The organism is Saccharopolyspora sp. NPDC003752 (assembly GCF_053605825.1).
The window spans coordinates 1-56,198 of the sequence record NZ_JBSGJZ010000022.1 but is presented as its reverse complement, the minus strand read 5'-3'; the positions used below and the strand labels follow the sequence as shown (position 1 = coordinate 56,198).

49 protein-coding genes, 1 tRNA gene and 1 pseudogene (1 of these 51 running past the window's edge) are annotated in these 56,198 nt (G+C 71.1%); 31 read left to right on the top strand and 20 right to left on the bottom strand.

Annotated elements, in window-relative coordinates; all coding sequences use genetic code 11:
• Both ACWEV3_RS26180 and ACWEV3_RS26175 read left to right on the top strand, forming a co-directional pair.
• Window positions 1-1,042, top strand: the final stretch of a protein-coding gene (locus ACWEV3_RS26180; protein ID WP_452616428.1) for an acetate--CoA ligase family protein. 1,046 nt of this gene lie to the left of the window's left edge; only the last 1,042 of its 2,088 coding nucleotides appear in the window; its start codon lies beyond the left edge, outside the window; its stop codon occupies window positions 1,040-1,042.
• A 126-nt stretch (window positions 1,043-1,168) separates the two neighbouring features.
• On the top strand, window positions 1,169-3,688 hold the full coding sequence (locus tag ACWEV3_RS26175) for a M14 family zinc carboxypeptidase (protein ID WP_452616427.1): 2,520 nt from the start codon (window positions 1,169-1,171) through the stop codon (window positions 3,686-3,688).
• 52 nt (window positions 3,689-3,740) lie between these two features.
• Here ACWEV3_RS26175 and ACWEV3_RS26170 read toward each other — a convergent pair whose 3' ends face one another.
• Window positions 3,741-4,430, bottom strand: coding sequence for a class I SAM-dependent methyltransferase (locus ACWEV3_RS26170; protein ID WP_452616426.1), 690 nt, complete (start codon window positions 4,428-4,430; stop codon window positions 3,741-3,743).
• 280 nt (window positions 4,431-4,710) lie between these two features.
• On the opposite strand from ACWEV3_RS26170, the gene ACWEV3_RS26165 reads away from it, so the two are divergent.
• Window positions 4,711-6,282, top strand: a complete 1,572-nt coding sequence (locus tag ACWEV3_RS26165; protein ID WP_452616425.1) for an alkaline phosphatase D family protein — start codon at window positions 4,711-4,713, stop codon at window positions 6,280-6,282.
• A gap of 124 nt (window positions 6,283-6,406) precedes the next feature.
• On the opposite strand, the gene ACWEV3_RS26160 is transcribed toward ACWEV3_RS26165, so the two are convergent.
• Entirely contained in the window at window positions 6,407-6,895 is a 489-nt protein-coding gene (locus ACWEV3_RS26160; protein WP_452616424.1) for a SixA phosphatase family protein, read from the bottom strand.
• A 174-nt stretch (window positions 6,896-7,069) separates the two neighbouring features.
• On the opposite strand from ACWEV3_RS26160, the gene ACWEV3_RS26155 reads away from it, so the two are divergent.
• Window positions 7,070-8,746, top strand: coding sequence for an acyl-CoA dehydrogenase family protein (locus tag ACWEV3_RS26155; RefSeq protein WP_452616423.1), 1,677 nt, complete (start codon window positions 7,070-7,072; stop codon window positions 8,744-8,746).
• On the opposite strand, the gene ACWEV3_RS26150 is transcribed toward ACWEV3_RS26155, so the two are convergent.
• From ACWEV3_RS26150 to ACWEV3_RS26135, 4 genes are all read right to left on the bottom strand, one after another.
• Window positions 8,737-10,647 carry a P-loop NTPase fold protein gene (locus ACWEV3_RS26150; RefSeq protein WP_452616422.1) on the bottom strand — a complete coding sequence of 637 codons (1,911 nt, stop codon included), beginning with the start codon at window positions 10,645-10,647 and terminating at the stop codon, window positions 8,737-8,739. The genes ACWEV3_RS26155 and ACWEV3_RS26150 overlap by 10 nt on opposite strands.
• 69 nt (window positions 10,648-10,716) lie before the next feature.
• Window positions 10,717-11,253: a GNAT family N-acetyltransferase gene (locus ACWEV3_RS26145; RefSeq protein ID WP_452616421.1), complete on the bottom strand. Its 537-nt coding sequence runs from the start codon at window positions 11,251-11,253 to the stop codon at window positions 10,717-10,719.
• Window positions 11,250-11,717, bottom strand: coding sequence for a GNAT family N-acetyltransferase (locus ACWEV3_RS26140; RefSeq protein ID WP_452616420.1), 468 nt, complete (start codon window positions 11,715-11,717; stop codon window positions 11,250-11,252). Before ACWEV3_RS26140 ends, ACWEV3_RS26145 begins: the two co-directional genes overlap by 4 nt.
• Complete coding sequence (locus ACWEV3_RS26135) at window positions 11,714-12,202, bottom strand: GNAT family N-acetyltransferase (protein WP_452616504.1); 489 nt, start codon at window positions 12,200-12,202, stop codon at window positions 11,714-11,716. The genes ACWEV3_RS26140 and ACWEV3_RS26135 overlap by 4 nt, the downstream gene beginning before the upstream one ends.
• 124 nt (window positions 12,203-12,326) lie before the next feature.
• Here ACWEV3_RS26135 and ACWEV3_RS26130 point away from each other — a divergent pair, with 124 nt between their 5' ends.
• Window positions 12,327-13,091, top strand: a complete 765-nt coding sequence (locus tag ACWEV3_RS26130; RefSeq protein ID WP_452616419.1) for an SDR family NAD(P)-dependent oxidoreductase — start codon at window positions 12,327-12,329, stop codon at window positions 13,089-13,091.
• Between the two features lie 52 nt (window positions 13,092-13,143).
• Here ACWEV3_RS26130 and ACWEV3_RS26125 read toward each other — a convergent pair whose 3' ends face one another.
• Window positions 13,144-14,544 (bottom strand): Nramp family divalent metal transporter, encoded by a 1,401-nt coding sequence (locus ACWEV3_RS26125; RefSeq protein WP_452616418.1) that lies wholly within the window; start codon window positions 14,542-14,544, stop codon window positions 13,144-13,146.
• Window positions 14,545-14,713: 169 nt separating this feature from the next.
• On the opposite strand from ACWEV3_RS26125, the gene ACWEV3_RS26120 reads away from it, so the two are divergent.
• A complete protein-coding gene (locus ACWEV3_RS26120; RefSeq protein WP_452616417.1) occupies window positions 14,714-15,157 on the top strand; it encodes a DUF4383 domain-containing protein in 444 nt (147 codons plus the stop codon).
• An 83-nt stretch (window positions 15,158-15,240) separates the two neighbouring features.
• Here ACWEV3_RS26120 and ACWEV3_RS26115 read toward each other — a convergent pair whose 3' ends face one another.
• Together ACWEV3_RS26115 and ACWEV3_RS26110 are read right to left on the bottom strand one after the other, a co-directional pair.
• A complete protein-coding gene (locus tag ACWEV3_RS26115; RefSeq protein ID WP_452616416.1) occupies window positions 15,241-15,459 on the bottom strand; it encodes a hypothetical protein in 219 nt (72 codons plus the stop codon).
• 463 nt (window positions 15,460-15,922) lie between these two features.
• Complete coding sequence (locus tag ACWEV3_RS26110) at window positions 15,923-16,498, bottom strand: GNAT family N-acetyltransferase (RefSeq protein WP_452616415.1); 576 nt, start codon at window positions 16,496-16,498, stop codon at window positions 15,923-15,925.
• Window positions 16,499-16,752: 254 nt separating this feature from the next.
• On the opposite strand from ACWEV3_RS26110, the gene ACWEV3_RS26105 reads away from it, so the two are divergent.
• The gene (locus tag ACWEV3_RS26105) at window positions 16,753-19,116 is read left to right on the top strand and encodes a xanthine dehydrogenase family protein molybdopterin-binding subunit (protein WP_452616414.1); all 2,364 of its coding nucleotides are present in this window, start codon (window positions 16,753-16,755) and stop codon (window positions 19,114-19,116) included.
• A 111-nt stretch (window positions 19,117-19,227) separates the two neighbouring features.
• On the opposite strand, the gene ACWEV3_RS26100 is transcribed toward ACWEV3_RS26105, so the two are convergent.
• Together ACWEV3_RS26100 and ACWEV3_RS26095 are read right to left on the bottom strand one after the other, a co-directional pair.
• Window positions 19,228-19,704, bottom strand: a complete 477-nt coding sequence (locus ACWEV3_RS26100) for a hypothetical protein (protein WP_452616413.1) — start codon at window positions 19,702-19,704, stop codon at window positions 19,228-19,230.
• A gap of 36 nt (window positions 19,705-19,740) precedes the next feature.
• The gene (locus ACWEV3_RS26095; protein ID WP_452616412.1) at window positions 19,741-20,268 is read right to left on the bottom strand and encodes a CGNR zinc finger domain-containing protein; all 528 of its coding nucleotides are present in this window, start codon (window positions 20,266-20,268) and stop codon (window positions 19,741-19,743) included.
• Between the two features lie 78 nt (window positions 20,269-20,346).
• Here ACWEV3_RS26095 and ACWEV3_RS26090 point away from each other — a divergent pair, with 78 nt between their 5' ends.
• Both ACWEV3_RS26090 and ACWEV3_RS26085 read left to right on the top strand, forming a co-directional pair.
• On the top strand, window positions 20,347-21,165 hold the full coding sequence (locus ACWEV3_RS26090) for an alpha/beta fold hydrolase (protein ID WP_452616411.1): 819 nt from the start codon (window positions 20,347-20,349) through the stop codon (window positions 21,163-21,165).
• 97 nt (window positions 21,166-21,262) lie between these two features.
• Window positions 21,263-22,390 (top strand): hypothetical protein, encoded by a 1,128-nt coding sequence (locus ACWEV3_RS26085; protein WP_452616410.1) that lies wholly within the window; start codon window positions 21,263-21,265, stop codon window positions 22,388-22,390.
• Here ACWEV3_RS26085 and ACWEV3_RS26080 read toward each other — a convergent pair.
• The gene (locus ACWEV3_RS26080; protein ID WP_452616409.1) at window positions 22,373-25,360 is read right to left on the bottom strand and encodes a GH116 family glycosyl hydrolase; all 2,988 of its coding nucleotides are present in this window, start codon (window positions 25,358-25,360) and stop codon (window positions 22,373-22,375) included. The genes ACWEV3_RS26085 and ACWEV3_RS26080 overlap by 18 nt on opposite strands.
• A 241-nt stretch (window positions 25,361-25,601) precedes the next feature.
• Between ACWEV3_RS26080 and ACWEV3_RS26075 the strand changes: the two genes are divergently transcribed.
• Window positions 25,602-26,939 carry an MFS transporter gene (locus ACWEV3_RS26075; RefSeq protein WP_452616408.1) on the top strand — a complete coding sequence of 446 codons (1,338 nt, stop codon included), beginning with the start codon at window positions 25,602-25,604 and terminating at the stop codon, window positions 26,937-26,939.
• Here the strand turns inward: ACWEV3_RS26075 and ACWEV3_RS26070 are convergent.
• Complete coding sequence (locus tag ACWEV3_RS26070; protein WP_452616407.1) at window positions 26,925-28,076, bottom strand: MalY/PatB family protein; 1,152 nt, start codon at window positions 28,074-28,076, stop codon at window positions 26,925-26,927. The two genes, ACWEV3_RS26075 and ACWEV3_RS26070, sit on opposite strands and share 15 nt — an antisense overlap.
• A gap of 82 nt (window positions 28,077-28,158) precedes the next feature.
• Here ACWEV3_RS26070 and ACWEV3_RS26065 point away from each other — a divergent pair, with 82 nt between their 5' ends.
• Window positions 28,159-29,181: a phosphotransferase enzyme family protein gene (locus tag ACWEV3_RS26065; RefSeq protein WP_452616406.1), complete on the top strand. Its 1,023-nt coding sequence runs from the start codon at window positions 28,159-28,161 to the stop codon at window positions 29,179-29,181.
• Here ACWEV3_RS26065 and ACWEV3_RS26060 read toward each other — a convergent pair.
• Together ACWEV3_RS26060 and ACWEV3_RS26055 are read right to left on the bottom strand one after the other, a co-directional pair.
• On the bottom strand, window positions 29,178-30,008 hold the full coding sequence (locus tag ACWEV3_RS26060) for an MOSC domain-containing protein (protein WP_452616405.1): 831 nt from the start codon (window positions 30,006-30,008) through the stop codon (window positions 29,178-29,180). The two genes, ACWEV3_RS26065 and ACWEV3_RS26060, sit on opposite strands and share 4 nt — an antisense overlap.
• A 139-nt stretch (window positions 30,009-30,147) precedes the next feature.
• Window positions 30,148-30,630: an NUDIX domain-containing protein gene (locus ACWEV3_RS26055; protein ID WP_452616404.1), complete on the bottom strand. Its 483-nt coding sequence runs from the start codon at window positions 30,628-30,630 to the stop codon at window positions 30,148-30,150.
• Between the two features lie 114 nt (window positions 30,631-30,744).
• On the opposite strand from ACWEV3_RS26055, the gene ACWEV3_RS26050 reads away from it, so the two are divergent.
• Entirely contained in the window at window positions 30,745-31,791 is a 1,047-nt protein-coding gene (locus ACWEV3_RS26050) for a DNA polymerase IV (protein ID WP_452616403.1), read from the top strand.
• 100 nt (window positions 31,792-31,891) lie between these two features.
• On the opposite strand, the gene ACWEV3_RS26045 is transcribed toward ACWEV3_RS26050, so the two are convergent.
• A complete protein-coding gene (locus ACWEV3_RS26045; protein ID WP_452616503.1) occupies window positions 31,892-32,377 on the bottom strand; it encodes an Lrp/AsnC family transcriptional regulator in 486 nt (161 codons plus the stop codon).
• 133 nt (window positions 32,378-32,510) lie between these two features.
• Here ACWEV3_RS26045 and ACWEV3_RS26040 point away from each other — a divergent pair, with 133 nt between their 5' ends.
• Window positions 32,511-34,823: a transketolase-like TK C-terminal-containing protein gene (locus ACWEV3_RS26040; protein WP_452616402.1), complete on the top strand. Its 2,313-nt coding sequence runs from the start codon at window positions 32,511-32,513 to the stop codon at window positions 34,821-34,823.
• A gap of 394 nt (window positions 34,824-35,217) precedes the next feature.
• Here the strand turns inward: ACWEV3_RS26040 and ACWEV3_RS26035 are convergent, their stop codons facing one another.
• On the bottom strand, window positions 35,218-35,844 hold the full coding sequence (locus ACWEV3_RS26035; protein WP_452616401.1) for a TetR/AcrR family transcriptional regulator: 627 nt from the start codon (window positions 35,842-35,844) through the stop codon (window positions 35,218-35,220).
• An 89-nt stretch (window positions 35,845-35,933) separates the two neighbouring features.
• On the opposite strand from ACWEV3_RS26035, the gene ACWEV3_RS26030 reads away from it, so the two are divergent.
• Window positions 35,934-36,758, top strand: coding sequence for an oxygenase MpaB family protein (locus ACWEV3_RS26030; protein ID WP_452616400.1), 825 nt, complete (start codon window positions 35,934-35,936; stop codon window positions 36,756-36,758).
• On the opposite strand, the gene ACWEV3_RS26025 is transcribed toward ACWEV3_RS26030, so the two are convergent.
• Window positions 36,733-36,981 (bottom strand): hypothetical protein, encoded by a 249-nt coding sequence (locus ACWEV3_RS26025; protein WP_452616399.1) that lies wholly within the window; start codon window positions 36,979-36,981, stop codon window positions 36,733-36,735. The genes ACWEV3_RS26030 and ACWEV3_RS26025 overlap by 26 nt on opposite strands.
• A gap of 301 nt (window positions 36,982-37,282) precedes the next feature.
• Between ACWEV3_RS26025 and ACWEV3_RS26020 the strand changes: the two genes are divergently transcribed.
• The 3 genes from ACWEV3_RS26020 to ACWEV3_RS26010 all read left to right on the top strand — a co-directional run bounded on the left by ACWEV3_RS26020 (window position 37,283) and on the right by ACWEV3_RS26010 (window position 41,394).
• Window positions 37,283-39,001, top strand: coding sequence for a TIGR03767 family metallophosphoesterase (locus tag ACWEV3_RS26020; RefSeq protein WP_452616398.1), 1,719 nt, complete (start codon window positions 37,283-37,285; stop codon window positions 38,999-39,001).
• A 65-nt stretch (window positions 39,002-39,066) separates the two neighbouring features.
• Complete coding sequence (locus ACWEV3_RS26015; RefSeq protein ID WP_452616397.1) at window positions 39,067-39,942, top strand: universal stress protein; 876 nt, start codon at window positions 39,067-39,069, stop codon at window positions 39,940-39,942.
• A 324-nt stretch (window positions 39,943-40,266) separates the two neighbouring features.
• Window positions 40,267-41,394, top strand: a complete 1,128-nt coding sequence (locus tag ACWEV3_RS26010) for an NDMA-dependent alcohol dehydrogenase (protein WP_452616396.1) — start codon at window positions 40,267-40,269, stop codon at window positions 41,392-41,394.
• A gap of 18 nt (window positions 41,395-41,412) precedes the next feature.
• Here the strand turns inward: ACWEV3_RS26010 and mftR are convergent, their stop codons facing one another.
• Window positions 41,413-41,991, bottom strand: coding sequence for a mycofactocin system transcriptional regulator (gene mftR / locus ACWEV3_RS26005; RefSeq protein ID WP_452616395.1), 579 nt, complete (start codon window positions 41,989-41,991; stop codon window positions 41,413-41,415).
• 154 nt (window positions 41,992-42,145) lie between these two features.
• Here mftR and mftA point away from each other — a divergent pair, with 154 nt between their 5' ends.
• The 14 genes from mftA (at window position 42,146) to ACWEV3_RS25935 (ending at window position 54,816) form a co-directional block, all read left to right on the top strand.
• Window positions 42,146-42,253 carry a mycofactocin precursor MftA gene (mftA, locus tag ACWEV3_RS26000; protein ID WP_358304006.1) on the top strand — a complete coding sequence of 36 codons (108 nt, stop codon included), beginning with the start codon at window positions 42,146-42,148 and terminating at the stop codon, window positions 42,251-42,253.
• A complete protein-coding gene (gene mftB / locus ACWEV3_RS25995; protein WP_452616394.1) occupies window positions 42,253-42,525 on the top strand; it encodes a mycofactocin biosynthesis chaperone MftB in 273 nt (90 codons plus the stop codon). The genes mftA and mftB overlap by 1 nt, the downstream gene beginning before the upstream one ends.
• A 297-nt stretch (window positions 42,526-42,822) precedes the next feature.
• Window positions 42,823-44,013: a mycofactocin radical SAM maturase gene (gene mftC / locus ACWEV3_RS25990; RefSeq protein ID WP_452616393.1), complete on the top strand. Its 1,191-nt coding sequence runs from the start codon at window positions 42,823-42,825 to the stop codon at window positions 44,011-44,013.
• Window positions 44,010-45,938, top strand: coding sequence for a mycofactocin system FadH/OYE family oxidoreductase 1 (locus ACWEV3_RS25985; RefSeq protein WP_452616392.1), 1,929 nt, complete (start codon window positions 44,010-44,012; stop codon window positions 45,936-45,938). Before mftC ends, ACWEV3_RS25985 begins: the two co-directional genes overlap by 4 nt.
• Window positions 45,935-47,878, top strand: a complete 1,944-nt coding sequence (locus tag ACWEV3_RS25980) for a mycofactocin system FadH/OYE family oxidoreductase 2 (protein WP_452616391.1) — start codon at window positions 45,935-45,937, stop codon at window positions 47,876-47,878. The genes ACWEV3_RS25985 and ACWEV3_RS25980 overlap by 4 nt, the downstream gene beginning before the upstream one ends.
• Window positions 47,875-48,810: a mycofactocin-associated electron transfer flavoprotein alpha subunit gene (locus tag ACWEV3_RS25975; RefSeq protein ID WP_452616390.1), complete on the top strand. Its 936-nt coding sequence runs from the start codon at window positions 47,875-47,877 to the stop codon at window positions 48,808-48,810. Before ACWEV3_RS25980 ends, ACWEV3_RS25975 begins: the two co-directional genes overlap by 4 nt.
• A complete protein-coding gene (locus ACWEV3_RS25970) occupies window positions 48,803-50,107 on the top strand; it encodes an FAD-dependent oxidoreductase (RefSeq protein WP_452616389.1) in 1,305 nt (434 codons plus the stop codon). Before ACWEV3_RS25975 ends, ACWEV3_RS25970 begins: the two co-directional genes overlap by 8 nt.
• A gap of 9 nt (window positions 50,108-50,116) precedes the next feature.
• A complete protein-coding gene (locus ACWEV3_RS25965; protein ID WP_452616388.1) occupies window positions 50,117-50,410 on the top strand; it encodes a ferredoxin family protein in 294 nt (97 codons plus the stop codon).
• Window position 50,411: 1 nt separating this feature from the next.
• Window positions 50,412-51,266: a mycofactocin-associated electron transfer flavoprotein beta subunit gene (locus tag ACWEV3_RS25960; protein ID WP_452616387.1), complete on the top strand. Its 855-nt coding sequence runs from the start codon at window positions 50,412-50,414 to the stop codon at window positions 51,264-51,266.
• Between the two features lie 136 nt (window positions 51,267-51,402).
• On the top strand, window positions 51,403-52,185 hold the full coding sequence (locus ACWEV3_RS25955; protein WP_452616386.1) for a mycofactocin-coupled SDR family oxidoreductase: 783 nt from the start codon (window positions 51,403-51,405) through the stop codon (window positions 52,183-52,185).
• Window positions 52,182-53,534 carry a mycofactocin biosynthesis glycosyltransferase MftF gene (gene mftF / locus ACWEV3_RS25950; protein ID WP_452616385.1) on the top strand — a complete coding sequence of 451 codons (1,353 nt, stop codon included), beginning with the start codon at window positions 52,182-52,184 and terminating at the stop codon, window positions 53,532-53,534. Before ACWEV3_RS25955 ends, mftF begins: the two co-directional genes overlap by 4 nt.
• The gene (mftE, locus tag ACWEV3_RS25945) at window positions 53,531-54,268 is read left to right on the top strand and encodes a mycofactocin biosynthesis peptidyl-dipeptidase MftE (RefSeq protein WP_452616384.1); all 738 of its coding nucleotides are present in this window, start codon (window positions 53,531-53,533) and stop codon (window positions 54,266-54,268) included. Before mftF ends, mftE begins: the two co-directional genes overlap by 4 nt.
• A gap of 33 nt (window positions 54,269-54,301) precedes the next feature.
• Window positions 54,302-54,375 (top strand) — tRNA-Pro (locus ACWEV3_RS25940).
• Window positions 54,376-54,639: 264 nt separating this feature from the next.
• Entirely contained in the window at window positions 54,640-54,816 is a 177-nt protein-coding gene (locus tag ACWEV3_RS25935; RefSeq protein WP_452616383.1) for a hypothetical protein, read from the top strand.
• Between the two features lie 1,101 nt (window positions 54,817-55,917).
• Here the strand turns inward: ACWEV3_RS25935 and ACWEV3_RS25930 are convergent.
• Window positions 55,918-56,046: pseudogene (locus ACWEV3_RS25930) on the bottom strand (IS701 family transposase); the annotation flags it as partial.
• Window positions 56,047-56,198 lie beyond the last annotated feature (152 nt).

Genomic DNA, 56,198 nt, shown 5'->3' with positions numbered 1-56,198 from the left:
CGTGCAGAACCCGCTGGACGTGACCGGGTACGTGGTGGTCGACCGGACGCTGCTGGGCCGGGCGCTGGAGGTGGTGGCCGAGGACCCGGGCATCGACGCGGTCCTGCTGCTCGCAGACCTGCCGCGGGTGCCGCCGCCGAACCCGGAGCTGAGCATCGCGGCGTTCCGGGAGAACGCGCGCCGGATCCGCGAGTCGCCGCGCCCGGTGGCCGTGATCGGCAACGTGTGCGCCGACGTCAGCGAGTTCGGCCGGATGATCCAGGAGAAGTCGGGCTTCCCCTACGTGGCGGGCGGAATCGAGCACGGCATGACAGCGCTGGGCGCCGCGGCGCGCTGGTCCGGGGCTGCGGTGTCCCATGTGGACGATCCGGAGCCGCTGGGCGTGCGGGGTTCCGGGATCTGGACCGAGCACCAGGCGGCGGCCCTGTTGTCCGCCAACGGGATCCCGGTGGTTCCCTCGGAGCCGGCGGCGGATGCGGATGCCGCGGTCGCGGCCGCCGAGCGGTTCGGCTACCCGGTGGTGCTCAAGGCGGTCGCCGACGGTCTGGGGCACAAGAGCGACATCGGCGGCGTCCGGCTCGGTCTGTCCGGCCCCGAGGACGTGCGCCGGGCGCACGAGGAAGTGTGCGCGACGCTGCGGGAATCCGGTGCGAGCGGGATCGGCGCGCTCGTGCAGCCGCAGCGCAGCGGCGGCGTGGAGCTGCTGGTCGGCGTCGTCCGCGACCCGTCGTGGGGGCTGACGATGGCCATCGGCCTCGGCGGGGTGTGGGTCGAGGTGCTGCGCGATTCGGCGCTGCGCCTGCTCCCGGTCGACCACGCCCAGGTCCGGCAGGCCCTCGGCGCACTGCGCGGAGCCGCGCTGCTGCAAGGCGCCCGCGGCTCGACTCCGGCCGACCTGGACGCCGTGGCCGACGTCGTGGTGCGCATCGGACGCCTCGCCCAAGCGCTCGGCGACGGCCTGGAATCCCTGGAGGTCAACCCCCTCCTCGTCGACGGCGACCGCGTCGAAGCCCTGGACGCGTTGGTGACCTGGACTCGGTGATGGCCGAGCGGGACTTTCCCTCGGGGTGACCGAGGGAAAGTCCCGCTCGTCGGCGTTTGCGCCCGCCCGGCGGTTGCTCCCCGGGTGACGCGCTGATCGACTCCCCGGTACTTCGGCATGCAGCGGATGGGCGGTCAGATGGAGAAGTTCACCAGGCGAGGCGGATTCCGATCGAAGTGGCTGACCGGGGTGGCGGCGTTGGTCACGGCCTTGCCGCTGCTCGCGGTCCCGACGGTGCGCGCCGCGGCGGAGGGGGCCTGCGACCCGTTCACCGCGCCCGCCGTCGACGAATCCATTCCGAAGTCCCGCGACGTGCTCGGCATCGACCTGGGCGAGCGCGATGTCAGCACGGCGGAATCCGACGACTACCTGCGCGCGGTCTCCGACGCGAGCCCGAGGGTCGTGGATGGCGTCCTGGCCACCTCGGTCGAGGGCCGCCCGCTGCGCTACGCGGTCGTCGGACAGGAGAAGTGGGTGCGCCCGGGAGCGCTGGAGAACATCGGCCGGCAGCTGAACCGGCTCCGCGACCCGAGCACGCCGGAACCGCTGGCGAAGCAGATCATCCGGAACACCCCGGCCGTCCTTTGGGTCGCGGGGAACGTCCACGGCGGCGAGAAGAGTGGAACCGACGCAGCGCTGCGCGTGCTGTACGAACTGGCCGCCCGCACCGACTGCACCGCGCAGACGATCCTCGACGATGCGATCGTCGTGGTCCTGCCGACGCAGAACCCGGACGGCCGCGAAGCGAGCACCCGCCGCAATGCCAACGGTTTCGACATGAACCGGGACTGGTTCGCCCGCACCCAGCCCGAGACCGACGGCAAGCTGGAGAAGCTGCGCGAGCTGCCACCGCAGATGTACATCGACGCGCACGAGATGGGCACCCAGGACTACTTCTTCCCGCCCAACGCCGACCCCGTCTACCACGACATCGGCGAGACACCGCTGAACTGGGTCTACAACGACTACGGCCCGGCGATGCAGCAGGCCTTCTGCCGGTTCGGCATTCCCTACTTCAACGGCCGGTCCTACGACCTCATGTACCTCGGCTACGGCGACACCGTGCCGCTGACCGGCTTCAACGCGGCCGGGATGACGTTCGAGAAGAACTCCGGCGACCCGGCGCCCGAGCGCGTCGGGGAGCAGTACACGGCGATCTGGGCGACGCTGATGGCCGCCGGCGCGCGGAACGACGGCATGCTCGCCGAGTGGCGCGCCGAACACCTGGAGGCATACCGGCAGGGCGCCGCCGGTGAGCTGGAACCGAACCGGCTCTACTGGAACGACGGCGAGATCTCCAACCCGGTGCCCGACATCAGGGTCAAGCACTACTTCCTGCGCACCGACGACCCGGCGAAGTCCGCCGAGGTGCAGCGCCTCGCGCGCCGGCTGCAGCGGATGGACGTCGACGTGTACCGCCTCGCCACGCCGCTGACGGTGCCCGACTACACCGAGTACGGCCGCGCCCCGCAGCAGACGACGCTGCCCGCGGGCACGTTGTGGATTCCCCTCGCACAGGGGCAGAAGCACTGGGTGCAGGCGATGCTCAACGAGAACAGCTACGTGCCGTTTCCGTACTTCTACGACGTCACGGCCTGGAGCGGCCCGCTGCTGGAGAACGTCAGCGGCGGCCGTTCGGGCGCTGACGTGAAGCCGCGGGCGATTCCCCTGCCGCAGCAGGCCGAACCGGTCGCGCCGCCGGTCGCCGGCGCGCCGCGGACGGCGGTCTGGCAGGTGTCGGAGAACAGCGCCGCGGTCGAATCGTCGGGCTGGCTGCGCTGGTGGCTGGGCGACCAGGGACTCGGGTTCGGCGACCTGACCGCCGAGCAGATCGCCTCCGGTGCGCTGGCCGACTACGACGTGCTGGTCGTGCCGAACGGGCCGGAGGCGGAAGCCGCCGATTCGCTGGGCGAGCAGGGGCGGGCGGCGCTCACCGAGTGGGTGCGCGGTGGCGGCACGCTGATCACGCTGCGGGACAGCTCCCGGCTGGCGGCTCGCCTCGGGCTCACCTCGGCGACGTTCGCCGAACCGACCTCGGACATCCCCGGCGCGCTGATCCGGGTGGAGCTGGACCCGGCCAGTCCGCTCGCGGCCGGTGTCGGCCCGACGGCGTGGGCGATGTACGAGTACGACACGGTGTGGTCGGCGCCGGCGCAGTCGTCGGCGGCGAGCTTCCCGGCGGCCGGCGATCCGGACTGGTACGTCTCCGGTTTCGCCGAGGGCGCCGAGCAGCTGCACGGCAAGAGCGCGGTGGTGGACGAGAACGTCGGCAGCGGGCGCGTGGTGCTGTTCGGCTTCGACCCGAACTACCGGGCGTTCACCAACGGCACGGCGAAACTGCTGTTCAACGCCATAACCGGGCCGAAGACGGCGAACGCCCCGCGGGCTGCCGCCGCGCCGGTGGCGGTGCCGGCCGCGCCGGGCTCGGACCGGATGGTGATCAGCGTGCGCCCGGGCGCGGCGGACGCAGTGCAACGGCTGATCGCCGAGCACGGCGGAACGGCCGATGTCGTGCACGGCCCCAACGTCGTGCGCTTCCGCGTCGACCTCGGCGGCATGGACGCGGACGAGCACCCGTGGGCGCGCCGGCTCGCCGACGAGGCCGCCGCCCTCGGGCGCGCCGTGGTGGCGATCAGCCTGCCATGACAGCGGCTCCCCGGGTTTCGGCGCACTGGAAACCCGGGGCAGCGTCGGGCGTTCAGGCGGCTTCGGCGACGAACCGCAGCCGCTTTCCGTCCGCTCGCCACACTCCGTCGGAGCCTCTCAAGGCGGGCCGGGTGATCTGGGTTGTTTCGGCGAGCAGCTCGTCGACCTGTGCCGGCGGGAACGTGGCGAGCACCGGCGCGCCGACCGTGCGCCACCAGTCGCCCGCACCGTCCGGGCAGTCGACCATGGGCGCGGACCTGTCGGTGACCTCCATCGACCGGACCCGGAAGCCCGCCGACTCCAGCAAGGCGGCTTGCTGAGCGGGGCTCGGGAAGTGCCAGGGCAGCGAAACCTCTTCCGGGAGGCCGTGTTCGGCGGCCGCCTTTGCCAGCCCGTCGATCAAGGTGGCCCAGCTGCCGGCGGCACCCATATCCACCACGAGCCGCCCGCCGGGCCGCAGTACGCTTCGCACGGACGCGAGCGCATCTTCGGGTCGGGGCAACCAATGGAACGCGGAGTAGGAGAAGACGGCGTCGTACGGGTCGTCGGTCGCGAGCTCGAAGACGTTGGAAACCTCGAACTCGGCATCCGGGTGCGAGCTCCTGGCCGCGTCGATCTTCCCCGGATCGCCGCAGACGCCCTTGGCGGTCGCGCCTCGACCGGCGATCGCGGCGGTGAGCGCACCGGTGCGGCATGCGACGTCCAGTACCCGCTCGTCCGCACGCGGGTTCAGCAGATCCACCAGAGAGTTCCCGCACGTCGAAAAATCGGACAACCAATCGTAGAAAGGCGGATCCCAACGCATTCTCGCACTTTAACAAAGTTGACCATATAGCGGGAAATTTTTCTCAGAATCTGAAACGTCGTCTCGGGTGAGTGGTTCGCTGCGGCGCGTGAGTGCCGGTCATATCCGGCCGCAGCTCGCCCGGCGTTCACCTCCGCGACGCCTCCTCGCGGCCTACCGGACGTTCCCGCTGCGCAAGATCGCTGCGTTGTCCAGTTCGCGACAGATGGAGCTACGCATGTCAGGAAAGCTGAATCGCCGCACGGTGCTGGGTCTCGGCGGCGCGAGCGCGGCCGCGGTGCTGCTCGGCACGGGAGCGTGGAGCAGCGCGGCGGCCGACACCCGGCTGCGGGGCGGGTACCCGTTCTCGCTGGGCGTCGCCTCCGGCGATCCGATGCCCGACGGCGTGGTGCTCTGGACGAGGCTGGCGCCGCAGCCGCTGGCCGCCGACGGCGCCGGCGGCATGCCGGACAAACCGGTGAAGGTGCTCTACGAAGTGGCCGCCGACGAGCGGTTCCGCGACGTCGTGCGGCGCGGCGAGACCACCGCGACACCGGAGCTCGGCCACTCGGTGCACGCCGAGGTCGCCGGCCTGCAGCCGGGCCGCGAGTACTTCTACCGCTTCCGCGCCGGTGGCGAGCTCAGCCCGGTCGGCCGGACGAGGACCGCGCCCGCGAACAGCGCCGCGCTGGCCTCGCTGTCGTTCGCCTTCGCCTCCTGCCAGCACTGGAAGGAGGGTTTCTTCACCGCCTACCAGCACATGGCCGCCGAAGACCTCGACTTCGTCGTGCACCTCGGCGACTACATCTACGAGTACGACCAGACGGCCAACAAGCGCGGCGTCGCGCTCGGCGACGAGTTCAAGTCGGAGACCGAGCGGCTGGAGCGCTACCGGCTGCAGTACGCGCTGTTCAAGTCCGATCCGCACCTGCAGGCCGCGCACGCGGCGTTCCCGTGGATCGTCACGATGGACGACCACGAGGTGGACAACAACTGGGCCGACGAGATCTCCCAGGACAACACCGACCCCGCGCTGTTCCTGCAGCGCCGGGCCGCGGCCTTCCAGGCGATGTACGAGAACCTGCCGCTGCGCCGCACCGCGATGCCCAGCGGCCCGGACGTGCGCCTGCACCGCAGGCTGAAGTTCGGCGACCTGGCCGACCTGACCATGATCGACACCCGCCAGTACCGCGACGACCAGCCCTGCGGCGACGGCTCGAAGTACGACTGCACCGAGCGGCTGGACCCGCGCCGCACGATCCTCGGGGAGCAGCAGCGGGAATGGCTGCTGGACGGGTTCTCCCGGAACCGGTCGCGGTGGCAGATCCTCGGCAACCAGGCGCCGATGGGCGAGACCGACCTCGACGCCGGCCCGGCGAAGAAGCTGTTCATGGACCCGTGGGACGGCTACGTGGCGGAGCGCAACGCGGTGCTGGCGGGTGCGGCCCAGCGCGGCGTGCGCAACCTGGTGGTGATCACCGGCGACCGGCACCAGAACTACGCCTGGGACCTCAAGCGCGACTTCGAGGACCCGGGCTCGCCCACGGTGGCCAGCGAGTTCGTCGGCACGTCGATCAGCAGCGGCGGCGACGGCGCGGACATCACCGACGAGGGCCGCACGATGCTCGCGGCGAACCCGCACATGAAGTTCTTCAACGCCCAGCGCGGCTACGTCCGCTGCACGCTGACGCCGGAGCTGTGGCGCAGCGACTACCGGGTGGTCCCGTTCATCTCGCGACCCGACGCGCCGATCTCGACCCGGGCCAGCTACGTCGTCGAGGACACCCGCCCCGGCGTCCAGCCCGCCTGACGCCGCGCCGCAAGCCGGCCGCCTGGAGTTTCGCGGTTCGGCGTTTCCGCTGATCACTCCGGCCGTGAGTGCTTTGGGGTGCCATAGCGCCCCAAAGCGCTCACGGCACCGTTCCCGAGCCGGGTCAGCCGCGGGGCTTGGCGTAGGTCGCGGCGCTCGCCCAGGACTCCGCGACCTCCGACCACTCCGCGGCGCTGGACAGCAGTGCGATCGCCGCGGTCTTGAGCTCCGCCGGTTCGCCGGTGAGCAGCCCCGCCAGGTCTTCCAGGCCCGGGTTGTGGCCGATCACCACCGCGGTCATGACCGCGGGCGGGATCTCGCGGATGACGGCCAGCAGCTCGCGGGCCGAGGCCGCGTAGATCCGGTCGTCGTGCTTGAGCACCGGCTCCGCCGGGATCTCCTGGGCCGCCAGGTCCCACGTCCGCCGGGCGCGCACGGCGGGGGAGCAGAGCACGATCTCGACCGCCGCGGCGTGCTCGCGCAGCCACCGGCCGACGGCCGGCGCGTCGCGGAGGCCCCGCTCGGTCAGCGGCCGGTCGAAGTCGTCGACGTCGTCCGGCCAAGCCGACTTCGCGTGCCGGATCAGCACCAGTTTCCGTTCCGCCTCGGTCATGTCGCGCCGCCCACCTGCTCGCCGGGATTCCTGCTCCCACGGTAGAGGCCGAGCCGACCCGCTGCCGCACCCGGCGCGCTTCCGCATCGCGGAACGCATTGAGTCGCCGGGAGTCTCAGCGCGGCGCCGATTCCGTATTGGACAGCCCCGCGACCCGGTGGAAACGTGCTGGGCATGAACTTCGCCGACCTCGATCCCGCCCTGCGCCCGCTGCTGGCCCGCTACGTCGACCAGGTGGACCGCGTCGAGCCGCTCCTGCGCGACGTCGGCGAGGTGGCCGCCGGCGAGCTGGACCGGCTGGCCGCGGTCGCCGAGGTCAACCCGCCGCGGCTGCGCCAGTACGACGCCGCGGGCGACCGCGTCGACGAGGTCGTCTACCACCCGGCGTACGCCGAGATGTCGCGGCTGGCGTTCGAGCGGTTCGGCTTCGCCGCGATGTCGCACCGCCCGGGCGTGCACGGCTGGCCGACCAAGATCCCGCACGTGGTCAAGTACGCCCTGTCGTACGTGTTCGTGCAGTCCGAGTTCGGGCTGTTCTGCCCGGTGTCGATGACCGACTCGGCGGCCCGGGTGCTGCGCAGGTTCGGCGACCCTGAGGTCTTCGAGCGCGAGATCGACGGGCTGAGCTCGCCCCGGTTCGACTCGCTGCTGACCGGCGCGATGTTCATGACGGAGAAGCAGGGTGGCAGCGACGTCGGCCAGACCGCGACGGAGGCCACCCCGAACGGGTCGCACTGGACGCTGCGCGGCCAGAAGTGGTTCGCCTCCAACGTGAACGCGGACGTGATCCTGACGCTGGCCCGGGTTCCCGGCGGGCCGGCGGGCACCAAGGGACTCGGGCTGTTCATGGTGCCGAGGCTGCGCCCGGACGGCAGCCGGAACACCTACCGGATCGACCGGCTCAAGGACAAGCTCGGCACCCGCTCGATGGCCAGCGGCGAGGTGACGCTGGAGGACTGCTACGCGCTGCCGGTCGGCGACCTCTCGCGCGGCTTCGTGCAGATGGCGGAGATGGTCAACGTGTCGCGGCTGTCCAACGCGATGCGCGCGGTGGCGCTGATGCGGCGCGCTCTGCACGAGTCGATCGTCCACACGCGACAGCGGGTGGCGTTCGGCAAGCCGCTGTTCGACCAGCCGCTGATGCGGCGAACGCTGCTGCCGATGATGCTGCACACCGAGGCGGGCCTCGGATTCGTGCTGGAGGCGGCGGCGACGCTGGACCGGGCGGACGCGGGGGACGCCGACGCGAGCCGGCTGATCCGGGTGCTGACGCCGCTGGGCAAGCACCACCTGTGCAAGCTGGCGCGCGAGGTGACCGGTGAGGCGATGGAGATCCGGGGCGGCAACGGCTACATCGAGGACTGGGTCAACCCGCGCCTGCTGCGGGACGCGCACCTGGGCTCGATCTGGGAAGGCTCCAGCAACGTGATCGCGCTGGACGTCCTGCGCTGCATCCGCAAGGACAACGCCCACGAACTCCTGGCGGACACGGCCCAGCAGCGCCTGGAACGCATCGAGGATGCGGACGTCAGAGCAGCGGCCGAGCAACTCATCACCGAGGTGGAGGGCCTGCGAACCCTGGGCAAGTCCCTGCTGTCGGAGTCCGACGAGTACGCCCAGGCGATGTGCGGCGACTTCACGACCCTGGCGGCGTGCACGACGATGGCGTCGCTGCTGTTCGAGCAGGCGGACCACGAAGCCAGGAGCGGTCGGGGATACCGGAAGCTGTTGGTGGCGAAGACATATCTCCACCACGCGGTGCGCGGGACGGACCCGGTGCCGGAAGCCCTCCGCTGGCTCCCGGAACTCGCCGACGGAGGCGACGTCCCGGCCGAAGCGGCTCAGTCCTGAGCGGAGTCGCGGTCGGCCACGACACGCTCGATCCAGGACATGAGCTCGCGAGGATCGGCGGTGACGCCCAGCGCTCCGAGCTCCTCGGCGCGCTTGACGCGGGACGGGGTGACCCTGCTGGTGTAGAAGATGACGGGGCCGTCGTAGATCCCGTCGGATCGCAGCGCGGCGAGGTCGTCCAGTCCCGCGTTCGGGTCGCCGTCGCGGGTGATGTCCGAGATGAACAGGTCGGGCTCGAACCGGCGGAAGTTGTCCTTCAAGGATTCCGGGTCGTTCGTCCGGAGGACCCGGATGCCTCGGCGGTCTGCGTCGGCGATCAGGTCGAGCTTCGCGTCGCCCAGCAGGTCGGGTTTGAAGGAGTCATCGACCCACAGCACCCGGAGACCGGGGGAGGCCTCGTCCTCTTCCAGCTGGGAGTGGCCCGGCCGTGCATCGACCAGGTCGATGTCGTGGCGTAGCAGATTCCGCAATCCTCTCCGGTCGTGCCGATCACGCAGATCATCCATCAACGACCACAGATTGGAGATGGAATCGACGGTTTCCGGCAGGCGCTGCACGAAGTTCTTCATGAATTCGTCGGTGAGCAGCTCGCGCGGAGAGAAGCTGCGGCTACCGCCGTGCTGCAGGTATCTCCGGAGCTCCTCGAAGCTCGCCTCCTCGGACAGCTCGCGGATCAGCGACACGAAGTCCGGATTCATCGCCAGGTCGGGGAAGAAGACGGGCAGTTCCTGCTCGACCCTGTCCAATGAGGACAGGAGCACGTCGTGGTCCGCGGCGGCGGGCGGCGGTGCCACCTGGTGGTTGGTGAAGAACTCGTCGTCACCGGGGTGGTTGCCCGCCTTGCAGTGCTCGCGAACCGAGGTGTAGGCCAGGAATTCCGAAACGATGTCCCGATCATCGGTGCTCGTCAGGTTCCGGTAGAACTCGGGGTAGAAGTGCTGCAGCAGGATGACGCGGACCAGCGCGGACGCGCCGAAGCGCTGCCAGTCCCGGTTCAGGTGGTATTCGAGGACGAAGCTGTTGATCAGCCGTTTGATCCGGCGCGGGTTGCGCCTGGTGCGCTGGGCGATCAGCGCGGTCACGCCGTCGCCGAACAGCTCCTTCGTGCCGGACCGGCCGGCGAAGCCGTCGATCAGCCGCCGCACGCTTTCCTGGTCGGGTGCGGGCGTGCGGTAGTAGACCTGCACGATCTTCTCCAGGTGCCCCAGCGCATGCCCGGCCGAGCCGCCGGATTCCTGCATGTTGCGGGCCAGGACCGCCTGGTCGCAGCCGATGACGAACACCAGCCCCGGCACGTCCAGGTACAGCTTGATCGCCTCGCACACCGCGAGCACCACGTCGCCGGAGCAGCGGTCGAGGTCGTCGATGAACACCACGAGCTGACGACCGTCCGAGGTTCCGCCGTCCGCCCAGTCCTTGGCCATGTCGTGCACGACGTCGCGGATTTCGTTGCGCGACTTGGCATCGACCGACAGCTGCCGCCACAGTTCATCGACCAGCCGGTGCACCCCGAAGAACCTGAGCACGACCTTGAGCAGCAGCCGGACGAACCGCACGGCCCGGCGCCGCTTCGCCAGCCGGTGGTACGCCCGCCGCACGATGTTGCGGTCGAAGGTCAGCAGCACCGACTTGATCAGCACTTCCAGCGCGTCGGCGCCGGAGGTCCAGGCGTTGAACCAGGCCGTCGGGGTGCCCCGGTCCTCCAACCGCGCCCGCATCAACCGCATCAGGCTGCTCTTGCCCATGCCCCACCCGGCGTCGATGGCGACCGTGAACGGGGTGGAGACGTGGGAGTCGGAGATCAGGTCGACCAGCGCGCGGGCCGTGGCCGCGGCGTCGAGCAGGTCGTCCTCCCCGGCTTCCACCGGTTGGTCGTTGAGCACCACGAACCGCGTGGTCACCGCCACCTCCGATTCCGCAGGACGTCGAGGAGTATGGCAGCTCCTCGGCGCGCGGATGGGGAAAACGATCTAGCTCGCCGGTTGGTCGAGGGTCAGGTGCCAGGCTCGTTCGCCGTCGTGCCACTGGTCCGTTGGTCGCAGGCCCGCCGCCGTCGCCACCGCCGCCGATGCGTGGTGGTCCGGGTGGATGTGGGCGAGGACCGCGCGCACCGGTTTCCGGCGGAGCCAGCCCACCAGGCCGCGCGCCGCTTCCGTCGCGATGCCCCGCTGCTGCCAGTCCGTGCCCACGATCCAGGCGATCTCGGCGATCGGTCCCGGGTAGGCCGGGCTCAGCGTCGCCTGCACCGTGCCGACGAGGATTTCCTCGCCGGACAGCCGGATCACCCAGTTGCACCAGGACACCTCGGGATCCGGCGGGCCGGCGAGCATCCGCTCGTAGCGGGTCCGCAGTTCCTCCAGCGTGAGCGGGGCACCGCCGATGAAGGCGTACAGCTCCGGGTCCGCCAGCACGCTCGCCATCTCCGCGGCGTGGTCGATGCGCAGCGGCATCAGGTCGAGCCGCTCGGTCCGGACCACCTGCGGCCTGATGCCGCCCGCCGAGCTCATCGCAGGCTCTTGCGGAAGTGGATCAGCTCGTAGTGCCCCGCCGGGCTCCGGTGGGTCTCCACGTATCCCATGCGCCGGTAGAGCCGCAGGTTCGAGGTGCTGTGCTCGCCGGTGAACAGTTCGATCGCCTCGACCTGAGCCGGGAGGTTCTGCTCGACGTGCAGCAGCATGCCGGTGCCGAGGCCGTGGCCCTGCCGGTCGGGCGCGACCATCAGCCGACCCAGCTCCGCCGTCGCCCCGCTGAGCTCCACGCGAACGGATGCGACCAGCCGCCCCGCCTCGCGGCAGCCCCACGCCAGGCACGACGGCCGGGCGAGGTCGGCGCGCACGTCGTCGAGGGACTGCATCAGCGGCGGCATCCGGACGTCGTCGTGGGCCTGCGCCTCGGTCACGTACGCCGCGCGTTGCAGCGTCAGCACTTCGCCGGCGTCCGCGACCGTCAGGCGCTCGACTTGCCCGCTCACAGCTTCTTCTCGAACCAGTGCTCGGCGTACGGGCCCTGGTTGTAGGCCGGGATCTCGTGGAAGCCGTTCTTGGCGTAGAGGTTGCGGGCCTCCACGAGATCGTTGCGGGTGTCCAGGCGGATCGAGCGGAACCCCAGCTCCTTCGCGTGCTGCTCGACGGCGGCCAGCAGCCCGGTGCCGACGCCGAGGCCGCGGGCCTGCGGCCGGACGTACATCCGCTTGAGCTCCGCGATGCCGGGTTCCATCGGGCGGATCCCGACGCAGCCGAACGGTTCCGCGCCGCGGGCCATCAGGAACACGCCCTCCGGCGGGTGCAGGCCGTCGTTGGGATCGTCTGCGATCGTCTCGTCGATCTCGGCCGTGGTGGCAGGGCGACCGTAGTACCGCCTGACCATCTCGTCGGTGTACTCGCGCAGCAGCGCAACGACCACGGGTTCTTCCACGCCGACCGGCTCGACGGTCCAGTGCTGGTTCACGTCATGCATTCTCACCGGCCTGTCCACCGGATATAGGCCGGGCCTTCGGTTCCGTTCGCGAACCGGACTTTGACCGGCGTCGAGGGGCGTGCTTTGAATGGGCCGAGCACACCGGTGTGGAAAGGATCTGCGCATGCGCCTGGAAGGTATTTCGGCGGCGGTGACCGGCGGGGCGTCCGGTCTCGGCCTCGCCACCACCCAGAAGCTGGTCAAGGCTGGGGCCAAGGTCACCATCATCGACCTGCCGACGTCGCAGGGCGCGGAGGTCGCCAAGGAACTCGGCGACGCCGTGCGCTTCGCGGCCGCCGACATCACCGACGAGCAGCAGTTCGCCGCAGCCCTCGACGTCGCGGACGAGGTCGGGCCGCTGCGCGCGCTGGTGCACTGCGCCGGGCGCGGGGCCCGCATCCGGCTGGTGGAGAAGGACGGCCAGCCCGGCGCGCTGGAGCCCTTCGAGGACGTCATCCAGCTGAACCTGGTCGGCTCCTACAACGCGCTGCGGCTCGGCGCGGCGCGGATGGCGAAGCACGACGCAGTCGACGACGAGCGCGGCGCGATCGTGCTGACCGCGTCGGTGGCGGCGTTCGACGGGCAGATCGGGCAGATCGCCTACACCGCGTCGAAGGCGGCGATCGTCGGCATGACGCTGTGCTCGGCGCGCGACCTGGCGAGCAAGGCGATCCGGGTGTGCACCATCGCGCCGGGCATCATGGACACCCCGCTGCTGGGGCGGCTGCGCGAGGACGTGCGCAAGTCGCTGGAGGCCTCGGTGCCGAACCCGAAGCGCCTCGGCGAGCCGGCCGAGTTCGGCGCGCTGGCCTGCCACATCGTGGAGAACCCGTACCTCAACGGCGAGACGATCCGCCTGGACGGCGCCATCCGCATGGCCCCCCGCTGACCCCACGACACGCTGAGGGCGCCTCCCGGCCGGGAGGTGCCCTCAGCGCTGGTCAGTCGAAGGAGACGCCGAAGACGCTGAGGAGGCTGTAGACGCCCAGCAGGCTGATCGCGATGCTGCTGATCACCAGCAGGGCGTTGAAGGCCTTCGAGCCGTGCAGGCGCTTGTCGACCTGGGTGTTGCGCAGGTACCAGGTCGCGACCACCACCGCCGGCAGGAAGATGCCGGTCATGATGCCGCCGATCTGCACCATCACCACCGGCGAGTTGACGAACAGGTAGGCCGCGCCCCACAGGATCGGCAGCGCCACCGTGAAGCCGCGGATCCACTTCTGCCGGGAGCGGGCGTTCTGCCAGTCCATCACGCCCAGCTCCGCCAGGACGTTGACGTACATCCGCGACCAGCTCGGGATCGCGGCCCACAGGGTGGAGCCGAGCACCGCGATCGCGCCGATGAGGAACGCCACGGCCGCCCACTCGCCGATGACGTCGGTGTACATCTGCGACAGCGTGGTGATCATCTCGTTGCCCTTGAGCACCAGGCCCTGCGGATTGAGCACCGAGGCGCCCATGATGTAGAACGCCAGGGTGCTGAAGGTGTAGATCACCCAGGACAGGAAGACGTCCTTGTACATCACCTTGATCCAGCCCTGAGCGCGGTTCTGCCACGCCTCGCTGCCGTCGTTCGGGCCGACCCAGCGCGCGTAGCCCTTCTCCACGCACCAGTAGGTGTAGAAGGTGATCTCGTCGGCGCCGACGCCGGTGATGCCGAACATCGCCACCGCGGCGCCGATGGCGCCGGCGGGAATGGTGAAGGTGAGGCCGCTGAGCAGGTCGCCGCCGCTGTAGCCGAACGGCGTGAACGGCAGGCCGAGCGCGATCACCACGGTGGCCACCGAGAACACCGCCACCAGCGCGAAGGCGCCGCGTTCGATCAGGTTGTAGTTGTTGGAGTACAGCAGCGCGATGCTGCCGGCGACGATGATGATCGTCCACACCGTGAGCGAAGTGGAGCCGAGCGGATCGCCGCCGACCGGGATCAGCATGCTCATCGCGACCGCGGTGCCGCCGACGATGCCGCCGACCTGCAGCAGCTTCGACAGCGCCATGAGCATCCACAGCAGGTTGATCCAGCCGACCCGGCCGATCTTCGGCGGCACCTGGTTGAACCCGGTGAGCGCGGGCTTGCCGGTGATGATCGTCCAGCGGGCGAGCTCGGCCTGCACCGCGACCTTGACGGCGGTGGACAGGATCACCATCCACAGCAGGGCGAAACCTACTTCCGCGCCGAGCGCGGTGGTGGCGATGAGCTCGCCGGAACCGACGATCGAGGCGCTCACGATCAGGCCGGGGCCGAGGTAGCGGAGGCAGGACTTCCAGCCCTTGGGGGGTTTCTTCACGCCGTCCGCGGTGAGAACGTACGGATCGTCGCCGCTCGCGACCGATGTTCCCATCGGGCACTCCCTTGTGCTCAGAATTTCACATTTGTGAAGATGTATTTGTGGATGTGAAAACTACAACCGCGAACGGGGCCGGTCAACGGACCGGGAAGCACGGTTCGACGCAGGTTTTCGATCGCCCCGCGACGGGCATTCGGGAGGCGAGCGCGTCCGGAGGTGCCCGATGGTTTCCCGTTCGCGATGGCAGCGCCCGCTGACGCGCTGGCAGTTGGTGCTGGGCGCGGAAGGCCTGTTGCTGATCCTGCTCGGCCTGCTGGGACTGGTGAACGGCGGTCGGCAGGCAGGAGGCGCCGCGGTGCTGGTGGTCTTCCACCTCAACACCGCGCACAGCGTCCTGCTGCTGATCGCCGGTGCGCTGGCGCTGGTCGCCGTGCCGTGGCGGCGCGGGGTGGCGCTGTTCGCGGCGGTGCAGATGGTCGGCGGCGTGATGCTGTTCGTCTACGGCACCGCGGAAAGCACTGCGGGGGAAGGGAGAACGCCGTTCCTGTTGCATCCGGCCGAGAACTTCCTGCACGCGGGCCTGGCCGTGCTCGGCTTCATCATCCTGTGCGGCGTGGAGTCGACGCCGCGCCCGGTCCGGCCGCGCCGCATGGTCCCCCGGCATTGAGGTGGTAGGCGTTGACCACGGCCGCCCCGGCATCCCGGACAGCCGCTTCGGACGGACGCCTGGCGCGCGGTGCGACCCCGCTGTCAGAGGTTTTCAGCAGAGAGGTCAATGGCCGGTTCCATCGACACCGCCAACACGGTGTTGATCTCGTGGCGCAGTTCGTCCTCGCTGTCGAACCCGACGTTCACGTCAGCATGACCCGGCAGGCTGTAAGTGAGCCGCCAGGCCCCGCCGACCGTCCGTGTGGCCGTTAGCTGCACCTCGAAGTCTTGCGGCCCGTACCGGATCACGAAACCGTCCATTTTGATACCTTCGTCCTTCTCGCCTCAGCATGCGAATGCCGTGGGTTGGAAGCACAGGGCATTACGACCTTGGGCGAGTGAGGTGGTGCCCCGCCGGACGCCGAGTTGACCGGGTAACGCAGCAGTGAAAGCGAGCCCGCCTCAAGCGGCGACCGAAGGTTCTCGCGTTGCCGTGTTCGGTGGTCAGTGCGTTCAGCGGGGGCCCGAAGAAGAGGCCCGGGCGTTGCTGGGCACGCACGGGCGTTCGGATGGTCATGGGATGATCCAATCCAAGCCGAACAGGATGGCCGCTCGGCTCGCTAGAGCTGTGAAGAGAGCGGCCCTGCGTCGTGTCAGCGAGTGACGTGATGGGAGCAGCCCTGTCGATTGCACAAGCAACCAGTTCAGCCAGCTACCCGCAACCCTACGCTCCCGGGAACGGAAGAAGCAGAAAGCGACCGTCGGTCCGGTCGGGGCCCCGTCATCACTGCGCGCCGTAGCCGGGCGGCAGGTCCGCACGCGGCGCCAAACGGTCCAGGTCCGCTGGCCGAAGCCGGTAGAGCTCCACGGTCTGCCCGAAGTACTTGTCCGTCTCCCCGGCCCATTCCATGCCGTTGTCGCGCACCGTCTCCGCAGTCCGGACGTTGTCCGGCCGGACCACCGCGAAAAGCTCATCGACCTCGTGCTCGAACGCCCAACGAGCCAGCGCGAACATCGCCTCACCGGCGTAATCCTGCTCCCAGAATTCCGGAAGCACGTGCCATCCCACTTCGAGGTCTTGATTGCCGGGCGGCAGCGGCAGCAGGGACGCACCACCGATCACACGGTCATCCTCGCGTCTCTGGACGCACCAGCGCCCCACGGGCGGGATGGCTCTGACGTCCTCGGCGATCCACTGCCGCAACAACAGGCGCATGGCCACGATGTCGGGAACCGTCTCCATGATCGGACTCAGCCACCGCGTCACCTCGGCGCTGCCGTACACGTCGAGCGCCGCTTCCGCGTCCTCGATGCGCCAGGTCCGCAGGAGCAACCTGTTCGTGACCAGCTGCCGAGCCATGCTGCCAGGATAACCGCCCATATGCGGTCTTCGCGGACACCGCCCACGCCAGAACCTGGACAACAGCAGGGAAACAAGAGGCTATTCGCCATGGCGGGCCAAACCGCTCACCAGGCCGGACAACCGGCCCGGTCGGTTCCGGCGCCGCCCGATTGGGGACGGAGCGGGAATTTCCGGCGGGTGTTCGGCGTTGGGCTCCGACCGCAACCGGATTTCCGGTGCTTGTCGGCGACGGGACGGATAGGGTTTCGAACATGGTGGGTTCATTGCTGGGGACCGAAGTCCAACGGGTCGAGGACCCGGAACTGCTCCGCGGTCGGGGCACCTACGTCGGCAACCTCGAACTGGCGGGCATGCTGCACCTCGGGTTCGTCCGCTCGCCGCTCGCGCACGCGCGGCTGGGCAATGTGGACGTCACGGCGGCCGCCGCCGCGCCGGGCGTCGTCGCGGCGTTCACGGCGGCCGACCTGGACGTGCCGATTCCGCCGCCGTTCATCGAGCTCAACGCGCAGTGCGCGCGGCCGCCGCTGGCCACCGACCGGGTCCGGTTCGTCGGCGAGGCCGTCGCCGTGGTCGTCGGCGAGAGCGCCGCGGCGGTCGCCGACGCGATCGAGCTGGTCGACGTCGACTACGACCCGCTGCCCGCCGTCGCCGACCCGGAGCAGGCCCTGGACCCCGAGGCGGAGCAGCAGTTCCCGGAGCTGGGTTCGAACGTGGCCGCCGGATATCGCGACGCGGTCGGGGCGGACGTGCTGGCCGAAGCGGACGTCGTGGTCCGGGCCCGCATCGAGAACCAGCGCGTCGCGGTGGTTCCGTTGGAGGGCAACGCGATCGCGGTGCAGCCGGGCGGCCCGGACGAGGAGTACGACGCCACGGTGCACGTCTCGACGCAGATGCCGCACGGCCTGCGGGACGGGGTGGCCAAGGCGTTCGGCTGGGAGCCGGAACGGGTGCGGGTGATCTCCCCGCACGTCGGCGGCGGGTTCGGCGGCAAGGCCGGGGTGATCCCCGAGCACGCGGTGGCGGTCGCGGTCGCCAACCGCCTGGGGCGGCCGGTCCGGTGGATCGAGACGCGCTCGGAGAACATGCAGGCGATGCCGCACGGCCGGGCGCAGGTGCAGTTCGCGGAGCTGGGCCTCAAGCGCGACGGCACGATCGTCGGGCTGCGCTGCCGCGTGATCGGTGACTCCGGTGCCTACGCGGGCTGGGGCGGCATCCTGGCCATGGGCTCGACGCGCATGATGTCGCAGGGCGTCTACCAGATCCCGAAGATCAGCTACGACGCCGTCGCCGCGATGACCAACACCACGCCGACCGGCGCGTTCCGCGGCGCGGGGCGGCCGGAGGCCGCGGCGATGCTGGAGCGGATGATGGACCTGGCCGCGGCCGAACTGGACGTGGACCCGGTTGCGTTGCGGCGCAAGAACTTCCTGGTGCCGGAGTCCTTCCCGTACAAGACGGTGGTCGGCGCCAACTACGACAGCGGCGACTACGAGCTGCCCTTCGCCGAGGCCCTGCGGCTGGCCGACTACGACGCGCTGCGCGCCGAGCAGGCCCGGCGCATCGCCGCCGGCGAGAAGGTGCTGCTGGGCATCGGCTTGGCCGCGTACGTGGAGATCACCGGCGGCGGCTCGGGCGAGTACGCCGAGGTCGAGGTGCATGAGAACGGCGCCCGGATCAAGGTCGGCACGTCCGCGCACGGGCAGGGGCACGCGACCTCGTTCGCCATGATCGTCTCCGACACGCTGGGCATCCCGATGGAGTCGATCGAGTTCGTGCAGTCCGACACGGCGCAGGTGCCGCGCGGCGGCGGCACGGGCGGGTCCCGGTCGCTGCAGATCGCGGGCAGCGCGGTGCAGGAGGCCGGCACCACGGTGCTGCAGAAGGCCAAGGAGCTGGCGGCGTCCCGGCTGGAGGCGTCCGTCGACGACATCCAGGTGACCGACGGCGGCGAGCTCGGCGTGGCCGGGGTGCCGAGCGCGACGATCGCGTGGGCGGAGCTCGCCAGCGCCGCCGCCGACGACGGCGACCGGCTGGCCGCGAACGTCGACTTCGCGCCCGGCGGTGCGACGTTCCCGTTCGGCGCGCACGTGTCGGTGGTCGAGGTGGACACCGAGACCGGGTTCGTCCGGCCGCTGCGGCACGTCGCGGTGGACGACTGCGGCCGGGTGCTCAACCCGATGATCGTGCGCGGCCAGCAGCACGGCGGCGCGGCGCAGGGCATCGCGCAGGCGCTGTGGGAGCAGGTGACCTTCGACGCCGAGGGCAACCCGGAGACCGGCACCCTCGCCGATTACACGATCCCGTCGGCGGCGGACCTGCCGTCCTTCGAGGTGTCGAACACCGAGACCCCGAGCCCGCACAACCCGTTGGGCGCCAAGGGAATCGGCGAGTCCGCCACCATCGGCTCGACCCCGGCGGTGCAGAACGCCGTGGTGGACGCGCTCAAGCACCTCGGGGTCCGGCACATCGACATGCCGACCACCCCGGAGCGGGTGTGGCGGGCGATCCAGGCCGGCCCCTCCGCGACGTACTGGCAGGAGCCGCCGGCGGCGTTCGAGGCGCTGCCGCTGCGTCCGGACGACGCCCCGGATGACGCCGACGAGGCCGTCGCCTGATCAGGTTCGAGTCCCACGCGAAGGGCGTCCCCCGCCGAGCAGCGGGGGACGCCCTTCGTCGTCCGGGGTCGTGGGTGGCTGTGCCGGTAAGAACCGGAGCGAGCGCTCGCGTCAGGCGCGGCGGGCGCCCGGCGGCCAGACGACCGTGACGGGAAGTCCGCGGTCGCGGGCGGCGGCGACGATGTCGGCGGTGCCGCCGGGTCCGGCGGGTGGGCGGCCGTCCCAGACCGCGATCAGGTGGTTCGCCGTGTCGAGCATGCGCAGGCCGGCCGCCAGGTAGGCCTGCGGTTCCGCGGCGACGTAGTCGAGCTCGACGGTCTCGGACGCCTCCGCGCGGAGCGCGTCGAAGGTCGCGAGGTGCGATTCGGGCAGCGAGTCGCGGTACCCGCTGGCCGGGAGGATCACGGCGAGCCGGCCGCCGTGGTCGAGCACGAGCCGCGCGAAGATGCTGTCCGCGCCGTCGGCGAGGCAGGTGAGCCCCACGAGCTCGGCGGCCTGGTAGCCGCCGATCTCCGCGCGCAGCCCGTCGGCCACCATTCGGGCTGTTTCCGCAGGCAAGCCCCTGTGCCCGGTGATCGCAACCCGCATCGAACGCCCTCTTCCTCGTGGTGAACGCCGGTCGGATCAGGCCTTGCGGCGCGTTCGGTAGGCACGCATCTTGTGGCGCGCTCCGCAGATGTCCATGCTGCACCAGACGCTGTTGTTGCCCGGTGACCTGTCGTAGTACAGCCAGCGGCAGTCGTCGGCCCGGCAGACCTTGAGCCGGCCCGGCTTGCCGGCCAGCCCGTCGACCACCAGGGTCGCGACGAGCCGGCCGACGAGCCGCTCGACGGCGGACCCGTGCGCGGTCGGGATCACCACCTGGCCGTCCTGCCACTGAGGCGCCCCGAGCAGGCGGCTCGCGTAGTCGTTCAGCTCCGCGGAGCCGGTTCCGGCGAGATGATCGCGGATCGCCTCCCGGGCCCGCACCAGTCCCAGGCGCCCGGGTTCGTCCAGCTCGTCGGCGGCCTGGGGCCAGTCGTGCGCGCGCAGCCAGGCCTGGGCGCCTGCCACGTCCGCGAAGGCGTCCTCGTCGTGCAGGAAGCGCGCGGAGTTGCCGAACGCTTCGACTGCTTCCAGCTCGCCCGGTGCGGCCGGTCGGTCGTATGCCACGACATCAGATTACCGACATGTCGAATCTGATGGTAACGTTACCGGCAGAGTGCATAAGGCAGTAACGAGGAGGTCGAGATGAACTGGGAGCTGCCGGAGCGGCACGAGTCGCCACATGGAACGGTGCGCTGGGCGAGCCTGGGGCAGGGCGATCCGGTGGTGCTGATGCACGGGACGCCGTTCTCCTCGTACGTCTGGCGCGATGTCGCCGGGGCGCTCAGCGCCCGGCACCAGGTGTTCGTCTGGGACATGCCGGGCTACGGGCAGTCCGAAAAGCGCGACGGCCAGGACGTCTCGCTGGCCGCCCAGCAGGAGGTGTTCACGGGCCTGCTGCGGCACTGGGGCCTGCGCGCCCCGTCGGTGATCGCCCACGACTTCGGCGGCGCGGTGGCGCTGCGGACGGCGCTGCTGGACGGTGTCCGATATGGACGGCTGGCGCTGATCGACGCGGTGAGCGTGCGCCCGTGGGGTTCGGAGTTCTTCCGCCTGGTGCACGACAACCACGAGGTCTTCGAGGCGCTGCCGCCGACACTGCACGAGGCGCTGGTCCGCCGCTACATCACGACGGCGGCGCACCGCGAGCTGCGCGGCGAGGTGCTCGACGCGCTGGTCGTGCCCTGGCTCGGCGAGGCGGGCCGGCCGGCGTTCTACCGGCAGATCGCCCAGGCCGACGAACGCTTCACCCGCGAGGTCGAGGACCGCTACGGGGAACTCGACTGCCCGGTCCTGATCGCCTGGGGAGACCAGGACGCGTGGCTGCCGCCGGAGCGCGCGAAGGACCTGGCGAAGCGGATCCCGCACGCCGAGCTGGCCTGGATCGGCGAAGCCGGCCACCTGGTGCAGGAGGACAACCCGGCGAAGGTGACCGCGCTCGTCACGGACTTCCTCGGCCGCTGATCGCCAGACGTCCCGCGGCTTGCGTCGAAGTCATCAGCGTTCGAGGCGCGGCCTGGCTTGATCGTCGTGTCAGAGGTCGGTGCCAGAATCTCGCGGCATGGTGAGGAGAACGGTTCGGGCGCTGGCCGGCCTGCTGGTTCGTTCGGGCATGGTGGCGGAGGAGAAGTCCGCCGAAGTGCTGGCCCGCATCGGCAAGCGGAACGATCTGGACGAGGAGCTGGCGGAACACGACATCTTCGGTTGGCTCCCGGAGTTCGGCATCGCGATCTCGGTGCACGGTGAAGACGTCGACCACGTCGAGGGCTACTACCGGTACCTGCTGGAACGGGAGGTGGCCGCGTGCACGGGTGGCGCGGTGGTCGTCTCGGATCTCGTGCTGGTGCGCGACGAGGACGACTACGAGTTCCTGCACTTCCTGCGCAACGGCGAGTCCGTCTGGTGGTCGGTCGAGCACCAGTCCGATGACTACGCGGACCAGGGAGCAGTGGCGACGCAGATCATCGACCTGACCCCGGGCGGCGACGATCCGCGCGTGTTCTACCAGCTCCGACGGGAGAAGGTGGAGGCATGCCAGGACGATGTGCACGTCCTGGCGTCGCCGGCGCAGGCCAGGGCGCTTCGCGACGAGTTCGGCCTGGATTTCCACGGGCCGGACGTGGAGTGGCCGTGTCGCGGGGCGGCGCCGACGGCGGAGCCGGGCACGGTCGAGTGGTACATGCAGGAGGATCGCCGGTACATGACCGAACCGGCGAAGGAGTTCCTCGACCGGTGGTTGTCCGATATGGACGGTGCGCTCGACGGGTGGCGTGCCGGATTCCTGCCGGAGGACTTCCCGTTCGACTTCTCCACGAGCTCCCTGGACGCGCTGGGACGGCTCGTGCTCGACCGGTTGCCCGACCGGTCGGCGGTCCGCGAAGCGGCCGAGGACCCGTTCGTCGTGGGCGCGGTCCGCTACCTCGGCGAGACGCTGATCCGGAACGTGCCGAGCCACTGGGGCTACCAGGACCTGGTGGGGGACGTGGACGACTGGATGCCGAAGATTCGGCCCAACACCCCGGACGCCTTCCAGCTGATCGTGACCCCGCTGCACGAGCTCTGCGCTGCCGCCGGCGATCGCGATTCCGGCATCCTCGGCAGGTCGGCCGAGGATCTGCACGACTCGGCCGACCGGTACGCGAAGGCGCTGCGGGCGCTCGGCTCGATGCGGTCAGAGGTGGAGGTCTAGGCGCTGGCCCGCGTTGATCGTGCAGGTCTCGGGGAAGCGGAGCAGCGGGCCCGATTCATCGGCGCTCGTCCGCACGTCGACCGGGGCGCCGTCGAGGGTGGCTCGTGGTTCGGCGGCGGTCGCGTCGAGGCGGAGGGTCCGCAGCTCCAGGCGGCCGTGGTGCAGCTCGATCGAGCTGGTGCGCTGGGATTCGCTGCGCGTCTGCCGGTAGCGGCCCCAGCCCTCGGCCGTCGCGAAGGCGGCCGCGAAGTCCTCGGGGCGGATCTTGGGGGCGAAGCCCAGGTGCCCATTGGGGCCGTGGTGCTCGAAGCCGAGCGCGCTCAGGTAGGTGCCGAAGCTGGCCATCGAGCGCGCGTAGTGGTCGCTGCACTCGATCTCGTTGTACGGGTTGCGCCGCAGCGGGCCGTACCTGTCGTGCACGGAGCGGGCGATCGCCAGACCCTCGCCGACCATGCCCTCGGCGATCAGGTGCGCGGCCACCTGGTACTCGATGCCGTGCCAGGCCTCGTTGAAGTAGCTGGTCGACCAGTTGTCGCCGGCCTCGTCGCCGCCGCCGTCCGGCCAGGTGCACATCACCAGCGCCGGGACGTCGGCGTCGTAGAAGATCCGCCCGCCGTCGATCGGGCTGTGCTCCCGGTATTCCATCGGCCGGGGCACGAAGTTGTGCCGCCAGATGCTGCGCAACGCCGACCTGGTCGGCTCGGGCGGCAGCACGCGGGGCAACCCGAGCTGGGCGGCCCAGCTCTGCCCGAGCAGCTGGTCGGCGAAGCAGCCCCGGTTGGTGTTGACCGAGCCCGGGTGCGCCGGGTCGAGCTCGTGCACGAAGTACTCGCCGTTGAACAGGTCCCGGACGATCACCTCGGTCCCGTTGGCGGCCAGTTCGGCGCAGCGCCGGGCGAACGCGTCGTCGCCGACCTCGCGGGCCATCGCCTCCCCGGCCCGCAGCGCCGCGACGTACAGCCCGGAGAGCCAGCTGTTGCGGCCGAACCAGGTGGCGTCCTGGGTGTTGGGCTGCGCGCCGTCGAGGATCCCGTCGGGCTCGGCGTCGGAGCCGATCAGGTACTCGACCGCCTGCCGGGTTCGCGGCCAGACGCGTTGCAGCCAGCTGGAATCCGGCGACATCTGATGCTCGCGGTAGATCCGCAGGACCGTCCCGGCCTGCCCGTCGACGGCCGGGCTGCGGTCGGCCTCGCCGCGCATGCTCAGCTGCCCGGTCGCGGCGTGGAATCCGATGCCCAGGTCGACGCGTTCCCGCGTGTCCCGCTCCACGGCCGGGAACAGCCGGGCGAGCGCGTGCGCGTAGTGCCACACGTGCGTGCAGGTGCCAGCGCAGCAGTAGGCGCCCTCCCAGCCGTAGAACCGGCCGTCGGCGAAGCGGTAGCAGGTCGACGTCGACAGGATCGTGGTGTTCGCGGCGACCCGCTCCAGGAACCAGTGCGGCAGCGTCGAATCCTCGTACCAGGCGCGAGTCCACGCCCGCGTCGCGCCGAGCAGCCGATCCTGTTCGCGAGCCAGGTGCGCGACGACGTCTTGCGCGTTGCCGAAGCGGTTCGCGTAGTGCCGCAGCAGCTCCCGGCTGTGCTCCAGGAACGCCAGCCCTTCCCGGTCCGGCACCGGGAAGTACCAGGCCAGCGCGAACCGGATCGTCCGCTGTTCGCCCGGTTTCAGCGTCACGGCCGCCGCGACCACTCCGGCGCCGCGCCGAGTCAGTCCGTCCACTGTGGATGATCCCGGCGCCGGTGCGAAGACGTCGCTCGGTGATTCGAAGGTCTCCGTCGCCGGGCAGACCCGTGCCCGGTCGGCGCCGAGCACGGCCAGGGCGACGCTGCCGTGGTCCGGCAGTTCCGGCAGGGCGGGCTGGGTGGGGGCGTGATCGGTGAGCCGGAGCTGGTCGACGCCGACGTGGCCCCACGGCCCGGTCTCGGCGTCGATGATCTCGATGACCGCGTCCTCGCCCTGCCACGGCCCCAGGTACAGCACCCGGTCGGCGAGCCGGTCGCTGAACGAGCCGGTGGCGGTGCCGACGACCGCGCCGCCCACGACGACGTTGAGGCAGCACGTGCCGGGGTAGTTGCCGCCGCTGAGGCGGAACCGCAGGTAGTCGCGCTCGATCCGGAACGGCTCGCTGCGCAGCGAACCGGTCGCGCGATCCCGCGCCCCCGCGTCGGTGCCGGGGGCGCTCGCGTGCGAGTCGGCCATCCGCATCCCGAACGCGCCCGCCTCGCCCTGGTAGCCGGGCCGGTCGAGGGTGCGGACCGGGCCGCTGCCGAACGCGTCGCCGGTCACCGACCAGCCCGCGTAGTCGGGCTTTTCCCAGTCCTCCAGCACGATGTCGGCGCGACCCGGGTTCTCCGGCGCTGCGTCGGCGGCGGTGAACTGCACGCCGGCCGCGCCGTCGAGGGCGAACTCCCGGGAGCGCAGCCGGAGCGGCCGGGTGTGCCTGCTGGTCAGGCAGACGGGATTCGCCAGGAACCCGGCGATCTCGACCTCCGCCGTGGTCGTCCCGGTGTTCGTCGCGGTGTAGTCGAGGAACACGGCGGGGTAGGAGCTGTCGTCGATCTCGGTCGGGACGAACGGCGAGCAGGCGTTCAGCGCGATCCGCACCGGCTCGCCCGGATCGGCGTAGTCGACCTCCGCCGCAGGTGGCCGCCCGGCGAAGGTCACCTCCGGGAAGTCGCGCGCGTCGAGCCAGCGGGCGCGTTCGCCGTCGCCGTCGGTGACGCGCACCGCGAAGCCGTGCTCGAACGGCGAGCTCGGCAGCGGTGGGCGGGTGAAGTGCAGGTCGTTGATGTTGGCCGGGGCGGTGCGGTTGTCGACGTCCCAGAGCCACAGGCGCCCGTCGCCGCCCAGGTAGAGCTGTCCGCAGCCGATGCCGCCGATCGGCATCCCGACGAACTTCAGCTCCTCGCCGCGAAACCGGCTCGGGGTGCCGCGGTCGGACAGGTCTTCGCGTTCAGCTTCGGCGGACACGACGCAACTCCCTCTGCGCTACCGCGCGGGTGGCCGATTTCGGTGCGAAACCAGTCGATTCTAGGAATTCACTGCGTGATCGCGTGATTACTCGGTACGTTGATCATCCGGTCGGAGGAACGGCCGGAGATCGTTACCGGCCGTGAGGATGCCCACTATGCGGGAGTCGTGTCTCGGCTAGTGGTCGGCCGAGGTTTAGAGTGCTGACGTCCATTCGTGTCACGAGGAAGGTTTCGGCGCCATGGCGGTCGGCCAAGCCCCAGCACCAGGAGTGCGGGGTTCCGGAGCATCGGGAGATCCCACCCCGCGGAACTCGACCCGGCAGGTCGTGCTCGCCAGCCTCGTAGGCACCTCGATCGAGTTCTACGACTTCTACGTCTACGCGACCGCCGCGGTGCTGGTCTTCCCGCGCCTGTTCTTCCCGGCGGGCGACCCCACCGCCGCGACCCTGCAGTCGCTGGCGACGTTCGCGATCGCCTTCGTCGCCCGCCCGGTCGGCTCCGCGCTGTTCGGGCACTTCGGCGACCGCATCGGCCGGAAGTCCACGCTCGTCGCGTCGCTGCTGACGATGGGCATCTCGACCGTGCTGATCGGCCTGCTGCCCGGCTACGAGCAGATCGGCGTCGTCGCGCCGCTGCTGCTGGCGCTGTGCCGGTTCGGCCAGGGCCTGGGCCTCGGCGGCGAGTGGGGCGGCGCCGCGCTGCTGGCCACCGAGAACGCGCCCGCGGGCAAGCGGGCCTTCTTCGGCACCTTCCCCCAGCTGGGCGCGCCGATCGGGTTCTTCTTCGCCAACGGCCTGTTCCTGCTGCTGTCGGAGTTCATGGACGACGCGACGTTCCTGTCCTGGGGCTGGCGCGTGCCGTTCCTGGTGTCGGCGGTGCTGGTCGTGGTCGGCCTGTGGGTGCGGCTGAGCATGCACGAAACCCCGGCCTTCGCGAAGGTCGTGGCGCGCAACGAGCGCGCGAAGGTGCCGTTCGCGCAGGTCTTCCGCAGCGACCTCAAGGCGCTGGTGCTCGGCACGTTCATCATGCTGGCCACCTACGTGCTGTTCTACCTGATGACGGTGTTCTCGCTGTCCTACGGCACGGCCAAGACCGGCCTGGGCTACGAGCGCTCGCAGTTCCTGGTCATGCTGCTGGTCGGCGTGGTGTTCTTCGGCCTGACGGTCCCGCTGGCCGGCTGGCTGGCCGACCGCTACGGGCGGCGTCCCACGCTGATCATCACCACCGTCGCGATCATCGTGTTCGGCCTGCTGCTGGGCCCGTGGTTCGGCGCTGACTCCGGCGTGGCCACGGTGACGTTCCTGATCGCCGGGCTCGGCCTGATGGGCATGACGTTCGGGCCGATGGGCGCGGTGCTGCCGGAGCTGTTCCCGACCGCGGTGCGCTACACCGGCGCGTCGGTGTCCTACAACCTGGCCAGCCTGCTGGGCGCCTCGGTCGCCCCGTACATCGCGACCTGGCTGGCCAGCTCCTACGGACTGGGCTGGGTCGGCGTCTACCTGGCGGCGATGGGCGCCATCACGCTGATCGCGCTGATCATCTCCAGGGAGACCCGCGAGACGTCAATCGAGCACTGAACCCAACCGCGCGAGCAGCTCGTCCAGCAGCGGCAGCGAGGTCGCGTGGTTGAAGCGGACGAAGCCCCGTCCGGCCGTCGAGCCGGGCGGGGCGTAGTTCGTTCCGGAGTTGACCCGGACCCGGGCGTCCCGCAGCAGCACCTCCGCCGGTTCCGGCCCGAGCTCGCGGACGTCCAGCCAGGCCAGGAACCCCGCCTGCCCGCGGTGCACCCGGACCCGCGAGCGCTCGCCCGCCCACTCCTGCAACCGGTCGCGCGTGCGGTCCAGGTAGCTGCGCACCGCGGTCAGCCAGCCGCCGTCGTCCCGCCACAGGGCGGTCGCCACGGCCAGCCCTGCTGCCGGGGCGCGCATCTTCTCGTGCGGCGGGATGAGGTCGAGGAGGTGCTTCGTCGATTCCTGGCACACCAGCACCGCGGACTTGAGCCCCGGGACGTTCCACCCCTTGGACGCGCTGGTCACCGTGACGGCCCGGTCGCCGACGGCGGCGAAGGGGACGAAGTCCTGATCGCTCGCGCGCAGCGGCGCGTGGACCTCGTCGCTGATCACGAAAGCCCCGTGCCGGTCGGTGATTTCCGCGAGCGTCCGCAGTTCGTCGCGCGACCAGATCCGGCCCGTCGGGTTGTGCGGGTGGCACAGCAGCACCGCCTTCGCGCCGGTGGCGAGCGCGTCGGCGACGGCGTCGAAGTCGATCCGCCAGCCGTCCTCGGCATCGAGCAGCGGGCATTCCCGGACCGGCCGGCCGAGGTGGTCGAGCAGGCCCAGGAGCGGCGGATAGGCCGGGGTCAGCAACACGATGCCGTCGCCGGGCGCGGTCAGGCGGCGCACCGCCGCCTCCAGCCCGGCCAGCACGTCGGCGACGGGTGAGACCAGTGCGGGATCGACGCGCCAATCCTGTTCCCGCGCAACCCAATCCGCGAACGCCGCGAGGTGCTCGTCGATCACCGGGTAGCCGAAGTCGGCGCGCTCGACCAGCTCCAGCAGCACATCGCGGGCCACCGGGCACAGCGGGTAGTCCATCTCGGCGATCCAGGCGGGCAGGACGTCGGGATCGACCAGGGCCCACTTCTGGGAGCGGCGCCGCCGCAGCTCGTCGGGGCGCAGGGCGTCGAATTCGGCGTGCAGTTCCGCAACCGTCATTCTCGTCATTATGCGCTGGCGGCGGTGCTCGATCGGCGAAATTCGTTGGCGCGACGCCGGGTTCGCGTGGTTAGGTGCGGTCATGTCCGACATCGCCGCTGCTGAGCGCCTGCGGGCGTGGGTCCGGGAAGACTTCGGCATCGACCTCGTGGCGATCGATCCGGTGGGCAGCGGTGCGGACGTGGCGGCCGAAGTCGGGCGCGGGACTTCCGCGGCGGGGGAGCGGTACGCGGTCAAGTGGAGCGGCGGCGGCACGACGGCGGGGCTGGCGGTGTCGGCGTGGCTCGCCGGGCGCGGAGTGCCGGGCGTCGCCGGGCCGGTGCCGACGCGTAGCGGCGGGTTGTGGAGCGAGCGCGCGGGGCGCCGGCTGTCCCTGGCGCCGTGGGCGTCCGACGAGGGCGCGCTGGACGGCGGGATGACGGCAGAGCACTGGGAGGCTTATGGGGCAATGCTCGCGCAGGTGCACGCCATGCCCGTGGCGGAGGCGCCGGAGTCGCTGCCGCGCGAGGAACACACGCACGAGCGCTGGGCATCGGCGGTGCGCGTGCTCCACGGCGAGTGCACCTCCGGCGAACTCCCGGACGACCCTCTCGTCCGCTCCCTGGCCGCGGAGTGGCGCTCGGCGGCGGACCGCATCGCGGCGCTGCTGACGCACGCCGATGCGCTGGGGCGGAAGCTCCGCGCCCAGTACGCGCCCGAGGTCGTCTGCCACGGCGATCCGCACCTGGGGAACCTGCTGCTGCGCGGTGTGGACGTGTCCCTGATCGACTGGGACGACGCGGTCCTCGCCCCGCGCGAACGCGATCTCCTGTTCGTGATCGGCGGTGTGCTGCTGCCGTTCGCGCCGGTCGGCCGGCAGGAGCAGCAGTGGTTCTTCGCCGGGTACGGGCCGGTGGACATCGACCCGCACCGCCTGGCCTACTACCGGTGCGTGCGCGCCCTGGAGGACCTCGCCGTCCCGGCCGCGCAGGTGCTGGAGAACCGCGCCCCGGAGGCCGAACGAGCGGAGGCGCTGGCCCTCTTCCGGGGCGTGGTGTCGTCCACCGGCCTCGCCGGCCTCGCCCTCGCCCCGGCGGGGAACGGCTCCACGGCGGCCACGAGCTAGATCTCGGCTGCACCCCAGGATTCGACGACGACCTTGTCGCCGACGGACAACCTGCCTGGTCGCACGACCGCGAACTTGGTGCCGAAGGCGATTCCCGCATCCGCCCGCCGGTACCGGGCGAGGGTGCGCAGCGGCTGCGGGCCGGCTCGGCGACCGGTCTCCTGGTCCACGGTCGTGACGGCGCAGCGGATCGCGAGTTTGGCGTAACCCAGCGCCGCTTCGCCGATCGAGATCGTGCGCACCAGGTCTTCGGTGTGCGGTTCGTCCCAGCCGCTGATCACGATGTTGGGCCGGAACCGGTTCATCGGCAGCGGCCCCGAACCGTCCTCGGCCAGCCGTTCGTCGAGCAGGTCCAGCGATGCCGTGGAGATCAGGTGCACGGGGCAGCTGTCGGCGTAGCCGGACGTCCCGGGGGTCGCGCCGTCGGTCACGCGGTCGTGCTCGGGCGGGACCCGCACCAGCCTGCTCGGCGCGCCGAGCAGGTCGGAGAACCACTCCGCGGCGGCGTCCCCCTGATCGATGCCCAGGTGCGGGGCGCCGAACAGGTCGACCGGGCGGCGCGCACCGGTGCTGTTCACGGCGACGGTCAGCGGGTCGGTTCCCGGCGCCGAGAGGGTCATCAGATCCCCGTCGACCCGGGGCTGAGCCACCGCGAGCCGGGGATGTCTGCGCTGGGTCCGGTAGGTGCCGTCGAGGTCGACGACCATGAACGCGCGGTCATGTTCGAGCCCGGCCGGGGTCAGCGCGGAACCGCTCGTCGCGATTCCCGCGCATCCCTTCACCGGGTAGCTGATGAGAGCGGCGATCTCGCCTGGCGCGATGAACATGATGACGCACCTCCTCGGTCAGGAGGCGCCCTTGTGTCCCTTCGCGTCGGCGGCCAAGCGTGGCGGGCACGGCCCGTCGCAGCGCCTCTCGACCGCGTTGCCGAGAAGCCTGCCGATTCGCGGCCTCGTCGTCAACGGGTTATCGCGACAGGCGGCCGGCGGTGCGCAGCAGGTCGAGCAGGCGGTCGACGAACTCGGCCTGGGCGGCGTTGAGCTTCTCGCGGGCGGTGTCCGGATCGCACCACAGGGCCCGGTCGACCTCCGGGAAGCTCTGGCGGTGGCCCGACTTCGGCGGCCACTCCACCTCGAACTCGTTGCTGCGCAACGCGGTCGGATCGAAGTCGCCCTCGACGGCCCAGGCGGTCACGAGCTTGCCGTTGCGCTGCTTCACCTCGCCCAGCGGCGACAGCTCGCGGTCGGTCAGCGGCATGCCGGTCTCCTCGGCGAACTCCCGGACCGCCGCCGACCGCGCGTCCTCGTCGGGCTCGTGCTCGCCCTTCGGGATGGACCAGGCGCCGGCGTCCTTCTTCCGCCAGAACGGGCCGCCCGGATGCACCACGAGGACCTGCGGAGATCCGTCCTCGACCTTGAACAGCAGGATGCCGGCGCTTCGCTTGCTCACGCCACCAGTGTCGCGCACCCGCCCCGGCGCGCGCGACGGAGGTGTCCGATGTGGATGGTGAATCCCCTGCGGTCAGCTCTGGCGCAAATCCCGGAACGCGTCGATGCTGGCAGCGTGGAACGGGTCGTGCTGCACGTGGATCTCGATCAATTCATCGTCGCCGTAGAGCTGTTGCGCCATCCCGAGCTTCGCGGGCGGCCGGTGCTCGTCGGCGGCTCCGGCGACCCGAAGCAGCGCGGCGTCGTGGCCGGGGCGTCCTACGAGGCCCGCGAGTTCGGGGTTCGCTCCGGCACGCCGCTGCGCACTGCGGCGGCCCGCTGCCCGGAGGCGGTGTTCCTGCCCGCCGACCGCGAGACCTACCTCGCCGCGTCCGCCGACGTGATGGGGGCGCTGCGGGAGGTCGGCGGCATCCTGGAGGTCGCCGGGTGGGACGAGGCTTTCATGCTGGTCGACACCGAGGACGCCGAGCTGACCGCGCGATCGGTGCAGCAGCACGTGCGGGAACGCACCGCGCTGGCGTGCTCGGTGGGCATCGGCGACAACAAGCTCCGCGCGAAGCTGGCTTCCGGGTTGGCCAAGCCCGCCGGGGTGTTCCGGCTGGACATGTCCAACTGGGTCGAGGTGATGGCGCACCGGCCGCCGGAAGCGCTGTGGGGCGTCGGCGCGAAGACGGCGAAGAAGCTCGCCGCGCGCGGCATCGCCACGGTCGGCGACCTGGCGCGGACCGCGATGGCGGACCTCGCGGGCGAATTCGGCCCCAACATCGGGCCGTGGCTCGTCGCGCTCGCGCACGGCTACGACTCGACCCCGGTCACCGACGAGCCCTACCAGGCCCGCTCGCACGGCCGGGAGGTCACCTTCCAGCAGGACCTGCGCGACGAGGCCGAGATGCGCTCGGAGATCACCCGCCTCTCGCGCGTCGTCTCGGACGACCTCGCGGCCGAGGACGTCCTGGCCCGCCGCGTCGTCGTGAAGGTGCGGGATTCCCGCTTCGCCACCCACACCCACGGCGTGTCCCTCCCGGCCCCGACCCGCGACGCCGGGGCCATCGACGGCGCGGCCCAGACGGCCCTCGGCCGGTTCCCGCTGGACCGCCCGGTCCGCCTCCTCGGCGTCCGGGCCGAGATCGCCCGAGCAGCGCCGGAATCTGTTGACCGGTAGCTCCGGGTCCGCTGCACGTTCCGCCAGGTGAGGCCCGTGCGTACTTTGTGTCGCTATGGCAGCAAGAAGTGCGCACGGGTCCTGACCAGGCGAAACTCGGCTACTCCTGCTCGCGTTCGGCGAGGGCCTTGCGCAGCAGCGGGGTCAGGCGGAAGTCGACCATGCTGCGCATCGCCAGCGCGAAGTTGGTGCGCTCCACTCCGGGTGTCGCCAGGACCTGCCCGGCGATCCGGTACAGGTCGTCGGCGTCCACCGCGACCACCCGCACCAGCAGGTCGGCCGCGCCGGTGAGGCCGAAGACCTCGACGACCTCCGGGATCTGCGCCATCGACTCGGCGAGCTCGCCGAGCATCTGCTGGGTGACCTGCACGGTGATGAACGCGGTCAGCGGGTGGCCGAGCGAGGCCGGGTCGATGCGCCGCTCGAACGACCCGAGCCTGGGCTCCAGCTTGGCGAGCCGGGCCTGCACCGTGTTGCGGGACAGCCCGACGCGTTCGGCCAGCGCGACCACCGTCGCGCGCGGCTCCTCCCGCAGCGCCAGCAGCAGCCGGATGTCCACCTCGTCGAGCGTGTCGGCGCTGGGCACAATGCTCACCTCCGTTGGCTCGCACCGAGCCGTGCCGGTGCAGAATGCGCAAAATAGGGTCCAGAACTTGTGCAGTGATTGTGCTCTTGGTGTTCTCGTCGAAGCAATGTGGCAACTTTCCCGAGGAGGCGCGATGACCAGCGCGGCACCGGTCCAGGCGGCGACGGCCGAATCCCTGCGCGAGGTCGAGCAGCGGGTGCTGTGGTTGTCGGCCGCGATCATCGACCACGCCAACCGGGTGCGGCCCAACGCGTCGGGGCTCAAGGTCGGCGGGCACCAGGCGTCCTGCGCCTCGATGGTGTCGATCATGACGTCGCTGTACTTCGAGCACCTGACCGCGGCGGACCGGGTCTCGGTGAAGCCGCACGCGTCGCCGGTGCTGCACGCGATCAACTACCTGCTCGGCGAGCTCGACGAGTCGCACCTGACCACGCTGCGCGAGTTCGGCGGCCTGCAGAGCTACCCGAGCCGCACCAAGGACCCCGACCCCGCGGACTACTCGACGGGCTCGGTCGGACTCGGCGCCACCGCCCCGATCTGGGGCGCGGTGGCCCGCCGCTACGTCGACAGCCACGTCGGCGGCGCGGGCACCGGGCGGCAGTACTCGCTGCTCGGCGACGCGGAGCTGGACGAGGGCGCGTGCTGGGAAGCGATCATGGATCCGACCGTCGCCGACCTCGGCGAGGTCGTCTGGATCGTCGACCTCAACCGCCAGTCCCTGGACCGGGTCGTGCCGAACATCGCGGCCAACCGCCTGCAGGGCATGTTCGCCGCCGCCGGCTGGCAGGTGCTCACCCTGAAGTACGGGCGGCTGCTGGAAGAGCTGTTCGCCCGGCCGGGCGGCGAGGCGCTGCGGGCGCGCATCGACGGCATGAGCAACCCGGAGTACCAGCGGTTGCTGCGCTGCACGCCGCAACAGCTGCGCGAGCGGCTGCCCGGCGCCGACGGCGGGGAGATCGCCCGGCTGCTGTCCGATGTGGACGACGAGGCGCTGACCGCGGCGATCCGCAACCTCGGCGGGCACGACCTGGCGGCGCTGGACGGCGCGTTCCGGGCCATCGACGACACCCGGCCGACCGTCATCTTCGCTTACACCGTCAAGGGATACGGCCTGGCCAGCGAGGGCCACCCGCAGAACCACGGCTCGCTGCTGAGCGCGGAGCAGATGCAGCAGCTCGCCGAGAACGTCGGAGCCGACCTGAACGACCCGTGGCACCGCTTCGAGGCCGGCAGCCCGGCGGGGCAGCGGTGCTCCGACGCCGCCGCGCGCCTGCGCCGCCGTGAGCGCCCGCAGGTGTCGCCGCCGGAGCTGCCGGCGGACATCGGGCGGACGCCGACCGGCACCACGACCACGCAGGCCGCGCTCGGCCGCGCGCTGCTGGACCTGACGCGCGGCGCGCCGGACGCCGCGGCGCGGATCGTGACGCTGGCACCGGACGTCAGCTCGTCGACGAACCTGGGCGGCTGGCTGAACAAGGTCGGCGTGTGGTCGCCGACCGAACGGGTGGACTGGTTCGCCGACGACGCCGAGACCATCCTGCACTGGCGGGAACGCCCGGCCGGTCAGCACATCGAACTCGGCATCGCCGAGACGAACCTGGTCGGGCTGCTGGGCGAGCTCGGCGCCACCTGGAGCCGCTGGGGCCAGCCGCTGCTGCCGATCGGCGTGGTCTACGACTGCTTCGTCGGGCGCGCGCTGGAACCGTGGTCGTTCGGGATGTACGCGGGCGGCCAGTCGATCCTGGTGGGCACGCCCTCTGGCGTCAGCCTCGCGCCGGAGGGCGGCGCGCACCAGTCCGTGATCACGCCGTCGATCGGCCTGGAACAGCCGGGCCTGACCAGCTACGAGCCGGCGTTCGCCATCGACACCGAGTGGTGCCTGCTGGCGTCGCTGGCCCGACTCGGCAGGCCCGACGGCGGATCCGCCTACCTGCGCCTGTCGACCCGGCCGGTCGACCAGACGCTCGCGGCGGTGCCCGCCGACCCGGCGGCCCGCGAACGCCGTCGCCGCCTGGCGATCGGCGGCGCGTACCCGCTGCGCCGCCACGAGGCGTCGGAGGTGACGTTGGCGGCGATGGGCGCGCTGGTGCCCGAAGCACTGGCGGCCGCCGACCGGCTCGAAGCGCAGGGCGTCGGCGCGGACGTGGTGTGCGTGACCAGCCCGGGCCTGCTGTTCGAGGCGTTGCGGGCGCGCCAAGGGGCCGGTGGCTCTGCGGGCACCTTGGACCAGGTCTTCCCGGCGCACCGGGCGACGCCGCTGGTGACCGTCCTAGATGGACACCCGCACGCGCTGGCGTTCCTGGCGGGGATCAACCGGGTCCGGGCGGCCCACCTCGGCGTCACGAACTTCGGCCAGTCGGGTTCCCTGGAAGACGTCTACCGCTACCACGGCCTGGACGCGGACACGATCGTCCGCACGGCCCTCGACATCACCGACCACGCCTGACCACAGGTCCTCACGCCCCGGTGGGTCCGCAATTTCCATTGAAATCGAAGGTTCGTTTTCAATGAGGTTTTTCCAGCCTCAATTTGGATGGCGGTGCGGGTGGCGGAACCTCAGAGGCTCCCTGGTCTGTGGGTGCCCCTTCTGATGTATGTCCAATACACGGCGGAGGGGCCGTCCTCGCCAGGGAGCCTCTGAGAACCCGCGGCGGTGCGGGTGTCGTAGGTGGGTTATGCGCCTGCGGCGCATGCGACACCTCATCGACGTGCGGCTTTGCGACCCGCGGTTGCGGGCTGACCAGGATGAAAAAGGCTCAATGGAAATTGCGGTACGGCCTCGGGGTCCGGGTGCCCGGGGGAGCGGGGGTCCGGGCGCCGGGGGAGTGGGATTTCGGTGGTCAGGTGGTGAATCCTGCCGCTATGGCCAGGAAGATCTCGGTGCAGTGGTCGATGAGGTGGGGTTCGTCGACGTCCAGGGTGCCGTCCAGCCAGGCCGTCAGGGTCTGGGCCAGGCCGCCCACGATGAAGTGCGTCGTGAGTTCGAGGTGCGGGGTTTCGGTGATGCCGTAGAAGTCCTTCGCCTGACCGCCCAGCAGGGCGGCGAACAGCCTTGAGGAGTCCAGACGGCGCTGCGCCAGCAGGGGACTGGACAGCGAGATCGAGAACAGCAGCCGGCCGCGCCTCGGGTCGTGGGCGATCGTGCGGACGATGTTCTCCAGTCCCGCCCGGACCTTGGCCCGTTCGCCCTGTGCCGCCGACGTGACCGCGTCGAGCGTCGTCGTGGCGAGGTCGTCGACGACGTGGTCGTACACCGCCGCCGCCAGCGCGTCGCGGTCGGCGAAGCTCTCGTAGAAGTAGCGCGTCGCCAGGCCCGCCCGCTGGCACGCCCCGCGCACCGTCAGGGTCGGGCTGTCGCCCTGCGCTCCGAGCAGGTCCAGTCCGGCCTCGATGAACTGCGCCCGGCGCTCGGCCTGGCGGTCATCGCCCTGCACTCCGCCGTAGACCCGCAGTGGAGACGTGCTCATCCGCTCATCTTGACAGATCGCCGGGGCCGCTGTTCCCTATCTGGGAACGGCCGTGTGCAGAATGGGCCTCGGTGCGGAGGGTGGCGGCGGTGGCTGTTTCGGCGACGAAGGTCAGGCGGATCGAGGACGCGGTGCTCGGCGTCGGCCTGCTGGCCGGCAACGCGAACGTGATCATGCAGCTGGCCCGCCCCGGGGTGGGGCACGGCGTGGTGGAGAGCAGGGTCGAATCCGGCCAGCTGTTCCGGCACCCGGTGAAGCGGACCCGCACGACCCTGGCCTACCTGGTGGTCGCGGCGATGGGCACCGACCGGGAGAGGGAGCTGTTCCGGCGCGGGGTGAACCGGGCGCACGCGCAGGTGCGCTCGACGGATTCCAGCCCGGTCGCCTACAACGCCTTCGACCCGGACCTGCAGCTGTGGGTCGCGGCCTGCCTGTACAAGGGCTTCGAGGACAACTACCGGATCTTCTTCGGCGAGCCCGACGCCGCCACGGCGGAGGCCTTCTACCGGGAGGGCGCGGTGCTGGGCACGACCCTGCAGGTGCCGGCGCAGGCGTGGCCGCCGGACCGGGCCGCCTTCGAGGAGTACTGGGCCGAGTCGCTGGACCGCATCTCGATCGACGACGCCGTGCGCGCCTACCTCTACGACGTGACGATGCTGGCCTGGCTGCCGCGCCCGGTGGCGCTGCTCTTCGGTCGCTTCAACAGGTTCGTGACCACCGGCTTCCTGCCGGAGCGGTTCCGCGCGGAGATGCGGCTGCCGTGGAACGGCCGGGATCAGCGCCGGTTCGACGCGCTGATGTCGGCGCTGGCAGCGATCGTGCGACGGGTGCCGCCGGTGGCGCGCCGGTTCCCGTTCAACCTCATCCTCTGGGACCTGCGGCGCCGGATCAGGACGGGCCGCCCGCTGGTCTGAAGCTCAGCAGGATCCGTCGGCGACGGTGGCCGAGAGCGCGTGCGAATAGGTACGGCGACGAAGAGCCCGCTTCGCCGACGGTGGTGGCGTTGACCGTCATGCACACCGCGACGTCGTCGGCGCTGATGGTCTGGCCCTCGTGCTCCACGGCGCCTTCCGCCGGAGGTCCGCCGACCCGCGTCACCTTCAGCAGCCCGATCTCGTCCACGTCCGAGTTCCGCAACGCCTCCTCGATGTGCCAGGTGAAGCGATCGTTCTCGTCGACCGCGCGCCGGTTGGGACGCGACCCGCGCTCGCCCGGTTCCCGCTGCTCGGCGGGCCGGGGCAGGGGGGCGTGAGCGGTAAGAGCCGGTCCTCGCGCTCACGACCGGGACCGGCCGATGTGGACTGAGCGGCCCGGGTGGTCGATTCGTCGGGTCTCGTTCTCCTGATCGTCACCTGCTCGGGGGTGTGCTGCGTCCGGCAAACATGAAAGATTTTCTGATCAGTTGGTTGATCAGGGACGCACGGACTGGGAACTAAACATGGCAGCGATGAGCAGGCGCGGTTTCCTCCGGGCCGCGGGCATCACCGGAACCGTCCTCGGCAGCGGCTTGCTCGGCGCCGGTCCGGCGCTCGCCAGAGGCGCCGACCCGAGGGTGGTCAACGCCGCCGGGACGACGTTGCAGCGCACGGCCGTCGCCGCGCCGGGCAGCGGCTACCGGCGCTTGGTGGCCGGCCCGGGCTGGTCGCAGGTGGTGCGCACCGACCTGGTCGAGGGTCGCGCGGGCCGGGACGACCGCAGGGTGCCGATCGCCTCCTTCGTCCAGTTCACCGACCTGCACCTGGTGGACGCGCAGAGCCCGGCGCGGTTCGAGTACGTGCACCCGCTGACGGGCGGGGCGTGGCGCCCGCAGGAGACGCTCGGCGCGCTGGCCGCGGCGCACCTGGTGCAGCGGGTCAACGCCCTGCCGGGCGGGCCGGTCACCGGCCGGCCGCTGGACTTCGTGATCACCACCGGCGACAGCACCGACAACCACGAGCGGGCCGAGCTCGACTGGTACTTCGCGGTGCTCAACGGCGGGCGACTGGCGCAGAACACCGGCGACCCCGGCAACTACGAGGGCGTGCAGAACTCCGGCGACCCGCTGTACTGGCATCCCGAAGGCGGCGTCGCGGACCGGTTCCGCGAGCTCGGTTTCCCGGTGCTGGACGGGTTCTTCGCGGACGCGCTCCGGCCGTTCGACAGCCCCGGGCTGCGCATCCCGTGGTACGCGGTCTTCGGCAACCACGACAACGCCGTCGTCGGGACGGTGCCGGACAAGCTGATCCCGGGCCTGCACAACTGGTACACCGGCTCGCGCAAGATCATCGGCCGGGACGAGCGCGAGACCCGCGAGGTCGCCGCCCTCCTGCGCGGCGACCGGCAGCGGTCGGCGCTGGCGGTGGAAACCCGCAGCGGCATCATCCGCACCGTCACGCCCGACGAGCGCCGCAGGCCGTTCAAGACCGAGGAGTTCATCCAGGCCCACCTGGATCCGGCCAACACCGGGCCGGGGCCGGTCGGCCACGGCTTCGACGCCGACCACACCGAGCCGTACTACACCTTCCCGATCGCGCCCGGCGTCACCGGCATCAGCCTGGACAGCACGAACACCGCCGGCTTCGCCGAAGGCTCCCTCGGGCTCGCCCAGTACCAGTGGCTGGAAGAGGTGCTCACGCGCGGCAGTTCGGAGTACTACGACGCCTTCGGGCGCAAGCAGCGGCAGTCCGCCTCCGACGAGCTCTTCGTGCTGTTCAGCCACCACACCAGCGCGTCGATGACGGCGCTGCTGCCGGACTTCCGCAGGCCCGGCGAGATCCGCAAGAGCGGCAACGCGGTGGTGCGGCTGCTCAAGCGCTTCCCCAACGTGCTGGCCTGGGTCAACGGGCACACCCACCGCAACGCGATCACGCCGCACCACGCCGACGATCCGGCGTGCGGGTTCTGGGAGATCAACACGGCGTCCCATGTGGACTTCCCGCAGCTCGCCCGCGTCATCGAGCTGGTCGACAACGGCGACGGCACGCTGTCGCTGTTCACCACGCTGATCGAGGCCGACAGCCCGTACCAGGCCGACTACGACGACCGCTCGCCGGCGGGGCTCGCCTCGCTGTACCGGGAACTGTCGTTCAACGACCCGCACACCGACCTCGCGCAGCTCGGCGAGCCCGGCGACCGCAACACCGAGCTGTTCGTCGCTGGGCGCATGCCGACTCGCTGAGCGCGCGAGCCGAGGACTCCTGGACCACCCTGGTGTCGTGACGCGACAGGCACCGGGAGGCTGAGATGGACGGCGGACCTGTGGTCGTGGGCGTGGACGGCTCGGCGGTCGCGCGCAACGCCGCGCGCTGGGCGGCGCGGGAGGCGGTGCGCCGGCGGGTCGGCCTGCGGATCGTCTACGCGGACGCGGCCGCGCAGCCGGTGCCGGCGGATTCGCTCCGGGCGAAGGAGCACCACCTCCGCGACGAGGTCGCCCGCTGGCTCGCGGCGGGCACGGACGCCGCGCGGGAGCAGGAACCCGAGGTGCCCATCGACGCCGCGGCCGTGCGGGGCACGGCGGAGAAGGTGCTCATCGCGGAGTCCGAGCAGGCCGGGCTCCTGGTGGTCGGGGACCGCGGGTTCGGCGGGTTCACCGGCCTGCTGGCCGGGGCGGTCGCGGTGAAGGCCGCCGCGCACGCGCGCTGCTCGGTGGCCGTCGTGCCGGACACCGGTGAGCCGCTGACCTTCCCGGTGACCGGCCCGGTGGTGGCCGGGGTGGACGATGCCCGGTCCTCCGAGCAGGTGCTGGCGCACGCCTTCGCGGTGGCGGCGTCCCGGGCGGTGCCGGTGCACGTCGTGCACGCCTGGGAAGTGGTCGGGATCGACCTCAGGTGGCTGCGGGCGCGGCTGCCCGAGGAGGAGGTCAGCGAGAACGAGCAGCGGTTCGTCGCCGAGGCCCTGGCGGGCTGGGCCGAGCGGTTCCCCGACGTCGAGGTGCGGCGGTTCGTCGGTCGCGGATCGCCCACCGGGGAACTGCTCGCCCGCGCCGCGGAGGCCCAGCTGGTCGTGGTGGGCGCGCGCGGCCGGGGCGGCGTCGCGGGAGCCCACCTGGGCTCGACGAGCCACAAGCTGATCCACCACTCGCCGTGCCCGGTGCTCGTCGTCCGCGACAACCCGAGTTAGGAATGGCTTCAGAATGGGTTTGCGTGGCGGTGCGGGTAGCGGAACCTCAGACGCCGTCTGGACTCCGGGATCCCCGATTTATGTATGTCCAATACGCGGCTTCGGGGCTGTCCTCGCCAGACGACGTCTGAGAACCCGCGGCGGTGCTTGCTGAGTCCCTCATCGCATGCGGCTGACGCCGCATTCCGAAACAGCCTCTTGGGAATCCCCTTTCGGCGCAAGCTAGTTCCGCTCCTGTTGATCGCCCCTTGACGGCGTTCCCCGGATTTTCCATGCTCGGGTGGCCATATGTGACCTTGAACGCCATTCGACGAGGAGTGGGACATGAAGACCAAGGCTGCGGTGCTGCACGGTCCCGGCGAGGACTGGGAAATCGAGGAGATCGACCTGGGTGACCCGGTGGCCGGCGAGGTGCAGGTGCGGCTGGCGGCCTCGGGGCTGTGCCATTCCGACGAGCACCTGCGCACCGGCGCGAGCCCGGTCGCGTTCTACCCGGCGGTGGGCGGGCACGAGGGCGCCGGCGTGGTCACGAAGGTCGGGCCCGACGTCACCGGCATCGAAGAGGGCGACCACGTCGTGCTGGCGTTCATCCCCGGCTGCGGGTCGTGCCGGGCGTGCGCGCGCGGGATGCAGAACCTCTGCGACGCGGGCGGCAGCCTGATGACCGGCAAGGCGATTTCCGATGGCACGCACCGGTTGTCGCTGCGCGGCAAGCCGATGGTGCCGATGTGCCTGCTCGGCACCTTCGCCCCGTACGTGACCGTCAACCAGGCGTCGGTGATCAAGATCGAGGACGACGTCCCGCTGGACAAGGCCGCGCTGCTGGGCTGCGGCGTGTCCACCGGCTGGGGTTCGGCGACCGAGGTCGGCAACACCCGCGCCGGCGACACCGTGGTGGTCGTGGGCGTCGGCGGCGTCGGCATCAACTCGGTGCAGGGCGCGGCGGCCGCCGGGGCGCGCTACGTGATCGCGGTCGACCCGGTGGCGTTCAAGCGGGAGAAGGCGCTGGAACTCGGCGCCACGCACGCCTTCGAGTCGATGGCCGACGCGGCGGGCCCGGTCGGCGAGCTGACCTGGGGGCAGAACGCCAACACCGTCATCCTGACCAAGGGCGTGGTCGGGGGCGAGGACCTGCAGCCGGCGCTGAGCATGACGGCCAAGGGCGGCCAGGTCGTGGTCGTCGGCATGGGCCACTACCAGCAGATCGACGCCTCGGTGAGCCTGTTCGAGCTGACCCTGCTGCAGAAGCGCGTGCAGGGCGCCATCTTCGGCGGCGTCAGCCCGCGCACCCAGATCCCGCGGCTGCTGGAGCTCTACCGGCACGGCACGTTGAAGCTCGACGAGCTGATCACCAGCACCTACCGGTTGGAGGACATCAACGCCGCCTACCAGGACATGCGCGACGGCAAGAACCTGCGCGGCATGGTCATCTACGGCGACGCCGACTACTGATCGCCGGCCGGCCGGGCGTCACCGCGTGGCGTCCGGCCGGGCCGTCGCACCGAATCCGGCCGCCAGCTCCCGCATCGCGGCGTCGAGCAGCTCGCTGAGGTCGGAATCCTCGCTGTCCAGCCATTGTTCGTAGGCCGCGACGGCGACGCCGAGCGTCGCGTGGGCGATGGCCTGCGGCGCGAGGCCGTCCGCGGGTTCGCCCAGGCGGTCGCCGACGAACTCCGCCACCACCTGCCGCCAGGCCCGGAACCGCAGCGTCGAGTGGGCCTGCAGCGCGGGAATCCCGAGGATGAGCCGCATCCGGCGGCGGTGCGCCGGAACCTGCTCCGGGGCGACCCGGTTGAACTCGACGAGGCAGTGCCGGATCGCGTCCATCAGCGGGCTTTCCGGCGGCGCGGCGCGGAGATCCGCGCGCATCCGGTCGAGCTCGCCGTCGAAGTCGCCCCACGGGATGTCGTTCTTCGACGGGAAGTAGTGGAAGAACGTCCGGCGCGCTATGCCCGCCGCGCGCGCGATGTCGGTGATGGTGGTGTGCTCAAAACCCTGCTCGTCGAAGAGCTCGAACGCGACCTGCTCCAGCTCGGCGGCGGTGGTCACCCGCCGTCGACCGCCGGGTCGCGGGATTGAGCCGATCGTGTTCTGCCCCAACGGATGCGTCTCCAGGTCTTCCAAAATGCACTCGGTGCAAATACGGTGGCCGACAAGTGGCCGGTGGCCGACCGCGGTCGGCCCGCTCGATGAGGAGCATCGCATGGCTGACGAACAGCACGATTTGGGCACTGCCGCCGCCGAACCGGCGGTCGAAGAGGAACTGCTGGTCGAAGAGGTCTCGATCGACGGGATGTGCGGGGTCTACTGATGACCACCGCGGCGGAGTTCGACACGAGCCAGGGCTATCGGTTGAATCCGCAGGTCGCGCTGCGCCCCGAGCCGTTCGGGGCGCTCGCGTACCACTTCGGCAACCGCAAGCTGTCGTTCCTGAAAGTTCCCGAGCTGGTGGACCTCGTGCGGGGTCTCGGTGACCATGCCACCGTCGAGGACGTGCTGCAGGCCGTCCCGGAGGCGCGCCGCGCGTCGTTCCGGCGGGCGCTGGCCTCGCTGGCGGCCACCGACATGATCCGCCCCCGCTGAGCTCAGGAGTGTTTCGAAAGTGGTTTGCGTAGCGGTGCGGGTGGCGGAACCTCAGACGCCGCCTCGCTGTGGGATCCCCGACTCATGTATGTCCAATACACCACGTCGGGGCTGTCCTCGCGAGGACGACGTCTGAGAACCCGCGGCGGTGCAAGGTGAGTCCCGCACCGCAAGCGGCTACCGCCGCTTAGAAAGAGACGGAAGGCGGCGTTTTCGCGCGAAAACGCCGCGGCCCCGCACCGAAGGCGCCGGTTTCGCGCGAAAGCACCGGTGCTGCCCGAACGAGTGGAGTCGAAGGTGACTGCTGTCGAACCGGCGCCCGTTCCCTCGCTGGTGGAGCAGTTCAAGGGCGGGCTGGCCGCCCCGATCTGCCTGACCTGGGAGTGGACCTACGCCTGCAACCTGGCCTGCGAGCACTGCCTTTCGTCGTCCGGGCGGCGCGATCCGCGCGAGCTGAGCACGGCCGAGATGAAGGCCGTGATCGACGAGCTGCAGCGGATGCAGGTGTTCTACGTCAACGTCGGCGGCGGCGAGCCGACGGTGCGCCCGGACTTCTGGGAGCTGCTGGACTACGCCGTCGAGCACCAGGTGGGCGTCAAGTTCTCCACCAACGGCCTGCGCATCGACCGCAAGCGCGCCGCGCGGCTGGCGGCCACCGACTACGTGGACGTGCAGATCTCCCTGGACGGCGCGACGCGTGAAGTGAACGACGCCGTGCGCGGCCCGGGCTCGTTCGACATGGCGATGCGCGCGCTGGAGAACCTGTCCGCCGCTGGGATGGAGGACTTCAAGATCTCGGTGGTGATGACCCGGCAGAACGTGTCGCAGCTGGACGACTTCAAGGCGATCGCCGACCGGTTCGGCGCCCAGCTGCGGATCACGCGGCTGCGCCCGTCGGGGCGCGGGGCGGATGTGTGGGACGAGCTGCACCCGACCGACGCGCAGCAGCACGAGATCTACTCGTGGCTGGTCGAGCACGGCGAGCAGGTGCTCACCGGTGACTCCTTCTTCCACCTGAACGCGCTGGGCTCCACGCCCCTGCCGGGGCTGAACCTGTGCGGCGCGGGCCGCGTCGTGTGCCTGATCGACCCGGTTGGCGACGTCTACGCGTGCCCGTTCGCGATCCACGACGCGTTCAAGGCGGGCAACGTCCGCGAGACCGGCGGATTCGACCGCGTGTGGCGGGAATCGGAGCTGTTCACCGAGCTGCGCACGTCCCAGTCCGGCGGCGCGTGCCGGTCGTGCTCGGCGTTCGACGCCTGCCAGGGCGGCTGCATGGCGGCGAAGTTCTTCACCGGCCTGCCGCTGGACGGTCCCGACCCGGAGTGCGTGAAGGGCCACGGGCAGACGGCCCTGTCCGTTGTGGACCGTTCGGGTCTGCCGAAGGCGTCGCAGGACCACTCGCGGTCCTCGCGGAAGGTCCGGCTGGGCATGCCTTCGATGCCAGCCAAGCCGTGCGACTCCAGCCCCTTGGCGAGCCAGTCGTGAAGCTGACCGACGGCGTCCGGCTGGGCGCGGTGACCGCGCCGTCGCGGGTCCTGTTCGGGCCGCACGAGACGAATCTGGGCCGTGGCCGCGGCATTTCCGACCGGCACGTGGCCTACTACGCGGCGCGGGCGGCCGGAGGCGCGGGCGTGATCGTCACCGAGACGGCCAGCGTGCACGCCTCCGACTGGCCTTACGAACGTGCTCCGCTCGCGGCGGAGTGCGGCGCGGGCTGGGCGGCCGTCGCAGATGCCTGCCGGCCGCACGGCGCGGTGGTGCTCGCGGGTCTCGGGCACGCGGGCTCGCAGGGATCTTCGGCGTTCTCGCAGCACGCGCTGTGGGCGCCGTCCCGGGTGCCGGACGTGGCCAGCCGCGAGCTGCCGATGGAGCTGGAGCAGGGCGAAATCGACGAGCTCATCGCGGGTTTCGCCGCTGCGGCGGAATCGGCCGTGCGGGCCGGGATGCACGGCGTCGAGATCGAAGCCGGTCAGTACTCGCTGCTCCGCCAGTTCCTGTCGGGGCTCACGAACCAGCGTGCGGACGCCTACGGCGAGGACAAAACGCTGCTGCTGCGCGATGTTCTGGATGCAGTGCGTCGCGCCGTCGGCGATCGCGTGGTGGGGCTGAGGCTGTCCTGCGACGAGCTCGCGCCCTGGGCGGGGATCACGCCGGAGCAGGCCGCCGGGATCGTCGAGGCCGTGGCGGACCGGATCGACTACCTCGTGGTGGTGCGCGGCTCCGCGATGGGGACCTCGGCGACGCGGCCCGACCTGCACACCGAGCCCGGCTTCAACACCGGTCTCTGCAGGCAGATCCGCGAGGTCTCCGGCAAGGACCGGAACGAGTGCTCACGACCACTGGTGGCGCTGCAGGGCAGCATCGTCGAGCCGGAGCAGGCGCAGCAGGCCCTGGACGACGGCGTCGCGGACCTCGTCGAGATGACGCGCGCCCAGATCGCCGAGCCGCGCCTGGTCGAGCTGGTCCGGGCCGGTCATCCGGAGCGGATCCGGCCGTGCGTGCTGTGCAACCAGAAGTGCCGCGTCCGGGACAACCGGAACCCGATCGTCTCGTGCATCGGCGAGCCGTTCAGCGGGCACGAGAGCAGCGCCCCCGAGCCCGCGCCCGCAGCGCGGCGCGAGGTGCTGGTCGTCGGCGGCGGCCCGGCCGGGCTGGAAGCCGCGCGGGTGCTGGCCGAGGGCGGGCACGAGGTCGAGATCGTCGAGAAGGGCGACCGGCTCGGCGGCGCCGCGCTGTGGGCCGCCGAGGTCGGCGGGCGCGGGCGGCTGCGCCGGATCGTCGACTGGCTGGAAGCCGAGGTGCGGCGGCTCGGCGTGCGCGTCACGCTCGGCACCGAGGTGACCGAGGCGGACCTGATCGGCACCAGGCGGGACGTGCTGGTGGCCATCGGCTCGGTGCCGGGGCCGCGCGCGTACGAGAACCGCGGCGGCCTGGTCATCGACGTCGTCGACCTGCTCGAACACCACGCCGTGCCGGATGGGCCGGTGGTGGTGTCCGACCCGGTCGGGGACGCCGTCGGCGTCGGGGTCGCCGAGCTGCTGGCCGGGCAGGGGCGGGACGCGGTGATCGTCACGCAGGACCAGGTCGTGGGCACGCAGCTGGCGCTCACCGGCGACCTGGCGGACGCCAACGGCCGGCTGCAGCGCGCCGGGGTGCGGCTGGAGAAGCGTTCGCTGCTGCGGGAAGTGCACCCCGATCACGTGGTCCTGGAGGACACCTTCACCGCCCAGCGCCGGACCCTGGCCTGCGCCTCGGTCGTCCACTGTGGACATAGGCTGCCCAGTGCCCACCTGACCGGATGGCCGCGCGCGGGCGACTGCGTGGCGCCCAGGACGATCCACGAGGCGATCCTCGAAGGCCGCCGCGCGGCGCACGAGATCACCGCGCTGGTCGGGGGAGGCGTGCGATGACCCGCTACCTGTTCTCCCCGCTGCGGATCGGCCCGGTGACCGTGCGCAACCGCATCGTGTTCTCCGCGCACCTGACGAACTACGCCGAGGACGGCCTGCCCAGCGAGCAGCACGCCGCCTACTACGCCGCCCGGGCCGCCGGCGGCGCGGGCCTGGTGATCACCGAAGAGCATTCGACGCACCCGACGGACTGGCCGTACGAGAAGCTGATCCACGGCTTCCACCGGTCGGTCGTGCCCGGGTACCGGCGGATCACCGAGGCGGTCCACGCCCACGGCGTGCCGATCTTCGCCCAGCTCAACCACAACGGCGGGCAGGCGTCGTCGATGTACTCCCGCCTGCCGGTGTGGGCGCCGTCCGCGGTGCCGGACCCGATGTTCCGGGAGGTGCCCAAGGCGATCGACACCCGCGAGATCGCCGAGGTCGTGACCGGCTACGGCACCGTCGCCGGGCACTGCGCCGAGGGCGGGTTCGACGGCGTCGAGCTCCAGTGCTCGCACTCGTCCATCGTGCGCGGTTTCCTTTCCCCCGCCACGAACAAGCGCACCGACTCCTACGGCGGATCGCTGGCCGGGCGGGCCCGCATCCTGCTGGAGATCATCGACGCGGTGCGCGAGGCGCTCGGCCCGGAACGGGCGCTGGGCGTGCGGCTGTGCGGCGACGAGCTGATCGAGGGCGGCACCACCATCGACGAGGCGGTCGAGGTCGCGCGCATGGTGGAGGCCACCGGCAAGGTCGACTACATCAACACCTCCATCGGCGTGGCGACCTCGACGCTCTACATGATCGAGGCGTCGATGGCGATCCCGCCGGGCTACGCGCTGTTCATCTCCAACGCGATCCGCCGGGCCGTGAGCCTGCCGGTGGTCGGCGTCGGGCGGATCAAGGACCCGCTGCAGGCCGAACGGGCGCTGGAGGAGGGCCACTGCGACCTCGTCGGCGTCGTGCGAGGCCAGATCGCCGACCCGGACTTCGCGGCCAAGGCCCGCTCCGGGCACGGCGGCGACATCCGGACCTGCCTGTCCTGCAACCAGGAATGCGTCGGCCGGATGGGCCTGAACCGCTGGCTGGGCTGCATCGAGAACCCGCGGACCGGCCGCGAGGCGGTGGCGCTGCCGCTGCCCCGGGCCCGCAAGCGGGTGCTGGTCGTCGGCGGCGGCCCGGCGGGCCTGCAAGCGGCGTCGACCGCGGCGGAACGCGGCCACCACGTGACCCTGTTCGAGCGGGAGCAGGCGACCGGCGGGCAGGTCGCGGTCGCCGCCACGGTGCCCAGCCGCGCGGAATTCCTCGACGTGGTGCGGAATCTGCGCGCCGAATGCGAACGCCACGGCGTCGACGTCAAGACCGGCGTCGCGGCGACCGCCGAGATGCTGCGCGACGAGCACCCGGACGTGGTCGTGCTCGCGACCGGAGCCCGGCCGCAGCCGGTGCACTGGGCCGGCGGCCTCGACCGGGTCGTCGACGTCCGCGACGTGCTGGAGGGCCGCGCGGCACCGGAAGGCGACGTGCTGGTCGTCGACGATCTCGGCTTCCACCAGGCGTCCTCGGTCGCCGAACTGCTGGCCGACCGGGGCTGCCGGGTGCGGATCTCCACACCGGGAATGGTGGTCTGCCAGGACCTCGGCGTGACGCTGGACATGGAGACCTTCAACGTCCGGGCGCACGCGAAAGGCATCGAGCAGGCCACCGACGAGGTCGTGATGTCGGCAGCGGCCGAACCGGACGGCGTCGTGCTGCAGATCCTCAAGCACACCACCGGGGAAATGGCCGAAACCCGCGTCGACTGGGTCGTGTGCGCGACGCACCAGGCCCCGGAAGACGCGTTGTGGCACGAGCTCAGGGAATCCCCGTTCGCGGTGCACCGGGTCGGCGACTGCATCGCGCCGCGCCGCGCGCACGCCGCGGTCGTCGAAGGACATCGAGTGGCGGTGGGCCTGTGAACGGACGTCCGGAGATGCTCGCGGTCGTCATCACCCGCGGCGGCGCGCTGCCCGGCGGCGCGGACGAGGCCGCTGCCGAATGCGGCGGTGCGGTCCTCGTCGTGGGCACCGGCACCCGGGAAGCGGCTCGCGCCTTCACCGCGGCCCGGCGCATCTGGGCGGCGGAAGTCCCGGTGATCGCGCCCGGCGCGCTGGCCGCGGTGCTGGCGCCGCTGATCGCCGAGGTCCCCGTCGTGGTGCTACCGGCCTCGCCGGACGGCCGCGACATCGCCGCCCGCCTGGCCTTCCAGAGCGAACGGCCCCTGTTCGCCGGCGCCACCCGGTGCACGCCGGAGCACGCCGATCTGTCCAGATTGGACGATTCGCTGGAGGTCCGGGTCGCGCTCGACGAACCGGCCGTGGTCACCCTGATCCCGGGCGTGCGCGGCACGCCGCGGCCGGTGCCCGCCCCGGAACCGGTCGAGCTGACCGTCATCCTGCCCGCGGTCCTCGACGCCGAGGTCGTCGAGGTCCTGGAACCGGAACCCGAAACGGTCGAACTCGCCGAAGCCAAGCGGATCCTCGGCGGCGGGGCCGGGCTGGTGCGCCCCGGCGAGGATGGCTCGGCGGTGATGCGGACGCTGACCGGCGTGGCCGCCGCCCTGGGCGCCTCCGCCGGCGCCACCCGGGTGATCACCGACGCCGGCTGGGCGGGGCACGACCGCCAGATCGGCACCACGGGCGTCGTCGTGGACCCCGACCTCTACGTCGCCTTCGGCGTCTCCGGCGCGACGCAGCACGTCGGCGGCCTGGGCCGCCCGGCCCACGTGATCAGCGTGAACACCGACCCGTCCTGCCCGATGACCGCGCTGGCCGACCTGGGCATCGTCGCCGACGCGCCCGAGGTCCTGCGCGAACTGGCGCGCCGACTGAACGGAGCCGCCGATGCCTGAACACTCCGAAGTGGACGCCGTGGTGGTCGGGGCGGGCCCGGCCGGCGCGTCCGCGGCGCTGGAGCTGGCGCGGGCCGGGCGCAGCGTGATCCTGCTGGAACGGGGGCCGTTCCCCGGCGCGAAGAACGTCTACGGCGGCGTCGTCTACGGCCGGGTGCTCGACGAAGTCCTGCCCCGCTGGTGGGAAGAGGTCCCGGTGCAGCGCTGGGTCACCCGCCGCAGCACCATGATGATGACCCCGACCCAGGCCCTCACCGTCGACTTCCGCACCGAGGACTGGGGGAGCGCGCCGTACAACGGCATGACCACCTACCGCGCGGACTTCGACGCGTGGCTTGCGGGCAAGGCGGTGGAAGCCGGCGCGCAGCTGGTGACCTCCACGGTCGCGACCGAGCTGCTGCGCGACGCCGCCGGGCGCGTGATCGGCGTCCGCACGGACCGGCCCGATGGCGACATCCGGGCGCAGCTCGTGATCGCCTGCGACGGCGTCAACTCGTTCCTCGCGAAGCAGGCGGGCCTGCTGCCCCAGACGGACCCCGAGCACCAGACCCTCGGCGTGAAGGAAACCCTTTCCCTGCCGCGCAGAGCGATCGAGGAGCGCTTCGGGCTCAGCGGCGACGAAGGCGCGGACTTCGAGATCGTCGGCTGCACCGGCGACATCCCCGGCGGCGGCTTCCTCTACACCAACCGCGACACGGTCAGCATCGGCGTGGTGCTGTCGCTGACCGGCCTGGCCTCCTCCGGTCGGCGCCCAGAGGAGGTCCTCGCGGACCTCAAAGCGCACCCGGCGATCGCGCCCTACCTGCGGGGCGCGGAGCTGAAGGAGTACTCCGCGCACTTGATCCCGGAAGGCGGCTACCGCAGCATGCCACCGCTGCAGGCCGACGGACTGCTGGTCGCCGGCGACGCGGCCGCGATGTGCCTGGCGGCCGGGATCTGGCTGGAGGGGGTCAACTTCGCCATCGGCTCCGGCCTGGCGGCGGGCCGCACAGCCGCCGAAGCCATCGCCGCGGGCGATCCCACCAGGCTCGCGGGCTACCGCAAGCGGCTGGAGGGCAACTTCGTGCTGACCGACCACAAGAACCTGCAGGGCGCCCCGCACCTGGTCCTCTCCGACCGGGTCCAGCGGCAGTACCCGCGGCTGCTCTGCGACTTCGCGCAGGAGGTCTTCACCGTCCGCAACCCGGAACCGAAACCGGGCCTCGGCAAGCTGTTCCGGCGCACGGCCGCCCGGCACGGCGTCCGGCTGCGGCAACTCGCCGCGGACGCCTGGGCCGGCCTCCGAGTCTTCGGCTGAGGAGCGATAATGCACCAGTACCCGGAAGTGTCCTTCGAGGACCGGATGGGCACCGTCGACTTCCAGGTCGGCGATCGCCCGCACATCACCGTGGACACCGAGATCTGCCGGTCGTGCACCACCAAGGCGTGCGTGCACGCCTGCCCGGCGAAGCTGTTCGTGCCCACCGGCGACGGCGGCATCCTGTTCAACTACGAGCAGTGCTTCGAATGCGGCACCTGCTACCAGATCTGCAACTCCGCAGGCGCCATCACCTGGACGTACCCGGACGGCGGGCACGGCGTGGTCTTCCGGAAGGGCTGACATGGGACCGCAGATCGTCGTGGCGCTGAGCTGGTCCTGGCGGCGGGTCCGGGTGGATCCGCTCACCGGGGCGCTCGACGCCGGAGACCGGGGCGGCAACGCCGCCGAACACGCGGCGCTGGAGCACGGCCTCCGGCTCGCCGAAGAACTCGGCGGCCGGGTCGTGGCGGTGACCGTCGGGCCCGCAGCGGCGGAGGAGGGCCTGCGCCTAGCGCTGGCGGCGGGCGCGCACGAGGCGATCCGCGTGGCGCGGGACGACCAGCTGGAGCCCGGCTACCTCGTCCACAATGGAGCGGAGACGGCCAAGGCGATCGCAACGGCGGTCGCGGAACCGGATCTCGTGCTGTGCGGCGACAGATCGGACGACGGCGGAACCGGCACGACGCCCGCGTTCCTCGCCGCCCGGCGCGGTGCCGCGCAAGCGCTCGGCGTCGTCAAGCTCGAAACCGACGGCGAATCGCTGCTGGCGCACCGCAGGCTCGACGGCGGCAGCCGGGAGGTCCTGCGGCTGCCCACGCCAGCGGTCGTCTCGGTCGAAGCCGCCGGAGTGCGCCTCCGCCGAGCGAGCCTGCCTGCCGTGCTGGCGGCCCAGAAGGCGACGATCCGCACGATCGCGGCCGAGCCGCAGCGGCCACGACGCGTGGTCTCGGCCCGCCCGCTCCGCCCGCGAGCGCGAGAACTCACCGCCCCGGCGGGAACGACGGCGCATGACCGGATGCTCGAACTGACCGGCGCGCTGCAGGACCGCACGCCACCGGCCGTCATCGGCCCGCTGCCGGCCGCCGAAGCGGCCGACGAACTGCTGGGCTACCTCAAGCGCCACGGATACATCACGGGAGAGGCGGACCAGTCATGAGCAGCCCTGTGTCAAGCCGAGTCCTCCTCAACCGCGCCTCAGGGGACCGTGACGCAAGCCAGCCACAGGAAACCGCGCAACGGGAGAGTGGGCTGAACGCAACCACCACTGTGAATCGCGGAGAGGCGGACCAGTCATGAGCAGGGTCGCGGTGGTCACGGGCGCGGCACGCGGCATCGGCGCGGCGGTCGTGCGACAGCTCGCCGCGGACGGCTGGCGCGTGGTCGCCGTCGACATCTGCGCGGACATCCCCGGGACCGGATACCCGCTGGGAACCCGGGAGCAGCTCCGGGCGCTGGCGGAGGAGTGGCCGGAGTCCGTGCGCGACGTCGTGGCCGACGTCCGCGACGAGGCCGCGGTGCGGCGAGCCGTCGCGGTGGCGGAAGCCGAGTTCGGCGGCCTGGACGCGGCGGTGGCGGCGGCCGCCGTCATGGCGGGCGGGCGGCCGCTGTGGGAGACCTCGAACGACGAGTGGGACGCCCTGTTCGACGTCGGCGTCCGCGGCGTGGCGAACCTGGCCCGCGCCGCGGTCCCGCTGCTGCTGCAACGACCCGAGCCGCGATCCGGCCGGTTCGTCGCCCTGGCCTCCTCGGCGGCGCACCGCGGCCTCTACCACCTCGCCGGCTACAACGCGGCCAAGCACGCGGTGGTCGGCCTGATCCGCGGCCTCGCCACCGACCTCCGCGGCACCGGGATCACCGCGACGGCGGTCTCGCCGGGATCGACCCGCACGGACATGCTCACCGCCACCGCGGCGTACTACGACCTGCCGGACGTCGAGGAGTTCAGCCGGCACCAGCTGGTCGAGCGCCTGCTGGAGCCGGAGGAGGTGGCGGCGGCGGTGTGCTGGCTGTGCGGCGAAGGAGCGTCGGCCGTCACGGGAACCGTCGTGCACGCCGACGGAGGATTCACGGCATGACGCCCAGACTCGCGCCCGACCCCGGTCTGCGCCGCTGGGACGGCGGGCGAACGCTCGCCGGCGGATCGCCGTTCCGGGTGCTGCGGCTGACCGCCGCCGGCGCGGCCACGGTCGACGGCTGGATCGCGGGCGAGCCGGTGACCACCGGAGCGGCCCTGGCACAGCGGCTCGTCCGGGCGGGAATGATGCACCCGAGCTACGACCAGGCCCAGCACGGCCCGAGCGATGTGACCGTCGTGATCCCGGTGCGCGACGGAGACGTGTCCGGGCTGCTCGCGGCGCTCGACGCGCCCGCCATCGTCGTCGACGACGGCTCCCGGCGGCCGATCCCGGGAGCCTCGATCCGCCACGAAACCGCCCGGGGCCCGGCGGCGGCCCGCAACGCCGGGTGGCGGCTGGCCCGAACGCCGCTCGTGGCGTTCCTGGACGCGGACACGATCCCCGAACCGGGCTGGCTCGAACCGCTGCTCCGCCACTTCGAAGACCCGGCGGTCGCGGCCGTGGCACCGAGAATCCGCAGCACATCGGGGGAAACAGCGCTGGCCCGCTACGAGAGCACCCAGTCGCCGCTCGACCTCGGCGACCAACCGGGCCTGGTCCAGCCAGGCAGCAGGATCAGCTACGTCCCCACGGCGGCCCTGGTGGTCCGCACATCGGCGCTGCGCGAGCTCGACGGCTTCGACGAGGAGATGCGCTTCGGCGAGGACGTCGACCTGATCTGGCGCCTGATCGCCGGGGAACACCTGGTCCGCTACGAACCGGCAGCCGTCGTCGAACACGCGCCGCGCCCGCGGTGGACGGCCCTGCTGCGCCAGCGATTCGACTACGGAACCTCGGCAGGCCCCCTGGCGCAGCGGCACGGCGACGCGGTCGCCCCGGTGCGGGCCTCGCTGTGGAGCGCGGTGGCCTGGGCGCTGATCCTCGCGGGCAGATCGGGGGCAGGGCTGGCCGTGATAAGCGCCGCGGCGGCCCTGCTGACCCGCAAGCTCGGCAAGCTGGGCATCCCGGCCCACGAGGCGATTCGCCTGGCAGCACAGGGAAATCTCGGCGCCGGCCGGGTCTTCGCCGACGCGATCGGACGAGCCTGGGCACCGGTGGCGGTTCCGCTGCTGCTGCTCAGCCGCCGCGGCCGAGCGGTGCTGGCGCTGGTGATGCTCAGGACGCTGCTGGACTGGGCGCGCAAGAGGCCTCCGCTCGACCCGATCCGCTGGTGCCTGGCGCGCACGGCGGACGACCTGGCATACGGATGCGGTGTCGCGCGCGGCGCCCTGCGCTCCCGCAGCCCCGCGTCACTGCTGCCGTTCCTGACGGACCGCGGCGGCCGCAGCAGCGTCCAGGTGTCGCGATGACGGCCCTGACGGACCTGACCTGGCCGGAGGTCGCCGCGATCGCCGCGCGGAGCATCCTCGCGGTCCCGGTCGGCGCGACGGAACAACACGGCCCGCACCTGCCGTTCACCGTCGACACCGAGATCGCGGAGGCGCTCTGCGCCCGGCTGGCGGAGCAGTGCCAGGCCGTGGTGGCACCGGCGGTGACCTACGGCTCCAGCGGCGAGCACGCGGGCTTCCCGGGCACGCTGTCGATCGGTCAGGAAGCGGTCGAGCACCTGCTCGTGGAACTGGTCCGCTCGGCGGACGCGTTCGCGGGAGTGGTGCTGGTGTCGGCCCACGGAGGCAATGCCGAACCGGTCCGCAGAGCGGTGGGGAAGCTGCGAGCGGAAGGCCGCCGTGCGCTCGCCTGGGCGCCGAAGGGAAGACCGGATGACACCCACGCGGGCCGAACCGAGACCTCGGTGATGCTGGCGCTGCGCCCGCAAGCGGTGCACCTGGCCAGAGCGGAGCGGGGCAACACGACGCCACTGCCGAACCTGATCGACACGCTCCGCGCCGGAGGGCTCCGGGCGGCCACGACCAACGGAGTCCTGGGCGACCCGGCAGGGGCGACGGGGGAGGAGGGAGCCCGGATCCTGGCGGCCTGGACGACGTCGCTCACGGCGGCGGTGACGACCTGGCAAAGCCCTGACCAGCAAAAACGCCAACTGGAGGGCCCCGATGATCGCCCATCCGGAGGTGCGGTAGGCTAACGACACACCCCGAGAGGGGCAAAAACAGAAGAACGGGCTGTAGCGCAGCTTGGTAGCGCACTTGACTGGGGGTCAAGGGGTCGCAGGTTCAAATCCTGTCAGCCCGACGTTTGCGGAAGCCCGCTGGCTGGCACATTAGTGCAGGTCAGCGGGCATTTCTTTGTGTTGTTGTGGATCTTGACTGATCGTCTCGAAGTGTGCCATCTCGAATTTCGGAGATTTTTGGGAGGATTTTGGGAGTTGTGGATCTTGAGCCCCGAAATGGGGTCACGCTGATCTTGGCCATGTATTGATCCACCTGGGTGAATGTGAATGTGGTGCCGATCACTGCGTCTTAGGGGCGGGCGCCTGGCCGCCACTGTGGGTGTTGATTGGCGCTCATTGTCCGGCAACGCGAGCAGGCGGACCAGCAACGGCGCGTCGCTGTCGGCCGGGAGCTGATCACCGCGGCCGAGGACCTGCGGGACAATGATCAGAGGCTCTCGTTGCTGTCCAGCCTCCGGGGACCTGAGCTCGCTTTCACCCCGGAAGCCCGTGCCGGCTCGTGAATCGTACGAACTCAACCTCGTCACGGCGGCCACCGGCAACCTGGCCGCCACCAAGGCGCGGAGCCGCTCGGTCGAGACAGCCTGGATTTCATCCACGAGGTAGTGCTGTGGGACACCGATGGTGGTGGGGCGTGGCGGCGGCTCGGGGCGCTGCCCGAGTTCGTCGGTGACGGCATCTCGCAGGCGCTGAGCGCGGACGGGAACACCCTGGCCCTCGGGGACACCGACGAAGGGGTGGTGTGGCCTTGCTCGCGAGTTGTGACGGCGGTTGTACGCGGGTTTGGGAGCACCCGTTCTCACGACCGGGTGGTGTTCGCGAGATTTGACGGAAGTAGGGATCTTGCCAGACCAGGATGGGGCCAGCTTGTGGCGCGGGCTGGGTCCGCTTACCAGGACCCATCCGCTGGCTGGATGTGGTTGCACGCGCCCGGGAGATCGTCGCCAGCTAACGAGTACGGGCGCCCCTGCGTTCGCTCTACTGTGTGCTTTTCCGGACTAAGCGTTGAGGTGCCGCCGTTGGGCTACGGCACCCTACCGTGGCGGCGTCCAGCCGGAGGGCCACCCATTGAGCTCCATAACGCCGATGGCCTGGTCAAGCCCTCCACGGTGGATCTCAGCACTAGAGAGGTTGGCTCCACGCGGCGGCCGAGGATGCTCAGAGCCACTTCTATATCAGCGGATGGCGGTCCCGCGGGGCAGACGCCTTGAGGAGAGCGCAGCGCCTTCGTGGTTTCCCGGACAAAGCTTGCCAGTACGTTACTAGCCGCGGAACGATCGCGCTGGTAGTCGTGCTGGGGATGGCCAGAGCCATGGTGGCCAGCGCAGCACACAGTGTCAGTAGCTGGGTCAGATCCACCCGCCGCTGTGGCTGAGGTCCGCAGGCGAGCCTTGGCCTGGTGACGCCGGCCCGGCCCGGTTTCCCTACACAAGCGCGGAACGCGCACTCGCTTCGTGGTCAACACCTGCCAGCGTCCACCTCTGCAGGGGAGGTGTTTCACCCGTTTCCGAAGGCTTCGAACGGGAGCAGTGTTGAACTCCATCTGCTCACGGTTGTTCAACAAAAGGCCCGGACCCCGCGTGAGCGGAGAAACGGCTGGTCATATCGGTCAACAACCCACGCACGTACAACTCGCCCTTGGCCCGCTGATCCGACCGCGGCAGGCCATCCAGCATCCGCGCAGCGAACTCCACCAGCCGTGGACGTATCCGATCGATCTCATCCGGAGTCACCACCGAAGTCAACCACGATCCACAGTAGGTGATCACGACCGAGTTAACAAAGCACTACTAGTGTTCTGAGTCGTTAATGGTTTTATTGATTCTGGTGCAGTAGTGGGCGAGGCTGGCGAGGATCTCGTCAGCGGTTTTGGTCCACACGAAGG

What these genes read in the sequence shown, in the direction of transcription:
- ACWEV3_RS26040 (WP_452616402.1), top strand. Translation starts at nt 32,511, where the DNA reads ATGACCAGCGCGGCACCGGTCCAGGCGGCGACGGCCGAATCCCTGCGC.
- ACWEV3_RS26160 (WP_452616424.1), bottom strand. Translation starts at nt 6,895, where the DNA reads ATGACCGAGGCGGAACGGAAACTGGTGCTGATCCGGCACGCGAAGTCG.
- ACWEV3_RS26125 (WP_452616418.1), bottom strand. Translation starts at nt 14,544, where the DNA reads ATGGGAACATCGGTCGCGAGCGGCGACGATCCGTACGTTCTCACCGCG.
- ACWEV3_RS26115 (WP_452616416.1), bottom strand. Translation starts at nt 15,459, where the DNA reads ATGGACGGTTTCGTGATCCGGTACGGGCCGCAAGACTTCGAGGTGCAG.
- mftA (WP_358304006.1), top strand. Translation starts at nt 42,146, where the DNA reads ATGGCTGACGAACAGCACGATTTGGGCACTGCCGCCGCCGAACCGGCG.
- ACWEV3_RS26035 (WP_452616401.1), bottom strand. Translation starts at nt 35,844, where the DNA reads ATGAGCACGTCTCCACTGCGGGTCTACGGCGGAGTGCAGGGCGATGAC.
- ACWEV3_RS25965 (WP_452616388.1), top strand. Translation starts at nt 50,117, where the DNA reads ATGCACCAGTACCCGGAAGTGTCCTTCGAGGACCGGATGGGCACCGTC.
- mftB (WP_452616394.1), top strand. Translation starts at nt 42,253, where the DNA reads ATGACCACCGCGGCGGAGTTCGACACGAGCCAGGGCTATCGGTTGAAT.
- ACWEV3_RS26015 (WP_452616397.1), top strand. Translation starts at nt 39,067, where the DNA reads ATGGACGGCGGACCTGTGGTCGTGGGCGTGGACGGCTCGGCGGTCGCG.
- ACWEV3_RS25980 (WP_452616391.1), top strand. Translation starts at nt 45,935, where the DNA reads ATGACCCGCTACCTGTTCTCCCCGCTGCGGATCGGCCCGGTGACCGTG.
- ACWEV3_RS26135 (WP_452616504.1), bottom strand. Translation starts at nt 12,202, where the DNA reads ATGCATGACGTGAACCAGCACTGGACCGTCGAGCCGGTCGGCGTGGAA.
- ACWEV3_RS26165 (WP_452616425.1), top strand. Translation starts at nt 4,711, where the DNA reads ATGTCAGGAAAGCTGAATCGCCGCACGGTGCTGGGTCTCGGCGGCGCG.
- ACWEV3_RS26130 (WP_452616419.1), top strand. Translation starts at nt 12,327, where the DNA reads ATGCGCCTGGAAGGTATTTCGGCGGCGGTGACCGGCGGGGCGTCCGGT.
- ACWEV3_RS26070 (WP_452616407.1), bottom strand. Translation starts at nt 28,076, where the DNA reads ATGACGGTTGCGGAACTGCACGCCGAATTCGACGCCCTGCGCCCCGAC.
- ACWEV3_RS26065 (WP_452616406.1), top strand. Translation starts at nt 28,159, where the DNA reads ATGTCCGACATCGCCGCTGCTGAGCGCCTGCGGGCGTGGGTCCGGGAA.
- ACWEV3_RS26155 (WP_452616423.1), top strand. Translation starts at nt 7,070, where the DNA reads ATGAACTTCGCCGACCTCGATCCCGCCCTGCGCCCGCTGCTGGCCCGC.
- ACWEV3_RS25960 (WP_452616387.1), top strand. Translation starts at nt 50,412, where the DNA reads ATGGGACCGCAGATCGTCGTGGCGCTGAGCTGGTCCTGGCGGCGGGTC.
- mftF (WP_452616385.1), top strand. Translation starts at nt 52,182, where the DNA reads ATGACGCCCAGACTCGCGCCCGACCCCGGTCTGCGCCGCTGGGACGGC.
- ACWEV3_RS26020 (WP_452616398.1), top strand. Translation starts at nt 37,283, where the DNA reads ATGGCAGCGATGAGCAGGCGCGGTTTCCTCCGGGCCGCGGGCATCACC.
- ACWEV3_RS26175 (WP_452616427.1), top strand. Translation starts at nt 1,169, where the DNA reads ATGGGCGGTCAGATGGAGAAGTTCACCAGGCGAGGCGGATTCCGATCG.
- ACWEV3_RS26105 (WP_452616414.1), top strand. Translation starts at nt 16,753, where the DNA reads ATGGTGGGTTCATTGCTGGGGACCGAAGTCCAACGGGTCGAGGACCCG.
- ACWEV3_RS26145 (WP_452616421.1), bottom strand. Translation starts at nt 11,253, where the DNA reads ATGAGCTCGGCGGGCGGCATCAGGCCGCAGGTGGTCCGGACCGAGCGG.
- ACWEV3_RS26085 (WP_452616410.1), top strand. Translation starts at nt 21,263, where the DNA reads ATGGTGAGGAGAACGGTTCGGGCGCTGGCCGGCCTGCTGGTTCGTTCG.
- ACWEV3_RS26010 (WP_452616396.1), top strand. Translation starts at nt 40,267, where the DNA reads ATGAAGACCAAGGCTGCGGTGCTGCACGGTCCCGGCGAGGACTGGGAA.
- mftE (WP_452616384.1), top strand. Translation starts at nt 53,531, where the DNA reads ATGACGGCCCTGACGGACCTGACCTGGCCGGAGGTCGCCGCGATCGCC.
- ACWEV3_RS26120 (WP_452616417.1), top strand. Translation starts at nt 14,714, where the DNA reads ATGGTTTCCCGTTCGCGATGGCAGCGCCCGCTGACGCGCTGGCAGTTG.
- ACWEV3_RS26110 (WP_452616415.1), bottom strand. Translation starts at nt 16,498, where the DNA reads ATGGCTCGGCAGCTGGTCACGAACAGGTTGCTCCTGCGGACCTGGCGC.
- ACWEV3_RS25955 (WP_452616386.1), top strand. Translation starts at nt 51,403, where the DNA reads ATGAGCAGGGTCGCGGTGGTCACGGGCGCGGCACGCGGCATCGGCGCG.
- ACWEV3_RS26090 (WP_452616411.1), top strand. Translation starts at nt 20,347, where the DNA reads ATGAACTGGGAGCTGCCGGAGCGGCACGAGTCGCCACATGGAACGGTG.
- ACWEV3_RS26100 (WP_452616413.1), bottom strand. Translation starts at nt 19,704, where the DNA reads ATGCGGGTTGCGATCACCGGGCACAGGGGCTTGCCTGCGGAAACAGCC.
- ACWEV3_RS26060 (WP_452616405.1), bottom strand. Translation starts at nt 30,008, where the DNA reads ATGTTCATCGCGCCAGGCGAGATCGCCGCTCTCATCAGCTACCCGGTG.
- ACWEV3_RS26075 (WP_452616408.1), top strand. Translation starts at nt 25,602, where the DNA reads ATGGCGGTCGGCCAAGCCCCAGCACCAGGAGTGCGGGGTTCCGGAGCA.
- ACWEV3_RS25970 (WP_452616389.1), top strand. Translation starts at nt 48,803, where the DNA reads ATGCCTGAACACTCCGAAGTGGACGCCGTGGTGGTCGGGGCGGGCCCG.